The organism is Arthrobacter sp. 05L421 (assembly GCF_056397785.1).
Window position 1 is genome coordinate 56,017 of sequence record NZ_JBFTOC010000005.1, and the last position, 56,051, is coordinate 112,067.

50 protein-coding genes, 1 pseudogene and 1 riboswitch (1 of these 52 running past the window's edge) are annotated in these 56,051 nt (G+C 67.0%); of the genes and pseudogenes, 23 read left to right on the forward strand and 28 right to left on the reverse strand.

Features of this window, described 5'->3' with window-relative positions; translation table 11 throughout:
* Positions 1-137: 137 nt before the first annotated feature.
* Positions 138-653 (forward strand): hypothetical protein, encoded by a 516-nt coding sequence (locus AC1DKQ_RS08355; protein WP_476885422.1) that lies wholly within the window; start codon positions 138-140, stop codon positions 651-653.
* A 31-nt stretch (positions 654-684) separates the two neighbouring features.
* Here AC1DKQ_RS08355 and AC1DKQ_RS08360 read toward each other — a convergent pair whose 3' ends face one another.
* Positions 685-1,287, reverse strand: a complete 603-nt coding sequence (locus tag AC1DKQ_RS08360) for a phosphoribosylanthranilate isomerase (protein ID WP_476918682.1) — start codon at positions 1,285-1,287, stop codon at positions 685-687.
* 161 nt (positions 1,288-1,448) lie between these two features.
* On the opposite strand from AC1DKQ_RS08360, the gene AC1DKQ_RS08365 reads away from it, so the two are divergent.
* Positions 1,449-2,135 (forward strand): HutD/Ves family protein, encoded by a 687-nt coding sequence (locus AC1DKQ_RS08365; protein ID WP_476918683.1) that lies wholly within the window; start codon positions 1,449-1,451, stop codon positions 2,133-2,135.
* Here AC1DKQ_RS08365 and AC1DKQ_RS08370 read toward each other — a convergent pair.
* The 4 genes from AC1DKQ_RS08370 to AC1DKQ_RS08385 form a co-directional block, all read right to left on the reverse strand.
* Entirely contained in the window at positions 2,132-2,959 is an 828-nt protein-coding gene (locus AC1DKQ_RS08370; RefSeq protein WP_476918684.1) for an ABC transporter permease, read from the reverse strand. The two genes, AC1DKQ_RS08365 and AC1DKQ_RS08370, sit on opposite strands and share 4 nt — an antisense overlap.
* Positions 2,960-2,972: 13 nt before the next feature.
* Positions 2,973-3,902: an ABC transporter permease gene (locus AC1DKQ_RS08375; protein ID WP_476918685.1), complete on the reverse strand. Its 930-nt coding sequence runs from the start codon at positions 3,900-3,902 to the stop codon at positions 2,973-2,975.
* A 68-nt stretch (positions 3,903-3,970) separates the two neighbouring features.
* The gene (locus AC1DKQ_RS08380) at positions 3,971-5,158 is read right to left on the reverse strand and encodes an ABC transporter substrate-binding protein (RefSeq protein WP_476918686.1); all 1,188 of its coding nucleotides are present in this window, start codon (positions 5,156-5,158) and stop codon (positions 3,971-3,973) included.
* A 74-nt stretch (positions 5,159-5,232) separates the two neighbouring features.
* Positions 5,233-6,306 carry an ABC transporter ATP-binding protein gene (locus AC1DKQ_RS08385; RefSeq protein WP_476918687.1) on the reverse strand — a complete coding sequence of 358 codons (1,074 nt, stop codon included), beginning with the start codon at positions 6,304-6,306 and terminating at the stop codon, positions 5,233-5,235.
* A gap of 252 nt (positions 6,307-6,558) precedes the next feature.
* Between AC1DKQ_RS08385 and AC1DKQ_RS08390 the strand changes: the two genes are divergently transcribed.
* The 6 genes from AC1DKQ_RS08390 (at position 6,559) to AC1DKQ_RS08415 (ending at position 10,903) form a co-directional block, all read left to right on the forward strand.
* Positions 6,559-7,299: a FadR/GntR family transcriptional regulator gene (locus tag AC1DKQ_RS08390; protein WP_476918688.1), complete on the forward strand. Its 741-nt coding sequence runs from the start codon at positions 6,559-6,561 to the stop codon at positions 7,297-7,299.
* Positions 7,300-7,410: 111 nt separating this feature from the next.
* Positions 7,411-8,193: a cache domain-containing protein gene (locus AC1DKQ_RS08395; protein ID WP_476918689.1), complete on the forward strand. Its 783-nt coding sequence runs from the start codon at positions 7,411-7,413 to the stop codon at positions 8,191-8,193.
* 38 nt (positions 8,194-8,231) lie between these two features.
* Positions 8,232-8,299: riboswitch (guanidine-III (ykkC-III) riboswitch) on the forward strand.
* Positions 8,300-8,308: 9 nt separating this feature from the next.
* Positions 8,309-8,632, forward strand: a complete 324-nt coding sequence (locus AC1DKQ_RS08400; RefSeq protein ID WP_476918690.1) for a DMT family transporter — start codon at positions 8,309-8,311, stop codon at positions 8,630-8,632.
* A 2-nt stretch (positions 8,633-8,634) separates the two neighbouring features.
* Positions 8,635-9,048, forward strand: coding sequence for a DMT family transporter (locus tag AC1DKQ_RS08405; protein ID WP_476918691.1), 414 nt, complete (start codon positions 8,635-8,637; stop codon positions 9,046-9,048).
* A gap of 157 nt (positions 9,049-9,205) precedes the next feature.
* Positions 9,206-10,231 carry an aldo/keto reductase gene (locus AC1DKQ_RS08410; protein WP_476918692.1) on the forward strand — a complete coding sequence of 342 codons (1,026 nt, stop codon included), beginning with the start codon at positions 9,206-9,208 and terminating at the stop codon, positions 10,229-10,231.
* A gap of 21 nt (positions 10,232-10,252) precedes the next feature.
* Entirely contained in the window at positions 10,253-10,903 is a 651-nt protein-coding gene (locus tag AC1DKQ_RS08415; protein ID WP_476918693.1) for an MBL fold metallo-hydrolase, read from the forward strand.
* 115 nt (positions 10,904-11,018) lie between these two features.
* On the opposite strand, the gene AC1DKQ_RS08420 is transcribed toward AC1DKQ_RS08415, so the two are convergent.
* Positions 11,019-12,941: a DEAD/DEAH box helicase gene (locus AC1DKQ_RS08420; protein ID WP_476885435.1), complete on the reverse strand. Its 1,923-nt coding sequence runs from the start codon at positions 12,939-12,941 to the stop codon at positions 11,019-11,021.
* Positions 12,942-13,284: 343 nt separating this feature from the next.
* Positions 13,285-13,626, reverse strand: coding sequence for a hypothetical protein (locus AC1DKQ_RS08425; protein WP_476885436.1), 342 nt, complete (start codon positions 13,624-13,626; stop codon positions 13,285-13,287).
* Positions 13,627-13,837: 211 nt separating this feature from the next.
* Here AC1DKQ_RS08425 and AC1DKQ_RS08430 point away from each other — a divergent pair, with 211 nt between their 5' ends.
* From AC1DKQ_RS08430 to cycA, 3 genes are all read left to right on the forward strand, one after another.
* On the forward strand, positions 13,838-14,887 hold the full coding sequence (locus AC1DKQ_RS08430) for a class I SAM-dependent methyltransferase (protein ID WP_476918694.1): 1,050 nt from the start codon (positions 13,838-13,840) through the stop codon (positions 14,885-14,887).
* The gene (locus tag AC1DKQ_RS08435) at positions 14,884-15,579 is read left to right on the forward strand and encodes an SAM-dependent methyltransferase (protein ID WP_476918695.1); all 696 of its coding nucleotides are present in this window, start codon (positions 14,884-14,886) and stop codon (positions 15,577-15,579) included. Before AC1DKQ_RS08430 ends, AC1DKQ_RS08435 begins: the two co-directional genes overlap by 4 nt.
* Positions 15,580-16,285: 706 nt before the next feature.
* The gene (gene cycA, locus AC1DKQ_RS08440) at positions 16,286-17,791 is read left to right on the forward strand and encodes a D-serine/D-alanine/glycine transporter (protein ID WP_476918696.1); all 1,506 of its coding nucleotides are present in this window, start codon (positions 16,286-16,288) and stop codon (positions 17,789-17,791) included.
* 114 nt (positions 17,792-17,905) lie between these two features.
* Here cycA and AC1DKQ_RS08445 read toward each other — a convergent pair whose 3' ends face one another.
* On the reverse strand, positions 17,906-19,372 hold the full coding sequence (locus tag AC1DKQ_RS08445) for an MFS transporter (protein WP_476885440.1): 1,467 nt from the start codon (positions 19,370-19,372) through the stop codon (positions 17,906-17,908).
* A gap of 265 nt (positions 19,373-19,637) precedes the next feature.
* Between AC1DKQ_RS08445 and AC1DKQ_RS08450 the strand changes: the two genes are divergently transcribed.
* Positions 19,638-19,958 (forward strand): hypothetical protein, encoded by a 321-nt coding sequence (locus AC1DKQ_RS08450; RefSeq protein WP_476885441.1) that lies wholly within the window; start codon positions 19,638-19,640, stop codon positions 19,956-19,958.
* A 72-nt stretch (positions 19,959-20,030) separates the two neighbouring features.
* On the opposite strand, the gene AC1DKQ_RS08455 is transcribed toward AC1DKQ_RS08450, so the two are convergent.
* The 5 genes from AC1DKQ_RS08455 to AC1DKQ_RS08475 form a co-directional block, all read right to left on the reverse strand.
* The gene (locus AC1DKQ_RS08455; RefSeq protein WP_476918697.1) at positions 20,031-20,852 is read right to left on the reverse strand and encodes an ABC transporter permease; all 822 of its coding nucleotides are present in this window, start codon (positions 20,850-20,852) and stop codon (positions 20,031-20,033) included.
* Positions 20,849-21,832, reverse strand: a complete 984-nt coding sequence (locus tag AC1DKQ_RS08460) for an ABC transporter ATP-binding protein (RefSeq protein WP_476918771.1) — start codon at positions 21,830-21,832, stop codon at positions 20,849-20,851. Before AC1DKQ_RS08460 ends, AC1DKQ_RS08455 begins: the two co-directional genes overlap by 4 nt.
* A gap of 394 nt (positions 21,833-22,226) precedes the next feature.
* Positions 22,227-22,658 (reverse strand): hypothetical protein, encoded by a 432-nt coding sequence (locus AC1DKQ_RS08465; protein ID WP_476918698.1) that lies wholly within the window; start codon positions 22,656-22,658, stop codon positions 22,227-22,229.
* A 92-nt stretch (positions 22,659-22,750) separates the two neighbouring features.
* On the reverse strand, positions 22,751-23,599 hold the full coding sequence (locus tag AC1DKQ_RS08470; protein WP_476885444.1) for a S1 family peptidase: 849 nt from the start codon (positions 23,597-23,599) through the stop codon (positions 22,751-22,753).
* A 95-nt stretch (positions 23,600-23,694) separates the two neighbouring features.
* A complete protein-coding gene (locus tag AC1DKQ_RS08475) occupies positions 23,695-24,804 on the reverse strand; it encodes an Lrp/AsnC family transcriptional regulator (RefSeq protein WP_476918772.1) in 1,110 nt (369 codons plus the stop codon).
* 173 nt (positions 24,805-24,977) lie between these two features.
* On the opposite strand from AC1DKQ_RS08475, the gene AC1DKQ_RS08480 reads away from it, so the two are divergent.
* Together AC1DKQ_RS08480 and AC1DKQ_RS08485 are read left to right on the forward strand one after the other, a co-directional pair.
* Entirely contained in the window at positions 24,978-26,243 is a 1,266-nt protein-coding gene (locus AC1DKQ_RS08480; RefSeq protein ID WP_476885445.1) for a M20 metallopeptidase family protein, read from the forward strand.
* Between the two features lie 24 nt (positions 26,244-26,267).
* Positions 26,268-27,557 (forward strand): MFS transporter, encoded by a 1,290-nt coding sequence (locus AC1DKQ_RS08485; protein WP_476885446.1) that lies wholly within the window; start codon positions 26,268-26,270, stop codon positions 27,555-27,557.
* Positions 27,558-27,598: 41 nt separating this feature from the next.
* On the opposite strand, the gene AC1DKQ_RS08490 is transcribed toward AC1DKQ_RS08485, so the two are convergent.
* Positions 27,599-28,861 carry an MFS transporter gene (locus AC1DKQ_RS08490; protein WP_476885447.1) on the reverse strand — a complete coding sequence of 421 codons (1,263 nt, stop codon included), beginning with the start codon at positions 28,859-28,861 and terminating at the stop codon, positions 27,599-27,601.
* A 102-nt stretch (positions 28,862-28,963) separates the two neighbouring features.
* On the opposite strand from AC1DKQ_RS08490, the gene trmB reads away from it, so the two are divergent.
* Together trmB and AC1DKQ_RS08500 are read left to right on the forward strand one after the other, a co-directional pair.
* On the forward strand, positions 28,964-29,920 hold the full coding sequence (gene trmB / locus AC1DKQ_RS08495) for a tRNA (guanosine(46)-N7)-methyltransferase TrmB (protein WP_476918699.1): 957 nt from the start codon (positions 28,964-28,966) through the stop codon (positions 29,918-29,920).
* A 103-nt stretch (positions 29,921-30,023) separates the two neighbouring features.
* Entirely contained in the window at positions 30,024-30,830 is an 807-nt protein-coding gene (locus tag AC1DKQ_RS08500; RefSeq protein ID WP_476885449.1) for a DUF1206 domain-containing protein, read from the forward strand.
* Between the two features lie 70 nt (positions 30,831-30,900).
* On the opposite strand, the gene AC1DKQ_RS08505 is transcribed toward AC1DKQ_RS08500, so the two are convergent.
* A complete protein-coding gene (locus AC1DKQ_RS08505) occupies positions 30,901-31,584 on the reverse strand; it encodes an anti-sigma factor family protein (RefSeq protein ID WP_476885450.1) in 684 nt (227 codons plus the stop codon).
* The gene (locus AC1DKQ_RS08510; protein ID WP_476885451.1) at positions 31,581-32,081 is read right to left on the reverse strand and encodes a sigma-70 family RNA polymerase sigma factor; all 501 of its coding nucleotides are present in this window, start codon (positions 32,079-32,081) and stop codon (positions 31,581-31,583) included. Before AC1DKQ_RS08510 ends, AC1DKQ_RS08505 begins: the two co-directional genes overlap by 4 nt.
* A gap of 186 nt (positions 32,082-32,267) precedes the next feature.
* On the opposite strand from AC1DKQ_RS08510, the gene AC1DKQ_RS08515 reads away from it, so the two are divergent.
* Positions 32,268-32,801: a COG4315 family predicted lipoprotein gene (locus tag AC1DKQ_RS08515; RefSeq protein ID WP_476918700.1), complete on the forward strand. Its 534-nt coding sequence runs from the start codon at positions 32,268-32,270 to the stop codon at positions 32,799-32,801.
* Between the two features lie 105 nt (positions 32,802-32,906).
* Here AC1DKQ_RS08515 and AC1DKQ_RS08520 read toward each other — a convergent pair whose 3' ends face one another.
* Positions 32,907-33,833 (reverse strand): DMP19 family protein, encoded by a 927-nt coding sequence (locus AC1DKQ_RS08520; protein WP_476918701.1) that lies wholly within the window; start codon positions 33,831-33,833, stop codon positions 32,907-32,909.
* A gap of 196 nt (positions 33,834-34,029) precedes the next feature.
* Between AC1DKQ_RS08520 and AC1DKQ_RS08525 the strand changes: the two genes are divergently transcribed.
* A complete protein-coding gene (locus tag AC1DKQ_RS08525; RefSeq protein ID WP_476918702.1) occupies positions 34,030-37,410 on the forward strand; it encodes a DEAD/DEAH box helicase in 3,381 nt (1,126 codons plus the stop codon).
* Between the two features lie 57 nt (positions 37,411-37,467).
* Here the strand turns inward: AC1DKQ_RS08525 and AC1DKQ_RS08530 are convergent, their stop codons facing one another.
* Complete coding sequence (locus tag AC1DKQ_RS08530) at positions 37,468-37,905, reverse strand: hypothetical protein (protein ID WP_476918703.1); 438 nt, start codon at positions 37,903-37,905, stop codon at positions 37,468-37,470.
* Positions 37,906-37,914: 9 nt separating this feature from the next.
* A complete protein-coding gene (locus AC1DKQ_RS08535; protein ID WP_476918704.1) occupies positions 37,915-39,837 on the reverse strand; it encodes a primary-amine oxidase in 1,923 nt (640 codons plus the stop codon).
* Between the two features lie 122 nt (positions 39,838-39,959).
* On the opposite strand from AC1DKQ_RS08535, the gene AC1DKQ_RS08540 reads away from it, so the two are divergent.
* Together AC1DKQ_RS08540 and AC1DKQ_RS08545 are read left to right on the forward strand one after the other, a co-directional pair.
* A complete protein-coding gene (locus AC1DKQ_RS08540) occupies positions 39,960-40,550 on the forward strand; it encodes a TetR/AcrR family transcriptional regulator (protein ID WP_476918705.1) in 591 nt (196 codons plus the stop codon).
* Positions 40,551-40,693: 143 nt separating this feature from the next.
* Positions 40,694-41,665, forward strand: coding sequence for an AraC-like ligand-binding domain-containing protein (locus tag AC1DKQ_RS08545; protein ID WP_476918706.1), 972 nt, complete (start codon positions 40,694-40,696; stop codon positions 41,663-41,665).
* 122 nt (positions 41,666-41,787) lie between these two features.
* On the opposite strand, the pseudogene AC1DKQ_RS08550 reads toward AC1DKQ_RS08545, so the two are convergent.
* Positions 41,788-43,264: pseudogene (locus tag AC1DKQ_RS08550) on the reverse strand (APC family permease).
* A 317-nt stretch (positions 43,265-43,581) separates the two neighbouring features.
* On the opposite strand from AC1DKQ_RS08550, the gene AC1DKQ_RS08555 reads away from it, so the two are divergent.
* Positions 43,582-44,991 carry an aldehyde dehydrogenase family protein gene (locus AC1DKQ_RS08555; RefSeq protein ID WP_476918707.1) on the forward strand — a complete coding sequence of 470 codons (1,410 nt, stop codon included), beginning with the start codon at positions 43,582-43,584 and terminating at the stop codon, positions 44,989-44,991.
* Here AC1DKQ_RS08555 and AC1DKQ_RS08560 read toward each other — a convergent pair.
* From AC1DKQ_RS08560 to AC1DKQ_RS08595, 8 genes are all read right to left on the reverse strand, one after another.
* Entirely contained in the window at positions 44,981-47,161 is a 2,181-nt protein-coding gene (locus AC1DKQ_RS08560) for an elongation factor G-like protein EF-G2 (RefSeq protein ID WP_476918708.1), read from the reverse strand. The two genes, AC1DKQ_RS08555 and AC1DKQ_RS08560, sit on opposite strands and share 11 nt — an antisense overlap.
* Positions 47,162-47,252: 91 nt before the next feature.
* Entirely contained in the window at positions 47,253-47,651 is a 399-nt protein-coding gene (locus AC1DKQ_RS08565) for a hypothetical protein (protein ID WP_476885462.1), read from the reverse strand.
* A gap of 369 nt (positions 47,652-48,020) precedes the next feature.
* Complete coding sequence (locus AC1DKQ_RS08570; protein WP_476885463.1) at positions 48,021-48,443, reverse strand: heat shock protein transcriptional repressor HspR; 423 nt, start codon at positions 48,441-48,443, stop codon at positions 48,021-48,023.
* A 15-nt stretch (positions 48,444-48,458) separates the two neighbouring features.
* Positions 48,459-49,442 carry a DnaJ C-terminal domain-containing protein gene (locus AC1DKQ_RS08575; protein WP_476918709.1) on the reverse strand — a complete coding sequence of 328 codons (984 nt, stop codon included), beginning with the start codon at positions 49,440-49,442 and terminating at the stop codon, positions 48,459-48,461.
* Between the two features lie 138 nt (positions 49,443-49,580).
* The gene (locus AC1DKQ_RS08580; protein ID WP_476885465.1) at positions 49,581-50,267 is read right to left on the reverse strand and encodes a nucleotide exchange factor GrpE; all 687 of its coding nucleotides are present in this window, start codon (positions 50,265-50,267) and stop codon (positions 49,581-49,583) included.
* 2 nt (positions 50,268-50,269) lie between these two features.
* Positions 50,270-52,138: a molecular chaperone DnaK gene (dnaK, locus tag AC1DKQ_RS08585; RefSeq protein WP_476885466.1), complete on the reverse strand. Its 1,869-nt coding sequence runs from the start codon at positions 52,136-52,138 to the stop codon at positions 50,270-50,272.
* Between the two features lie 322 nt (positions 52,139-52,460).
* Entirely contained in the window at positions 52,461-52,919 is a 459-nt protein-coding gene (locus AC1DKQ_RS08590; protein WP_476918710.1) for a hypothetical protein, read from the reverse strand.
* 91 nt (positions 52,920-53,010) lie between these two features.
* Positions 53,011-53,811, reverse strand: coding sequence for a TetR/AcrR family transcriptional regulator (locus tag AC1DKQ_RS08595; protein WP_476918711.1), 801 nt, complete (start codon positions 53,809-53,811; stop codon positions 53,011-53,013).
* A gap of 125 nt (positions 53,812-53,936) precedes the next feature.
* On the opposite strand from AC1DKQ_RS08595, the gene AC1DKQ_RS08600 reads away from it, so the two are divergent.
* Positions 53,937-54,899 carry an NAD-dependent epimerase/dehydratase family protein gene (locus tag AC1DKQ_RS08600; protein ID WP_476918712.1) on the forward strand — a complete coding sequence of 321 codons (963 nt, stop codon included), beginning with the start codon at positions 53,937-53,939 and terminating at the stop codon, positions 54,897-54,899.
* Positions 54,900-55,391: 492 nt separating this feature from the next.
* Positions 55,392-56,051: the 5' portion of an NUDIX hydrolase gene (locus tag AC1DKQ_RS08605; RefSeq protein WP_476918713.1), read on the forward strand. Its footprint extends 492 nt past the window's final position; the window shows 660 of its 1,152 coding nt (coding positions 1-660); the start codon lies at positions 55,392-55,394; its stop codon lies beyond the right edge, outside the window.

Below are 56,051 nucleotides of genomic sequence, written 5' to 3' on the forward strand. Positions count from 1 at the left end.
CCCAGGTCGCTACGGCCGCAACGTGCAGCCCCGCACCCACGAACTCCTTTTCTGGGTCCGTCGTGCTGGCCACGAGTTTTGAATCGGGCAGCTTTTGCGGCCTCATCCCCCAAGTGTCGGGCACCGGGACGGCAACAATGTCCACTTCGCGGGCCAAGACCGGGACGCATTCAGCCAAGCTGCACGTGACCACGGATTCCGGTTCGCTCGCAAACCTTTCCGCCCCGGCGTTCGCCTCGGGGACCAAGACCTCGTACGCAGACGGCTGGTTCAATATCACCGTGGCCGGCGTTTCCGGCAATGACGTACCGTACTTCCGCTTCTTCTCCGGTTCCACCCGCGTCGCGGACATCTACCGCTACAACAGCAACGGGCAGCTGTGGCTCCGGGTCACCTCACCAAGCGGCACCTTTGTCTACACGAAACTGATCTCAGGGAGCATCTCCCTGAGCGCCTGGCACCATGTCAGCATGCGGGTGACCGCCAATGGCAGCGCGTCAACAATCCAGGTGTGGTTCGACGGCGTGCAGCGATACAGCAGCACGAGCGTCAGCATGCTGGGGAGCAGCCTCAGCAAAGTTCAGCTCGGGGCCGAGCACAACCGGCAAAAGGGCGACGAATACATCGATGATGTCATCATCAAACGCTCCTAGCTCCCTCCGATAGCCCGCAAGCGGCCCGGCCTCATTCCGGCTCCTTGGCCGCCCTCACGAAGTCCCCAATCTTGGCAAGGTCTTTGATGCCTCGCGAGGACTCGACCCCGGAAGACACATCGACGCCCCACGCCCCGGCTTCCGCCGCCGCCCGGGCCACGTTGGCGGGATCCAGGCCGCCGGCGAGCAACCACTTGCGTCCAGCCAGGGCCTTAGCCCGGACGGAGCCGTAGTCCCAGGCTTCGCCGGAGCCGGGGACAGCGGCGTCGATCAGGAGCAGCTCTTCACCCCAGTTGTCGAAGGCGTCTGCAGCGGCGGCCATGGTGACGGCCCGGATCAGCTTCATCCCGGCGTCGTGCACCGTCCGGACGTCCGCCGGTGAGCGGTCCCCGTGGAGCTGGACCCAGACCAGGCCCGCCTCACGGGCGACGTCGACGGCGTCGGCGGCCGGTTCGTGCCGGAACACCCCCACGGCCGGCAAACCATTCGGGACGTGGGAGAGGAGGTTCCTGACCTGTTCCGGGGTGACCTCCCGGGCGCTGCGGGTCAGGACGAAGCCGACGGCGTCCGCGCCGGCACCAGCCGCGGCGCGGACCGCGTCCGGGGTGCTGAGGCCGCACACTTTGACAAACATTCTGGCTCCTTTTGCACGCTTCCTGCCTCTGACGTTAGCAAGACAGGACCGCCGCCGCCGACTTTGCGTCGGCGGCGGCAGAAGCGTGGCACCGGGCATGGCGCCGGCATCGCAGCCGGGCTGGCTCCAGGCGCCCCTTGACCGGCCGATAGGCTGGTGCCATGGAGATCATCCGCTATGCCGAGCTCAAAGCCCACCCTTGGCGCAACGGCGGCGGGGTGACCCGCGAGGTGGCCCGCCATCCCCGGACGCCGTCCGTGCAAACCGCCCTGCAACCCGCCCTGCAAAAAACAGCGCAGGACAACTCATGGGACTGGCGCGTCAGCATTGCCGAGGTATCCAAGGCCGGCCCCTTCTCTGCGTTCGCGGGGATGGACCGTGTGCTGACTGTGATTGACGGGGAGTTGTTGCTCCTGAGCGTGGACGGCGCCGAGCACCCGCTTGAGAAGTACCGGCCGTTCCGGTTCTCCGGCGACGCCGCCGCGGCGGGGGCACTGCCCACCGGCGACATCCGGGACCTGAACGTCATCACCCGCAACGGCGCCTTCAAGGGCTACACGTCTATCATCGAGCTGTCCAAGAAGCGCGCGCATCCAGTGTTCGAGGGACAGTTCGGCATCCTCCTGCAGGGCCAGGGGACCGTCAGCCCCGGCACTGCGGGCGACCCCGCGCCCGGCGCCGACAGTGCCGTCGGCACGCCCACAGTCACCTCGGAGCCGGAGCCGGAGCGCGTCGAGCTGAACCGTTATGACGCCGTCGTCGGCGCTGACACCGCCACGCCGGAAATCGTGGGCCGCGGATTCCTGGCGGTCGTCTCCATCGATCCTGCGCAGCCCGGTACGGTTTAGCGTTCGTCCGCCTTCAGGCGGGCGCCGCTGACACGCACGGAGTCCCCGGACAGCTTCTGCGCCAGCCAGATCGGAACGATCGAGACCACGATCAACACGACGGCCACGACGTTGACCACGGGCGCCTGGTTCGGACGGAAGAGGTTCTGCAGGATCCAGATCGGCAGCGTGGTCTCACCGGCACCGATCGTGAACGTGGTGACGATGATCTCGTCGAAGCTGAGCGCGAAGGCCAGCAGCCCGCCCGCCAGCAGGGCCGAGCGCAGTTGAGGGAACGTCACCAGGCCGAAGGTGGTGAAGACACCCGCGCCGAGATCGGAGGAGGCTTCCTCCAGGCCGGGGCTCATTCGGCGTAGCCGCGCTATGACGTTGTTGAAAACGGTCACCATGCAGAACGTCGCGTGGGCGATTACCACCGTCCACAGGCTCAGCGAAACGCCCATGATGGTGGTGAACATGTTGTTCAGGGCAATGCCTGTGACAACTCCGGGCAGCGCGATCGGCAGGATCACCAGCAGGTTGATGACGTCGCGGCCGAAAAACTCATACCGCTGCAATGACAGTGCCAGCAGCGTCCCCAGCAGCAGCGAGATGACGGTCGCGACCACCGCCACCCACAGCGAGGACAGGACAGCCTCCCGGACTCCCGGCGAGTCAAAAGCCTTGCCCCACCATTCCAAGGTGAAGCCCTTGGGCGGCCAGCCGAACGTCCGGTCCGCGTTGAACGAATTCACCACCACGAGCATGAGCGGGGTGTAGATGAACAACAGCACCAGCGCGGTAACGACGCCCAGGATCACTTTGGCGCTACGGGAAAGCCTCATGATGCGCCTTTCGCTACAGGTTATTCAGGGCGCCGGTACGGCGGACGATGAAGAGGTAGAACATGATGATGGCGATAGGAACCAGCGACACCGCGGCGGCAAAGGGCAGGTTGTTCGCGGCTCCGACGTTTGCGTAGACCACGGTGCCCAGCATCTGAGTGGTCCCGCCGACGATCTGCGCGGTGATGTAGTCACCCAGGGACAGGGAGAACGTAAAAATTGTGCCCGCAATGATGGAAGGGACCAGCAGCGGAAGCATGACCAGGCGCATGGTGGTCAGCGGTTTCGCGCCGAGGTCCCCGGAGGCTTCCAGCAGGGAGTCGGGCACCCGGTCAAAGCCCGCGTAAATGGGCAGAATCATGTACGGCAGCCAGATGTAGGACAGCGTCAGGATGACGGCGGTCTCGCCATAGCCTGGGGACGAGAGGCCCAGCGGAGCCCCCAGCCACTCCAGCAGCCCGCCTTCGGCCAGGACATTCCGCCAGGCGTAGGCCTTGACGAGGTAGCTGGCCCACAGCGGCATCAGCACGGCCACCACGAGCAGTTTCTCCCAGCGGGCGCTGGCCACCTTCGCGATGAAGAACGCGATGGGCAGGGCGAGAATCATGTCGATCACCGTGACCGCAACCGCGATCCACAATGTCCGCAGGGTGATCCGCTGATACACCGGATCGGTCAGGACCGTGACGATGTTCTCCGTGGTCCAGACCGTGGACACCTCTCCCGTAAAGGTGTCCACGGTCCAGAACGCGGTGATCAGCAGTGCTGCCAGGGCGGCGATGTACACAAGCACCAGCCAGCCCGCCGGCGCCGTGAGCAGCGCGGCAAGCCGTAGCCGGGGTGATCGGTGAAGCAACGCCGAGAAGGCGTTGGTTTTCGCCCTCGGTACAGCCCCGGCATCACGGGGTGGGCCGGGCGGCAGCTGTTGTATCTGTTGTGCCATCTCGCCTTAGTCTCTGCCGGCCGCCGCGGCCGGCTTGTTCTTGCGGTTTGGGTGCGCAAGCGCCGGACTCAGCCCTTGATTTCCGTCCAGGCCTTGGTCCATTCCGAATAGTCGGTGCACTTGACGTCCGTGCGGCCATCGAGGCACTCGGCCACCGGGGTGGTCCAGTACCAGATCTTTTCGGCGTAGGCCGTATCACCGGAGTGGTACGTCTCGCAGTGCTTGGGATCCTTGGTCAGCTCGCAGGATTTGGCGTTGGCCGGGGATTCGCCAAAGTACTCCGCCACCTGGGCGTTCGCCTTGGGGCTGGCGATGTAGTCGAGCCACTTGTAGGCGCAGTTCGGGTTCTTGGTCTTGGATCCGATCATCCAGGTGTCCGACCAGCCGGTGGCACCCTCTTCCGGGAGAAGGGTTGCAACCTTGGCGCCCTCGCCCGTCGCGATGTTGGCCCCCACCTGCCAGGTGGTGCCAACCACGGTGCTCCCCGACGTAAAGGCCTGGACCTCCTTGACGACGTCGCTCCAGTACTCGCCGATGTGCGTGCGCTGCTGCTTGAGCAGGTCGACGGCGGCGGCCAGCTGGTCCTTGTCGAGGGCATAAGGGTTCTTGATGCCCAGCTCCGGCTTATGGGCCATGAGGTAGACGGCGGCATCGGCGATGTAGATGGGCGAATCGTAGGCCGTGACCTTGCCGGTGTGCTTGGCGGCGTCGTCAAACACCGCGCTCCAGGATGCGGGCGCCGGGGTGACCTTGTCCGTGGAGTACATCAGCAGGTTGGCGCCCCAACCGTGGGGCATCCCGTAATTAACGCCGTTGACGGTGTTCCAGGCCTTGTCCTTCAGGAACGGATAGATGTCCGGGTAGTTCTTCAGCAGGCTCATATTGACCGGCTGGACGTCATGGCCGGCGACCAGGCGCAGCGAAGCATCCCCGGAGGCTGAAATGACGTCGTACTGCCCGGTGCGCATGAGGGTCACGGCCTCGTCCGAGGTGCCGAACGGTTTGAAGCTGACCTTGCACCCGGTCTCCTTTTCGAACGGATGCACCCAGTCGACCGCCGGGTCGTTGCTGCCGTCCTCGACATACCCCGGCCAGCCAAGGATGGAGATCTGGCCTTCGCCGGCACCGATCTCGGTCTTCACCGGCTGCGTCGACGGTGCAGAACCCGATCCGCCGCTGGTCCCACAGGCTGACAGCGCGAGGGCTGCCGCCGCAACCGCCCCGACAACGAGGGAGGCCTTAGTTCTTGGTGCCATAATCCTTACCTTTCGATGTGAAGAAAATCTCTGGACTGGGAACGCTGCGGAACGGGCGGGACGTCCGCCCGGCGTCAGGTGACGGGGCCCGGAAGCCAAACGACGGCGTCGTTGTCCCAGCTGACTGTGACGGGCTGGTTCACCAGTTCCGAGTCGCCGCCGGGCAGCTTTTCCGGAACCAGCGCGACGACGTCGGGCCCGCCGTCGAGCTGCACCCGCACCTGGGTGGCGTGCCCGACGTAGACGGACGACGTCACCGTCCCGGGCCGGGAGGTGGTGCCGGAACGGCTCTCCGGCTCCCCGGTCCAGCCGACGCGCAGCCGCTCGGGACGGATGCACAGGGGGTCCGGCCGGCCATAGAGCGCCTGCGCCTGGGCGGCGTCGAAAATGTTGGAGGTGCCGACGAAGTTGGCCACGAAGATGCCGCCGGGGCGCTCGTAGATTTCGTGAGCGGTACCGATCTGTTCGACGCTGCCGTTGTTGAAGACACCGATCCTGTCGCTCATGGTCAGGGCCTCCTCCTGGTCGTGGGTGACGAAGATGAAGGTGATGCCCAGCGAGCGCTGCAATTCCTTGAGTTCCACCTGCATCTGCTGCCGGAGCTTGAGGTCCAGGGCACCGAGCGGCTCATCCAGCAGGAGGACCTTCGGCTCGACCACCAGCGCCCGGGCCAGGGCAACCCGCTGCCGCTGGCCGCCGGAGAGCTGGGCGGGCTTGCGGCCGAGGAATTTCCCGAGCTGGACGCGGTCCAGGGCCTCCCTGGCCCGCTCGCGCCGCTGCTTTCCGGCCATTCCGCGCACCCGGAGCCCGTAGGCGACGTTGTCCACGAGGGACATGTGCGGGAACAGGGCGTAGTCCTGAAAGACGGTGTTGACGTCCCGCTGGAAGGGCGCCATCGCCGTGACGTCCTTGCCCTCGAGTTCGATGCTTCCGGACGTCGGTAGCTCGAAGCCAGCGATCAACCGCAGGACCGTGGTCTTGCCGGAGCCGGACGGGCCAAGCATGGAGAAGAACTCCCCGTGGCGGATGTCCAGGTCCACGCCATCTACCGCGACGGTATCCCCGAAGACCTTGGTGAGCTTACGGAGGCGGATCGCCGGAATCTCCTCGGTTCCGGTCGAGGTGCCGGCGGCCAGTGTTTCGGTCATGGGGTGCGCCTTACTCCGTTGCCGGATCGTCCACGAGAGAGCCACGCAGCGGAATGTGATCCAGTCCACACAGGGCTGCTGGGCCAAATGCTATTACTTCATAGGTTTTATGTATAGACCCTCCGGCAAAGCCCGGATTAGGATGACATCAGCCCGGTCGACGCACGGCGGCGCCCCCCTGCGGACGCTGCATGGATGCCGGACGGTAACACCGGAACCGGCCGGATACCGCCGGAGGGAAGGGAGGCCCGGATGGTGTTGTCGCCGAATGGCGCCTCCCGGAGCCTGGCGGCGGTGTTCACGCCGATCAAGTCACGCGGGCTCGTGGATGAAGTGTGCAGCCGGATCGAGCAGGCGGTGGAGACCGGGTTGCTGACCAGCGGCCAGCGGCTGCCGAACGAAACAGAGCTGGCCGCGGCCCTCGGAGTGTCCGCTGTAACGGCACGGGAGGCCCTTTCGCAGCTGCGTGCCTCGGGAATCATCCGGACCGCACGCGGCCGCAGCGGCGGAAGCTTCATCGCCGACAACGTGCTGCCCTCCCGGGAACGGGCACTGGCGCAGCTGCAGGAGTTGAGCCGGCTGCAGATCAGGGACCTCGCGCTGCACTACCAGGCGATCGCCGCGGCCTGCGCGGGGGTGGCGGCCCGGCGCTCCGACGCCGCCGACATCGCCACGCTGCGCTCGTTCATCCCCTCAGCCAACGACGACTCTGCCAGCTGGCGCCTGGCCCTCTCGGAGTTCCTGCTGGAAGTTGCGGCCATTGCCCGCTCCGCCCGGCTGGCCCGGGAGCTCATCCGGTTACAGGCCGATCTTGGCACCCTCACGCTGCTGCCCTGCGCCGATGCCGGGTACCGCGGGCGCACCGCCGTGATCCTCGAGGACGTGGCAGCCGCCATCGAGGCCCACGATCCAAGGGCCGCCGAAACCGGGGTCAAGGACTTGATCTCCGCCACGACCGACTGGCTGCTGACCGAGCAGGCCAAACGCTATTGACCGCACTCGCATGTTTAAGCCACGATCTTGACCGACCAATATTGACTGACCAATCCTGACCGTCCAGCTTGACCGCAAATGTCCCCGCCGCTTCGAGCTAAGGCAGCAACCATGTCCGAAACCACGTCCACCGTAGGCTCCTCCGCAGACTCCGCGGCACCGACCGCTGGTCCCTCCACAGGCCCCTCCGCTGCACCGGCCGGACCCGGCTCTGCCGAACGGGCCGCCGCCGAGCTCGACGCCACCATCGCGGGCATCGAGCACCGACTGGCGGACTGGGCTGCCGCCGCCGGTGCGGCCCTGGCCGCCATGTCCGGGAAAGTCACGGGCACGGCCGTGGACAAGCTCATCCGGCCCGTGGTCGAGGAACTGGTGCAACTGCCCGGCGGTTACGCGGCCGGCGCTGGGTTCATCGCCAACGCGGGGCTGCTCGGGCCCGAGCGCAGCTATATCGCCTGGTGGCAGGGCCCGGATCTGGAACACGTCGACGCGCTGGCCAACTTCAGTCCCAACTCCATCAGCCGCTACGTCAAGGCCGAGTGGTTCCGGATCCCCGTGGAAACAGGCCGGGCGCATGTCACCGGGCCCTACGTGGATTTCCTCTGCACCGACGAGTACGTCCTGACCTTCACGCACCCGGTGTTCACCCGTCCGGACGCCCCGGTGGCGGGAATCGTGGGCATCGACGTCACGGTTCAGCGCCTGGAACGCGGGGCCATGCCGGCCCTGCGGCGGATCGGCGGCCGGGCCACCCTGGCCAACGCCGACGGCCGGGCAGTGGTGTCGGCGGCGACCGATATCGACGCCGGAGACCTGATCTCGCCGGACCAGCCGTGCGCGCACTACCCAGTGGGGCGCACCTTCACGGTCTGGAGCAACGCAGCCGGACTGTGAGTCAGGCCGGCTGTGACGCGGCTTTGCTAGACTTGGGGGCCAAGGCCCCCACTTCCGGGCCTCCGGACGACGGTTCAGTACCCGGCACGCGACAAGACTGGCCACAGGAGCTGTCATGTCGTGGTTAATACTCATTCTTTCCGGGGCGCTGGAGGCCGTCTGGGCCGCCGCCCTGCACCGGACCGCCCAGGTCACCGGCCGCCGCCGACTGGTCCCGGCATTCGTTTTCCTCGGTTCGGTCCTCGCCAGCACCGGGGGCCTCGCCGTCGCCATGCAGTCCATCCCCACCGGAACGGCCTACGCCGTGTGGGTGGGGGTCGGCGTCGTCCTGACATCCGGCTACGCGATGATCGCCAAAGTTGAGCGCGCGACGGCGGCGCGGATCCTGCTGCTCGGCGGGATTGCCGCGAGCGTGGCCGGCCTGAAGCTGGTGGCATAACCATGGCCGCGAACCGCACACTGAAAACGACAGGCAAGGCGCCGGCCACCACGCTGGCCTGGCTCATCCTGCTCGCCTCCGCCGTGCTGGAGGCGGTCTGGGCCACGGCCCTGGGCCGCTCCGACGGCTTCACCCAGCCGTTGCCCACCCTCGTGTTCGCCGTGACGGCCACCCTCAGCATGGTGGGGCTGGGCATCGCCGTGAAACGGATTCCGCTCGGCACCGCCTACGCCGTCTGGGTGGGGATCGGCGCCGCACTGACGGTCGGCTGGGCGATGGCCACCGGCGTCGAACCGGCCAGCCCGCTCAAACTGTTTTTCATCGCGGGGATCGTCGGCTGCGCGGCGGGCCTGAAGCTCCTGCCGGCCGGGAAATCCGGGAAGTCCGGGGCGTCCCCGGCGCTCCCGCCCAGTTAGTCCCCCCGGAAGGGGGTCCTTGCGGGCGGCACGCCATGGCCGCCCCCCGTCCGCGGGCGGCAACCGGGCGGGAACGTCGGAATAGCCGCGCACACCCCGGGGTTCTTGCCAGGGACGGAACTACTCCGAACTTCTCAGTGCGCGAATGGAGATCCCCATGAATGCAGCAACAGTGAATGCAGCAGGAGTCCAGCTTGGCGACGGCCTGTTGGTCAGCCCGCTGGGGTTCGGCGGCATGGCCCTGACCCCTGTGTACGGCGAGGTGGACCCGGCGGAGGCCCTGCGGACCCTGCATCACGCGGTGGATGCCGGTGTCAGCTTTATCGACACGGCGGACATCTACGGCGGCGGCAGCAACGAGGAGCTGATTGCCCGGTTGCTCAAGGAACGCCGCGGCGAAGTCCAACTGGCCACCAAGTTCGGCCTCGTGGGCAATCCCGCAGCGGGCTACACGGACATCCGCGGCGATGCCGCTTACGTGAAACAGGCGGTGGACCGCAGCCTGCAACGGCTGGGCACCGACTCGATCGACCTGTACTACGTGCACCGCCGTGACCTCCGCGTTCCGATAGTGGAAACCGTGGAGGCCATGGCGGGGCTGGTGCAGGCCGGCAAGGTGCGGCACCTGGGCCTGTCAGAGGTGACGGCCGAGGAGCTGCGCGAGGCCAGCAGCATCCACCCGATCGCCGCGGTCCAGAGCGAATGGTCCATCTGGAGCCGCGACGTGGAACGGAACGTGGTTCCCGCCGCCGCCGAACTCGGGGTGGGTTTTGTGCCCTATTCGCCGCTGGGCCGGGGATTCCTCACCGGCACCGTGGACGCCTCGACGCTGGGCAGCAACGACTTCCGCCGCAATATCCCGCGCTTCGCCGCGGACGCTGCGGGCGCCAACCAGGGTGTGGTGGCCGCCGTGCGGGCGGTCGCCGCGGAACTGAGCGTTGCCGGGCGGGCTGCAACTCCCGCCCAGGTGGCGCTGGCCTGGCTGCTCGCGCAGGGCCGGAAGCTGGGGCTGCCTGTGGTCCCCATCCCCGGCACGCGCAAGGCGGCCCGGATCGACGAAAACCTGGGCGCCCTGGCGCTCGGCTTCACCGCAGCGCAACTGAAGACGCTCGACGCCGCAGCGAACGCCGTCGTCGGCTCCCGTTCGGCGGACCCCACCTGGGTGTCCCAGGGCCGTGAATAGCGCCTCCGTAGACTGAAGCCCATGGACTCGCTTATTCACTCGTTACGTGACATCACCATCCGCCGGATTTCGGTCAGCGAGATGGACAACAATGTGTACCTGCTCACGGCCAAGGCCTCCGGCGCGCAGCTCCTGATCGATGCGGCCGATGATCTGGCCGCCATCCAGGGGCTGCTAGCGGACGCCGCTGCGGATACTTCCGCGACGCCGAAGCTGGCGTTGATTGCCACCACCCACCAGCACTGGGACCACGTTCGGGCGCTGCCGGGCCTGGTGGAAGCCACGGGTGTGAAAACCGCGGCCGGGACAGAGGATGCCCCGGAGCTTCCGGTGCCGGTGGATGTACTGCTGGATCACGGGGACGTCGGCAACTTCGACGGCTTCGACGTGACGGCAGTGCATCTGCGCGGCCACACTCCGGGTTCGATCGCCCTCGTGTACCAAGACCCCGCGGGGCCGGCACACATTTTTTCCGGCGATTCGCTGTTCCCGGGAGGAGTAGGCAACACGCAGAAGGATCCGGCGCGGTTTGCCCAGCTGATCACGGATGTCAGCGAGCGGCTGTTCGACGTGTATCCGGATGACACCGTGGTGCACCCGGGCCACGGCAAGCCCACCACCCTTGGTGCCGAGCGCCCGCACCTGGAAGAGTGGCGCGTCCGAGGCTGGTAACTGGCGCTGCGCTTCGCAGATTGCGCTGCGCATAATGCCGGTCGCAGAGGGAATTCCCGCAGCGACCGGCATTTTGCGCGTCACCGGCTACTTTGAGTAGCCGGCAAGCGAAACCTTAGCGGCTGCGGCGTTCGTTCGAGGCCGGAGCCGACGCGCGGCGCGGGCCGCCGCTGCGGGCCGGACGGCCTTCGCTGGAGCGGCCGTTGCCGCCGCCTGCGTAGGATCCGCCCGAAGTGCCACCAGTGTTGGAGGACCAGACAGCCGCGCTGCCTCCGGCTTTGCTTCCGCCGGACTTGGCGCCGGCAGCTGCGCGCTGGCCGGTTGCCGGGCGGCCGCTACGCTGGCCGCCAGTCGAAGCGCCGGCGCGGGGGGCGCCGCCGGTGCGGGGAGCGCCACCGGAGCGGGGTGCTCCGCTGCGGGGGGCCGAAGCGCCCCGGGCGTCGCTGCGTCCCTCGGCGGCGCGTCCGTCCGAACCGCGGCCGGCCGCGGCACGGCCGCCGGCTGCCGGAACATCGTTGTGGTGCGCGTAAGCGGTGGTGCGGCCACGGCCGCGCGCATTCCGGCGCTCGGCGCGCTCGGCCTCGGCGCGATCCTCGTTCTTCTCCGCGACGCGCTCTGCAGCGTTGCGGGCAGCAGCCTGGCCTTCATAGGCGACAGCGCGGCGCTCGGCGCGCGGCAGATCGGTGCGGGGAGCCTCGGCTCCGACGCGTCCGCGACCGCCACGGCCACCACGGCCACCCGCGGTGGGTGCAGCCTGGGTGGTGCGGCGGGCGCGCTTGCGCTCGGCGTTGGCACCCGTGGAGCTACCGCCGCCGTGCTGTGCGGCCTTCGCGGCCAGCAGCGCGGCGCGGGTGCGCGGATCGATCTTGTCGGCCATTTCGCCGACCAGTTCTGCAACCAGCGGGGAGTTGGCGGTGACGCGCTCGAAGTTGACTTCGACGCCGGCAGCCTTCATCAGCTTCTTGACGTCGGACTGCTGCTCGGGCAGGGTCAGCGTGACCACGGTGCCGTCGGAGCCGGCGCGGGCCGTGCGGCCTGAGCGGTGCAGGTACGCCTTGTGCTCTGTGGGCGGATCCACATGGATGACCAATTCGACGTCGTCGACGTGGACGCCGCGGGCCGCGACGTCGGTGGCCACCAGGACGCGGACGTCACCGGAGGAGAACTCGGCCAGGTTGCGGTCACGGGCGTTCTGCGAGAGGTTGCCGTGGAGATCGACGGCGGGGATGCCGGCGTCGGTCAGGGTCTTGGCCAGCTTGCGGGCGTGGTGCTTGGTGCGCATGAAGAGCACGCGGCGGCCGGCACCGGAAGCGAGCTCGACGATCAGCTGCTTCTTGACGGTCTGGTCGTTGACCACCAGCACGTGGTGTTCCATGGTGGTCACCGCGGCCTGCGGGTCATCCACCGAGTGGGTCAGCGGGTTGGACAGGTAGCGCTGGACGATCTTGTCCACGCCGTTGTCCAGGGTGGCGGAGAAGAGCAGGCGCTGGCCCTGGGTGGGGGTCATGTCCATGAGCTTCTTAACCACCGGGAGGAAGCCAAGGTCAGCCATGTGGTCGGCCTCGTCCAGGACGGTGATCTCGACTGCTTCGAGGGTCAGGATGCGCTGACGGATCAGGTCCTCCAGGCGGCCCGGGCAGGCGATGACAATGTCGACGCCGGCGCGCAGGGCCTTTTCCTGGCGGGCCTGGGAGATGCCGCCGTAGATCACCGTGGTGGTCAGGCCCATGGCCTTGGCCATCGGCTCGATGGTCGCGTTGATCTGTGTTGCCAGCTCGCGGGTCGGAGCCAGGACCAGGCCCATCGGGCGGCCGGGCTTGCGGAAGTGCTTGGCTTCCCGCTCGGCGAGTCGTGCCACAAGCGGGATGGCGAATGCGATGGTCTTGCCGGAGCCGGTGCGGCCGCGGCCCAGGACGTCGCGTCCGGAAAGGGTGTCAGGGAGTGTCTTGACCTGGATCGGGAAGGGCTCCACGATCCCCTGGGCGGTCAGGGTGTCGGCAAGTGCTTTGGGCGTGCCGAGGGCAGCGAATGTAGTCATGTGTTTCAAGGTCTTTCAGGCGGTATCCGTGCGGATATCGGCCCCCGATGCCGGTTGGCTCAAGGGTTCGCCGAAGAAAAGTCAGGTGATCAACCGGGCTGTTGCCAAACTTCAGCAAGCGGCCGCCGGGACCAAATGGAACGCGTTCATCGACGCAGGATGTGCCTCTCACATGAAAAAATCCCACTGCCTGCGTGCGGATTCCCGAAGGAATCCGGCAGGGACCCGGTTGACGGACCGAGGCCGGTCAACCGAATCAAAAGTGGGCATCACTGCACATCAAGTTCCACTAGCCTACCATCCGGCAGGGCCGGGGCCCGTATCCGGGCCGCCGGCCCAGTCCCTAGCCCGCCAGGCTGGGTGCCTGGAACAGCGGCATGTGGGCGGACCGGGAAGCTGCGTCCTTGGAGGTGTGAGTGGTTGTGTGGACGGGCGGCCGTGACGCCGCGGGCGACTTGCCTGCGGCCGGGCTGGGGCCGGCCGGCCGCAGGATCACGAGCGCCTCGGCGTCTATGAGGCGGCGGGTTCCCGTCCGGGCATCCAGGATCCAGAACAGGTCCACCCCCGTGACGGTCTGGGTTACCGGGCCCCGATGGAAGAGCTTGCCGTTGTGCCAGGCCTCGATCTCGTCCCCCACGTTCAACTCGGCAGAGCTGTGGATTTTCCGTGCTTCGTCAACGTCCATGATCATTGCCCTTCCCCCGTGTACAACCTCTTGTGCCCAGCATTCACGACACAGGTTTCGGATTCGTTTCCGGGGCGTGATTTTTGCGTATCCCTGGGCCTGCGCGGCGTTCTCAGGGAGGCCCCATGCGTGTATTGACCTTGTATTGACCACCTTTGCGTCCCGGAGGAGCATGGTGGGCGGGCAAAGTGACGAGAGGAGACGGGGGACGATGCCGGGAATTCTCGTCGCTGGCTTCTTCCGGGCCATCCAAGTGGCGCTGTTGCCAGTAGGGGCTGCGGGCTACGTCGCCGCTGTCCCGCGGCTGCTTAACTACAGCCGGCGTGCGGGCGTTTCGGCGACAGTGTTTGCCACCCTCTACACGCGCTACATGCAGCACCGGCTGGGGACGAGGCCGGATGAGCCTGCGGCCCGGCTCATGACGGTCATGCCGAAGGTATCCCCGGAGGGGTTCCGGCTGGAGACCGCCCCCACGCTCGTGGGACACCTGCTGACCGGCTTCGTCCCCAAGATCTACCGCTATCCGTATCAGGGGCGGGCCCCGATGCGCCACCAGTCCACAGCACGGACCAGCTACTACGATGCCGCCCTCCAGCGGCATCTGGCCGGCATTGACCAGCTTGTGGTCCTCGGGGCGGGATTCGACACCCGGTCGTTCAGGGTGTCGCCGGAGGACGGTGTGCGCTGCTTTGAAATCGACCTGCCCCGGACGCAGGCCCACAAACTCGCGATGCTCGAGAAAGCGGGCCTGTCGACCCGCCTGGCCACTTACGTGTCCGCCGATTTCGAGACCGAGGACTGGATGAAGAAGATCGTGGCGGCCGGCTTCGACCCCGGCAAGCCCGCGATGTTCCTCTGGGAAGGGGTGACCATGTATTTGGATCGTTACTCGGTCGAGGCAACACTGCGCAGGATCGCCGGCACGGCCGCCGGCAGCATAGTGGCCTTTGACTACTTCGCTAGTGAAACTATCGCCTCGCGATCGCCCTACATGCGGTACGCCCGGGCTGCCGCGAGATTCGTGGGTGAGCCGCTGACCTTTGGCATCGACAACACTCCCCCGGCCAGGAAGAGCGCGGCCGACTTTGTTGGGTCCTTCGGGCTGGCCGTTGAGGAGCACAGGAATTTTGGCCGGGAGACCCGACGGCGGTCCGCGCCCGCCGGCTTCGTCACCGCCGTCGTGGCGCCCGCCGTCGACGACGGCCCGCAGGAAAACAGTCAGCCAAACCTGTCGAAATACCACGATGAGGGGAAACCATGACAAAACACAGCCAGAGCCACACCCACGAGCACGACGCCTACGCGGATGCGGATGCGGATGCGGCGCCGGGCACCGCGGCCCAGATGTGGGATGAAAAGTACAGCAGCCGCCCCAAGATGTGGAGCGGAGATCCGAATCCGCAACTCGTCGCGGAGGTGGCGGACCTGCCTCCAGGCGACGCTCTGGATCTGGGATGCGGCGAGGGTGCGGACGCCATTTGGCTCGCTGCCCGCGGCTGGGCGGTGACCGGCCTGGACGTTTCGGCCGTCGCCCTGGAGCGTGCGGCCGCCCACGCCCGGGAGCGGGGCCAGGATGCCACCATCGAGTGGGTGCAGCAGGATCTTGCCACGTGGATCCCGGACCGATTGTTCGACCTCGTCACGGCCCAGTTCCTGCATTCCACCCAGATGCCGTGGCAGCAGGCGCTGCAGCTCGCCGCCGCCGCGGTCCGGACCGGCGGGACGCTGCTGATCGTCGGCCATCACCCCGACGGGCTGCCTCCGTGGGGCGCGCACCATACGCCGGAGAAGTTCTTCACCGCCGAGGACCTGGCCCGGGAGCTTCGGATCGAGGAGCCGCTGTGGCGCGTCGAGGTCCTGGACAGCCGGCAACGCAGCGCCGTCGGACCCGAGGGCGAGGCCGTGTCCCTCACCGATGCCGTGCTGCGGGCCACGCGCCTGGCCGCACAGTAGGCTGCCGGGCAGCGTTCGAGGGAGTATTCCCGGGGATCACACACCGTCGCTGAACCGCTTTGGAACTGATCCATTGCTGGGCCATCCGCTTCCGACTCAGGTCCGGATCACCACTGGCACCACGGCTACGTGGCTGGACCCGACCTCGCCCGTTGGCCCGGTTGGACGTACACCGACACCGCATGACCTAGGAATCATCGGAAGGCAACATCCCTGCCCAACTGACCTGCAGAACCGAAAACTGCGCCCCCAACGGCCCCGCCCACGGCGGGGCCGTTCCGTTCGCCGTCGTCGCACCGTTGCCGCGCAAAAAATGTGACAAAAGACAGCGGACGACAACTGAAGCTAAGATGGTCGACAGTTGTCGAACCCGCCCCGGGTGGATGATTCGCGGAAACGCGCTACCGGAGCGGGCGGCGGGCGGCCGTGCCGACGTCGCATTTTCCCTAGGGCCCGCGAAGGATGTGGGCTCCGGACCCGCTCCCGCGCCTTCCGGGAGTTCCGTTCCGTCGGAAGCGCCACGGCACTTCCCCTGCCGGCCGGGCCCACGGCGGAGGCTGCCGCGACGCGAGGGGCCACGAAATACCGGCCCTAACCTTGATTTACCCGCCAAAACTGTTACCTCCGTCACACCTTGACGGATCCGTGCGGCCCGCACTGCGCAACCCCCGCCCGCTGCGACCGCCTGTGACAAGGAAGAAGCCTCATGTCTGAACGCACCACCTCGGCCGCTCCGGCCATTTCAGAATCTGACACTGGCGCCTCAGCCAACGGTGACTCCGGCGCCGTGAACCGCGAACCGCACCTCGCCCGCGCCCTCGGCAACCGCCACATCCAATTGCTCGCCATCGGCGGCGCAATTGGCACCGGCCTGTTCATGGGTTCCGGCAAGACCATCTCGCTCGCCGGGCCGTCCGTCATCTTCGTCTACATGATCATCGGCTTCATGCTGTTCTTCGTGATGCGTGCGATGGGCGAAATCCTGCTCTCCAACCTGAACTACAAATCCTTCAGTGACTTCGCCGGCGACCTGCTCGGCCCTTGGGCCAGCTTCTTTACCGGCTGGTCCTACTGGTTCTTCTGGGTAGTTACCGGGGTGGCGGACATCGTCGCCATTTCCGGATACGTGGACAAGCTCGCGCCCGGCACGCCCTTGTGGATCCCGGCGCTGCTGACGCCCGTGGTCCTGATCCTCCTGAACCTCCCCACTGTGAAGGCGTTCGGTGAAGCGGAGTTCTGGTTTGCCATCATCAAAGTCGTCGCCATCGTGGCCCTGATCATCACCGGCGCGGTCATGATCGCCACCCACTTCACGTCCCCGAACGGCGCGGAGGCCAACCTCGCCAACATGTGGAACGACGGCGGCATGTTCCCGCACGGCATGTTCGGCTTCGTCCTCGGTTTCCAGATCGCCATCTTCGCCTTCGCCGGGATCGAACTGGTGGGCACCGCCGCCGCCGAAACCAAGGACCCGGAGAAGAACCTGCCACGGGCCATCAACTCCATCCCGGTCCGCGTCCTCCTCTTCTATGTGGGCGCCCTGGTGGTCATCATGGCTGTCAATCCGTGGCGCACCATCGACCCCGCCAGCAGCCCGTTCATCGGCATGTTCACGCTGGCCGGGCTGGGGATCGCCGCAGTGGTGATCAACCTTGTGGTCCTGACCTCCGCCGCCTCCAGCGCCAACTCCGGAATCTACTCAACGTCCCGGATGGTGTACGGCCTCGCCCAGGACGGGAACGCGCCCAAGGCATTCGGAAAGCTCAGCGTCCGCAAGGTGCCGCAGAACGCGCTGCTGTTCTCCTGCATCTTCCTGCTGGCCGGTCTTGTCCTGCTCTACTCCGGCGACTCCGTGATCGGCGCGTTTACGATCGTCACTTCCGTGGCCTCCGTGCTGACCATGTTCGTGTGGTCCATGATTCTGATCAGCTACATCGTCTTCCGCCGCCGGCGCCCGGCCCTGCACGAGGCCTCGGCCTTCAAGATGCCGGGCTCCGCCTTCATGCCGTACGTGGTCCTCGCGTTCTTCGTCTTCATGCTGGTGGCGCTGGCGCAGGCCGATGACACCCGTCTGGCACTCTTTGTGGCCCCGGTGTGGTTCCTGCTGCTGGGTGCGGCCTGGCACTTCAACCGGAAGACCCCGCTGCAGCAGGCCCGGATTGTGGAATGGAAGGCCGTCCGCTCGCAGGAGGAAGCCCGCGCGGCTGCCTGATCCATGCGCTGATACAAAGTGAGCTGAGGAGCCCCGGCCGGATCGTCCGGCCGGGGCTCCTCTTCCGTGCCGTGCCGTGCCGCTACGGTGCTGCGCCCTTATGGTGCTGCGCCGCTAAACAGGTGACCTGACTGCGGCCGGTACGACGGCGACGCGCGGCGCGACGGCCACGGCGGCGATCCCGATCACCGCCGTGAGCGCGAAGACGCCGGCAAACGACGCCGATGGAGCCGCCGTCGCGAACGCGGCGAACACGATCCCGGTGCCGGCGAGGGCCAGGGCGCCGCCGAGGGAATCCGAAATGGACATCGCCGAGCTGTTGAAGCCCTCGGTGTCCTTGGTGGAGAGGGCCAGGGTCATGACGCTCAGGCGCGGATACATCAGGCCCATGCCGCCGCCGGCGAAGATCCATCCCGCGATCGCGACGGCGGCCGGCCACGCCAACACCGTTGTCACGAGGGCCAGCACGACGGCGCCAAGGACGAGGGCCGAACCGATCCGCACCGCCCTCCGGTGCTCCAGCCGGGTCCCCAGCCTTCCCTGGATGGCCGACGCCGCCGCCCAGGCGATGGCGCCGCCGGTGAGCGTGAGGCCCGCAAGCGTCGGGGGAAAGGCGTAACGTTCCACGAGCAGATACGGCAGGTAGACCTCGGCGCCGAAGAAAGCTGCGGACGCGAGCCCGCGGGTAAGGATCACGCTCGGCAGGCCGCGCCGGGCGGTCAGCGTGCCGCGCGGCATCAGGGGACGGACGGCCAGGAGTGCGACGGCGACGGCGGCAGCCGCCAGCACCGCCCCGGCCCCAGGTACCGCGGCTGACAGGTTCAGGCCCAGCACGGCGAGCGCGGCCAGCGCCGCCAGCGCCAACTTGGCCAGGCCGCCCGGCGGACGGCCGCCGGCTGCGGTCTGCACGTTTGCCGGGGGATCTCCGGCGACGCCGGATCTTCCGTTCAGGCCGCGCAGGGCCGGGGCCGTCAGGAACAGGGCCGGGATCACGAGTCCGACCACGCCGAGAAAGACCCATTGCCAGCCGGCCAGTTCCGCCACGGCGCCGGCCGCGAACGGGCCCACCAGGGACGGGATGACCCAGGCCGCGGAGAAGGCGGCGAAGATTTTCGGATGCAGGACCGGCGGGTAGACCCGGGCGATGACCACGTACAGGGCTACGGTCAGTCCGCCCCCGCCGAGTCCCTGCACCAGCCGTCCGGACACCAGGACCGGCATGGATCCGGCGGTACCGGCGATGAGCAGGCCAAGCACGAACATGCCCACTGCGGCCAGGAGCGGCGCCACCGGCCCTTTGCGGTCCGACCAGCTGCCTGCGGCCACCATCCCGATCACCCCGGTGGCGAGTGGCCCGGCGAAGGCCAAGGCGTAGAGGCCCGCGCCATCCAGCTCCCGGCTGACGAGCGGCATGATGGTGGTCACCGCCAAAGACTCGAAGGCCGCCAGGAACACCAGCGCGCAGGCACCGAGTGTCACCAGCAGGTAGCTGCGGTGAAAAATGCCGGCCGATTCCGGGACGGACTTCGGACGGGCGGGCGGGTCGGTTCGGGACACGGGCGGGACCTGATCGGGGGACATGGACGCAACCCTAGAACCTCAACTCGGCTTGAGGTCAAGGCCGGTCCGGGCGGGACGGGTGGCGGCGCGGCCCCTGACGTAGCAATCGGAGGCTGAAGCAGGTGCAGAGCGCCTAGGGGAAGCATCCCACAGCTTAGAATCGCGGCACGCCGTGCACCGGGTCTGACCTGTCAGTCCGCCGCGGTCAATCTTCAGGTTCGTCTCGGATGCCACTGCTAACATCCCGGGGACAGAATCTCTTCTGTCCCAGATGTGAGGAGAAGGTGTGGGTCCGATCAAGAGTCTTTGGGCGAGTGTCCAGGGTGATCCCGTTTTCATGCGGCGGGTCAATGGATGGCTGGCGATCCTGTGGATCCTCATGATCCCGATTTCCCTGGTGATGGGATGGCTGGACTCGGTCGTTTATGTTTCGGCTCTGTCGTTGTGGGCTCTCGTGTCCGGTCATTGGTCCGCATGGCAGGCCGCCCGTGTGGAAGTAGCGCAGCTTGAAGAGGCCAAGATGCGTCAGAAGGAAGACCTCGTTGCCGAGGTAGTGGAAGCCCTCCTTGCCCGGACCAATGTGGAACCGGCAGAAACTGGCCGATAAAGGCCCGTCGAGGTGGGCGTGCCCTCCCGCCAGGCTCCTGGAGACAAGGTCATCGGTTGCCGAAGTGGCTGGTTAGACGCGATTGGTGTCGCGGCGGAAGGCCAGGGCTGCGCCGGTGCCGAAGAGGGTGAGCCAGAGCAGAACGTTGCCTGCGGCGGCCCAGTTGAAGGCGTCGCCCGTGAGGGGGGCCCGGGCGATTTCGCCCAGACCGTATGTGGGTGTCCAGACGCCGATGTTCTGCAAGGCCGGGGTCATGGTTTTCAGGGGTTGGAAGAGGCCGCCGAAGAACGCGAGGAAGGCCAGGACGGGTCCCATGAACTGCATGACGTTTTCAGAGGGCACGAGATAGCCGGCGAGCAGGCCCAATGCGGTGAAGACGAGGGATCCGAGCCAGGCGGTGAGGCCGGCGAGGATCCAGATGTGCAGCTCCATCCGGACGCCGAGGAGGATTCCGGTGGCGAAGGTCGCGAGCACCGCTAACAGTCCGACGGCCAGGCCGCCGATGATCTTGACCGCGATGTTGGCCGCGGGGGTGAGCGGGGTGAGCCGCAGCTGGCGGCTCCAGCCTTGGGCCCGTTCTATGGCCACGGCGCCCCCGGCGGAGGTGGAGGCCAGCATTGCCCCGTAGACGGCCATGGAGATCATGATGAATGCCGTGACGGAGGTGCCGCCGTTGCTGACCGGTACTGCCGGGTCAAGCGGAGTGTCTTTGTATTGGCTGCCGAAGGCGATGAGCATGATGATCGGGAAGGCGATGGTGAAGAACAGGGTGCGCGAGTTCCGGAGACGGCGTTTGATTTCAATGCCCAGCAGCGTCCGGTTGAACCCGCCGAAGCCTGGAACCCGGCGTTCCGTGGAGAGACCGGCCGGGGCGGGGGTGGGGGTCGGGTTCATTTGGTGCCTTCTTCTGCTCGCCCGGACAGATCTGGGGTGTCGGCGTCGCCGGCGTCGGACGTGAGTGAGAGGAACGCGTCTTCGAGATTATGGGACGTGATTTCCAGATCGCTGGCGTCGGTGTGGGTGAGGAGGTATCGGGCCGTGGCATCGGAATCTCTGGTGCGGATGATCACGGTATCAGTCCGGGCCTCGACATAGTCGACGCCGGGCAGTGCTTCCACGGCGGCGGGGTCGAGGTTGCTCACGGACGCCCGGACGGTGCGGCCGGAGGCCAGGGACCTGATGTGGGCTGCGGTGCCGTCTGCCACGATCCGTCCGCGGCGGAGAAGAATGATCCGGTCCGCGTAGGCGTCAGCCTCGTCCAGATAGTGGGTCGCGAAGATCACCGTCCGGCCGCGGGCGGCGTCGGATCGGATTGCATCCCAGAAATCACGCCGTCCCTCGACGTCCATTCCCGTGGTCGGTTCGTCCAGCACCAGCAGCCCCGGATCCGAAACCAGCGCCATGGCAAAGCGGAGCCGTTGCTGCTGGCCGCCGGAGCATTTATCCACCCGGCGGTCTGCGATCTCGGCGATCCCGGCCCGCCCCAGCACATCGTCCACGGGCTGGGTGTCGGCGAACAGTGACGCCGTCAGGGCCACAGTTTCGCGCACCGTGAGGTCTTTGAGCAGCCCGCCGGTCTGCATGACGGCGGAGACCTGTCCGCGCGCAATCGCGCCGCGTGGCGTGTGCCCGTAAATCCGCACGTCACCGCGGTCCGGTTTGGCCAGTCCCAGGAGCATGTCGATGGTTGTGGTCTTGCCGGCCCCGTTGGGCCCAAGGAACGCCACGATCTCACCCGGGGCGATGGTCAGGTCGATGCCATTGACGGCGTGGACGCTGCCGAAGGATTTGTACAGGCCGCGGGCGTCCACGGCAGCGGCCGGGGCGCCTACGTGCGCAACGGGACCCGGTTGGGACAGAAGAGCCTCGGACATCATGAACCTTTGCATCGAAGGACGGTTTGGCGGACACTGATGGCCCTGCGATCGGTACTTGGGAGCAGCCACGGCCGGGACGGCGGAAGCGGAGCGCACCGGTGTTTCGGATTCTAGTGGACGTCGCTGAACTTGCAAGCGGGACACCTCGGCTGTCCGCACACGAACGTCAGCCGCTTAGACGAGGACGGAAGACGCCGGCACGCAACGTCGTATGCACACCATCGTCACCTGAGAATGCTTTTGACTTGCAGAGTCGGCTCGTTTGCGTTTCGACGGTTCGGCCGCACCCCAAAAGGCGGCGGAGCCAGAGAAGACCCCGCACCGATGAAAGTCCCGGGTGGGTTTGTTGCCCGGGTGCGTCCGCGGGGCCTTCTCGGGCGCCGGATCCTGCCTAGAATCCGGTGATCCGGGCGGCAACAACGGTATCTTCGCTCAGGTAATAGGAGGCGCAAATCCGGTGGTACCCGTCGGCGATCCGCGCGGTCGTCCCGTTCTTGATGCTGCCGCGGATGACCAAACATGGCGAAAGTGCCGTACCAGCCCTGACCCGAAAAAGTTCCTTGACAACATCCGGGTCATCGGCGGGCAGCAGCGGCAGCCCCGCTGCACGCAGCAGGTCCTTGGCCTTGAAAGTCACCGTCGCCGCCTCTTTAAGCGCCTTGACCGCCCTGGACACAGCTTTGGGACCGGCGATCAGGGAAAGATAGGAGGCGGCGGCAGGGTAGTCGTGGTGCTGCGGTTCCTTCAGCCACTTCACCGTCACTGGAGTGGCTTTCCGCTTGGGTGCGGTTTTGGGGTTGGAAGGCTTGCGCTGCTTGGCCATGGTTACTTCCTTATCCGCGGCCCGCGACGACATCGGGCTGAACTCCGCAGACCGTGAACTCCTGACTATTGGGCTGAAATCGGAGGTCGCGCTCAGACTCCGCTGTGGGTCGCCCGGATCCAGGACAACTCGAACGGGATGGATGTCGATAAGTCGAGGTATTTCGCCGCTGGTGGGTCTTCGTAGGCGGAGATGATCCCGACAAGCTTCAGGACGCCGTTTTCGGTCCGCAGCACCGGGCCCCCGCTGTCGCCGTGGTTGGCAGACTTGGCGTGCGAGAAGGTGCAGAAACTCCATCCCCCGGTGATGGACGGGCATGATCCGGAGGGGACAACTCTCGTGGACATCGCCACCAGGGTCGCCGGCAGGCCACGAGGGCAGCGTTGTTGACTGAGGAACGGGTCGCTCAGACAGCCGTAGCCGGCAAGAACGACGCTGGTGTTCACCGGTGCGTTCACTGTGGCCAGGGGGATTGGCGCTTCAGTCACGGGATGCGCCAGATGAAGTATGCCGATGTCGTTCCGGAGCAGGGGCTCGTTGAACCCCGGGTGGACAATCAGTCCTCCCTGCAAGACCGGGACCGGCACGGTGAATTGCCCGGGGTGAGATCCATAGTGGAACGTGACCGCTGCTCTTCGTGGCGTTCCGCCGTTGTAATGCAGGCAGTGAGCGGCCGTGACGACCGCATATGAGCTGATCAAGGCGCCGCTGCACGTGGCAACGGCACCATCTGGATAGACAAACTGGATTCTCACGGCCCAGGGGTATCTGTTGGGGCTGAGGATGGTCCCGTTGTAGATGGCCTGGGCCGGTGGCGCGACCCCGACGAGGCCGGCGAGGACCAGGACCACGGCCACAAGAACCGCTCTCCAACGGGGACGCGGACTTGCAGTCGATAGCGCACCGGCCGGGACTTGGTGCTGGATCTCGATCTCTGGCATGGGGGTTCTCCGTCAAGCAGGTACGGACAATAGTCGGTCGGGGCCCCGCGGACCCGGTTCACGATGACGCTGTGGACTGCCGCAGCCACAGGCCATCACCTTGCGCCCGTTGCCTGCCCTGAGTCAAGGCCAAAAGAAAGCCGGCTGGGATCGGCGTCCGAAACCCCTGCCTTTACCGTCGCCGCGTCGAACGTTTGAGCCGGAACCACGACGGCGCCGCTGGCTCTCGAGTCCGGGTTCAGCATCCAGCCCACGCGCTTGACGGTGCTCAGCATGACGACGCTTTCCACGAGCACGATCCCGGGCACCTTCTGCTGGAGCGCCACCTCGATGTTCATGACGTCTGCCAGGGACTGCAGCCACATGATGATCACGAAGTTCGTGGGCCCGGTGGTGGAGGCGCTGAGCCGCACGTTCCGCATGGTCCGCAGCTCGGCGGCGGCTGCCTCGTGCCGCCCGGCGGGGACGTTGACGAACCATTGGCAGGTCACGGGGAACGCCGATAATTTCTGGGCCACCTCGCACCGGAATGACAGGATGCCGCTGGCGAGCACACGGTTAAGCTGGCGCTGGACGGTGGCAGGGTGCCTGCCCAGCCCGCGGGCAATGTCCGCCGCCGAGGCCCGTCCGTCCCTGGCCAGGAACGGCAGGAGCGCCAGGTGGCTTTCCGGCAACGCTTCCCGGGCGGCAGCCTGGGCAACCCCGGTGGCCTCCGGGCCGGCCAGTGCCCGCACGGCGGCCTGCTGTGCGCGGCTCAGCACATTGAGCCGCCAGGAGCCGCCGCTCGCGTGCAACCTGGTGCACAGGGCGGTCTGGTATTTGAGGAGGCCGTCGATCTCCTTCAGCCGCGAGATGACCCTCAGGCTGAAATCGTCCAGGGAGGGCGTAATGACGGTCAGCATGAGGTCCCGGTTGCTGGCCGCTTCCTCCACCGTGACGATTTCCGGCATCTCGGCGAGCCTGGCGGTGACCTCCTCGCGCCGGTTCATTTCGCAATCCACGGCAACGAACGCCAGGCACATCTGCTGCGGGTCGCCGATCAGGTGGGCGGTGATCCAGGAAACGCCAGAGGCCAGCAGCCGCTCCCAGCGGGCGGCGAGCGTGGTGGCATGGACGCCCAGCACCTGGGCCGCATCCGCCCAGCTCAGGCGCGGGGCAATCTGCAGGACGTTGATCAGGGCGAGGTCATCCTCGCTGAGTTCCATCATTCTCTCCCTCATTCATGCACGAAATCTGCGCTACCGACGCCTTTTTGCATTTTTTCTGGCCTTCAACGGCGTGTGAACCATGTCACTTGAGAATAGACGCAGGACGTCCTCAGCGGACGCGATCCAACCAAAATCACAACCCAGCCCTTTCGACCACCAAGGAGAAACACGTGCCGATCACCGCAGACGCCCGGGAAATGCAGGCGGACCTTGCCCGGCTCCGCCATGAATTGCACCGGGAACCCGAGATTGGCCTGACGCTGCCCCGGACCCAGGAAAAGGTGCTCAAAGCCCTGGACGGGCTTCCCTACGAGATCACCCTCGGCGAGGACACGACGTCGGTCACCGCGGTACTGCGCGGCCAGGCGGCCGGAACCGGCGCGGGCTCCCGCCCGGCCGTGCTGCTCCGCGCGGACATGGACGGCCTGCCGGTGCAGGAGAAAACAGGCGTTGACTTCACGTCCCGGATCGACGGCGCCATGCACGCCTGCGGCCACGACCTCCACACTTCCATGCTGGCAGGAGCCGCCACGCTCCTGGCCGAACGCCGGCACCAGCTGGCCGGCGACGTCGTCCTGATGTTCCAGCCCGGCGAGGAAGGCTTCGACGGTGCCAGCCACATGATCCGCGAAGGCGTGCTGGATGCCGCCGGCCGGCGGGTCGACGCCGCCTACGGCATGCACGTGTTTTCCGCCCTGGAACCGCACGGCACGTTCTGCACCAAGCCCGGCGTCATGCTCAGCTCCTCCGACGGCCTGATGGTCACCGTGCTCGGTGCCGGCGGCCACGGGTCTGCCCCGCATTCTGCCAAGGATCCCGTGACGGCGGCCGCCGAAATGGTCACCGCCCTCCAGGTGATGATCACCCGCCAGTTCAACATGTTCGATCCCGTAGTCCTCTCCGTGGGGGTCCTCCAGGCCGGCACCAAGCGCAACATCATCCCGGAAACCGCGCGCATCGAGGCCACCATCAGGACCTTCTCCGAGGAAGCCCGGCAGAAGATGATGGAAGCCGTGCCGCGCCTGCTGAAGGGAATCGCGGCGGCGCACGGGCTGGAGGTCGACGTCGACTACCAGCAGGAGTACCCGCTCACCATCACGGACGAGGACGAGACTCACACGGCGGAGAATGTCATCGAGGGTCTGTTCGGCGATTCCCGGCTGGCCCGCTGGGCCACCCCGCTCAGCGGCTCTGAAGACTTCTCGAGGGTTCTCGCCGAGGTTCCCGGCACGTTCATCGGGCTGAGCGCCGTCCCCCGGGACGCCGACCACGCCACCTCCGCGTTCAATCACTCCCCGTACGCCACGTTCGACGACGGCGTGCTGGCTGACGGTGCCGCACTCTACGCGGAACTCGCCATTTCCAGGCTGGCCGCGCTTGCAGCAGCCGAGGCTCCCGCCGCGGCCAACCTTGCCGCCACCGCCACCCTTTCCTAGCTGCCATCCCCGAGGGAGAAGACCATGACTGCAACCGCGATTACACCGGCGGCAACCCGAACATCCACCGGCAAGACGCTCATCGGCACGGGCATCGGCAACGCCGTCGAATGGTACGACTGGGCCATTTACGCCACGTTCACGCCGTTCATTGCCAGCCAGCTTTTCAGCAAGTCGGACCCTGCGTCCGCGGTGCTGTCCACGCTGGCGATTTTCGCCGTCGGCTTCGTTGCCCGCCCCTTCGGCGGCTTCCTGTTCGGTTGGATCGGTGACCGGATCGGGCGCAAGGCTTCCATGACCCTGGCCGTGGGGCTCGCGTCGGTGGGCAGCCTGATGATCGGCATCGCGCCGACCTTCGCGGCGGTGGGCACCTGGGCGTCGTTCATGCTCCTGGTCGCCCGGCTGATCCAGGGCCTGGCGCATGGCGGTGAGCTGCCGTCGTCGCAGACGTACCTGTCCGAAATGGCGCCGAAGGAACACCGCGGCTTCTGGGCCACCCTGATCTACACCTCCGGCACGGTGGGCATCCTGTTCGGTACCCTGCTGGGCGCCGTGCTGAACATGACCCTGAGCACCGAAGTCATGAACGCGTGGGGCTGGCGCATCCCGTTCCTGATCGGCGCGGCCATGGGCCTCTACGCACTGATCATGCGGTCCCGGCTGCACGAAACGGACGTCTTCGAGGGCGAGGCAGCGACGGAGAAGCGCGCTCCGATCTGGCCGCAGATCGTCCGCCACCGCAAGCAGGCCCTCCAGGTGATCGGCTTGACCGTCGGCCTGACCGTCATCTACTACATCTGGGGTGTCGTCGCCCCCAGCTACGCCACCACCGCCCTGAAGATCGACCGCGGCGAGGCCCTCTGGGCCGGCGTGATCGGCAACATCGTGTTCATCGCGGCACTCCCCTTCTGGGGCAAGCTGTCGGACCGCATAGGCCGCAAGAAAGTGCTGTGGTCCGGTGCGATCGGCGCAGGCATCATGCACTTTCCGATGACCGCCCTGCTCAAGGATTCCGCCTGGCAGCTGGCCGTCAGCATGTCCGTCATGCTGATCTTCATCGCCGCCAGCGCCGCGATCGTCCCGGCCGTGTACGCGGAGCTGTTCCCCACGAGCATCCGCACCGTCGGCGTCGGAGTGCCTTACTCAATCTGTGTGGCGCTCTTCGGCGGAACCGCGCCTTACTTGCAGCAGTGGCTCGGCACCACTGTGCAGATGCCGCAGCTGTTCAACGTCTACGCCGTGCTGCTGCTCGCCGTCTCCGCGGCCTGCGTCTTCACCATCCCGGAAACGAAGGGCAAGGACCTCACCCTCTGATCCCGGACCGCCCGGTTGCGTGTTTGTTGGGCAACGGAACGTCAGTCGCCGACGAAGCGGTCCCGTCCGGCCCGGTACCCGAACACCGCGGCGAGGGAGCCCACCAGGAGAAAGAGCACGCCCGCCGCGGCAAAGGACCCGGTGGACTGGTGGAGCTGGCCGACCAGGAGGGTGCCGCTGGAGCCCAGTCCGTAGCCCACGCCCTGCATCATCCCGGAGAGGTGGGCCGCTGTGTGCCCGTCGCGGGTGCGGACCATGATCAGGGTCAGCGCCGCGGCGGTCAGGCTGCCCTGGCCCAGGCCCAGCAGCCCGGTCCACAGCCAGATCAAGTCCAGGGGCCCGAAGATGCTGAGCGCGAAGCCTCCGCCGGTCATGAGTGCCACCACCGTGTTGATGCCGCGCTGGTCCCGGAACCGGGTGGCCAGCGCCGGCGCGAACAGCGAGCCCAGCATCTGCAGCACAATCGAGGCCGAGACGATCAGGCCGGCCGTGCCGCCGTCCACGCCGCGTTCACGCAAGATCGGGGCCAGCCAGGCAAAGACGCTGAAGGACATCATGGCCTGCAGGACCATGAACGCAGTCACCTGCCAGGCCACGGCGGAGCGCCAGACGCTAACGCCGTCTGCCGGCCGCGTCGCGCCGCCGGGACCGGCCCTAAGCGCCAGCGGCAAGAACAAGAGAAGGACGACGCCGGCCGGCAGCGCCCAGAACCAGAGCGCCGCTGTCCACTGCCCGGTCGCCCGGAAAACCGGGAATGTGAACCCGGCCCCAAGGGCTGCCGAGGCGCAGATCGCCGTGGTGTACAGGCCGCCCATGAGGCCCAGGCGGTGCGGGAAGTCACGCTTGACCACGCCGGGCAGCAGCACGTTGCACAATGAAATCGCGGCGCCGCACGCGGCGGTTCCGGCCAGCAGGGCCGGCAGATGGCCGGCCGCTGGCAACTCCACGGGCCGCAGCAGCAGCCCTGCCGTGAGCACCGCCATGGCACCGAGCAGCACCCGCTCGGCGCCGAATCGGCGTGCCAGCGCCGGCGCCAGCGGGGCAAACACGCCCAGCAGCGTCACCGGCACGGTGGTGAGCACCATGACCGCCCAGGCCGGAAGCCCGGCGTCGGCCGTCACCTCCGGGAGTACCGCCGCGAAGCTCGAGAACACGGTGCGGAGATTCAGCCCGATCAGGACCAGGCAGATGGCCATGTACGCGAGCATGCGGCGGGCTGCGGCGCGCGGCGGTCCGGCGGAACCGTCCCGGACAGCAACGCCGGCCGAAAGGTTCTGCTCGTCGGTTTTCCCAGCTGAGGTCACCCGCCCCATTCTTGCAGCAACCCGCCCGCAGTCCCTTCTTCAGGGGGCCGCGGGATCCGCCGGAGGCGCCCCGGACGCGCAAACTCAACTATTCTGGAAGGGATGAGCGAATCCCCAGAAACCCCCGGCACGCCGGCAGACCCGGAGTCCGGCGCCCCTGAAGAGACCCGGCTGCCGCGCCCCGTGACCCCCGGCAGCCAGGCTTCGTTCGGCACCTACGGAGGCCGCCCGGTCAGTTTCGTGCGCCGCGGCACACGCCTGCAGGGCCGCCGCCAGGCCGCCTGGGAGGAGCACTCGGACCGCTGGGCGGTTGAAGTCCCCCGCCATATCGCCAATACCTCCGTCCACCCGGACTATGCGTTCGACGCGGAGGCCGAATTCGGCCGGACGGCTCCGCTGGTTGTGGAGATCGGCTCCGGCCTTGGCGACGCCGTGTGCCACGCCGCGGAGGAAAACCCGGACAAAGACTTCCTGGCCGTGGAGGTTTACACCCCCGGTCTGGCCAACACTTTGATCAAGATCAACAGCCGCAAACTGCGCAACGTGCGGGTGGTGGAGGCGAATGCCCCCGAGGTGCTCGCGACCATGCTCCCTGCCGGCTCCGTTACGGAACTATGGGTGTTCTTCCCGGATCCGTGGCACAAGTCCCGGCACCACAAGCGCCGGCTCATTCAGCCGGAGTTCGTGGATCTCGCCGCCCGGGCCATCAAGCCCGGCGGCATCTTCCGGATCGCGACCGACTGGTCCAACTACGCCGTTCACGTCCGTGAGGTCATGGCGGGCTCGGCGGAGTTCGTGAATCTGCACGGGGGCGAGCGCACCGGTGCGGACAGCCCCCTGACCCAGGTGTGGGAATCCGGCGTCGAGTCCCGCGTGGGCGGCGCGCCCGTCAAGGAAGGCCGGGCGCCGGTCAGCACCGAACACACCGGACCCAACGAGGGCGTCGACGGGACAGGTGGCTGGGCACCGCGGTTTGAGGGGCGGATTCTGACCAGCTTCGAGAACAAGGCGCACGAAGCCGGGCGCCTGATCTTCGACCTCAGCTACCGCCGAATCTAGGCGCCCCGGGTCCGCCTGCATCTGTTCCTGAACGGTTTGGCGTGACACGATTACGGAACGAACCGCGCTGGGTAGCACTAAGGACACGATCATCAAACGAGAAATGAAGGACGCCGCTGACGTCGCCGAGGACGTCACCAATTCCAAGCCGCTCGAAGTGATGGCACGGGCCGGATTCGCCGTGTCTGGCCTGTTGCACTTCCTCATCGGGCTGGTCGCGATCCGGCTCGCCATGGGCGGCAAGGGCCAGGCCGACGTCAGCGGCGCGGTGCAAGAGCTCGCCAAGCAGCCGGCCGGGCCGCTGCTGCTTTGGACCTCTTTTGCCGCCTGCGTTGCGCTGGCCATCTGGCAGACGTCTGACGCGATCTTCGACTTCGAGCACCTCCCGGCCAAGAAAAAGGTCGGCAAGAAGCTCAAGGCAGCCCTGCAGGCCGTTGTGTACGCCGTGTTCGCGCTGACGCTCGCGTCGGTGGCCACCGGGGCCGGTTCCAACAACCGCGAGTCAACGTCCGATATGACCGTAAGCCTCATGAAGGCACCGGGCGGCGTAGCGCTCCTGGTGGTCATCGGCGCCGCGGTAGCCGTCACGGGAATCGTCTACGCGATCCGGGGCTTCAAGAAGTCCTTCGTCAAGTACCTGCGCATGCCGTCCCAGCCGCAGGCGCGCACTGCAGTGACGGTCGTCGGAGTCGTGGGTTACGTGGCCAAGGGCTTCGCCCTGCTGCTGGTGGGCCTGCTCATCATCATCGCCACGGTGACGGCACACCCCGAAGAGTCAACCGGGCTCGACGGCAGCCTGAAAGCCCTGCGGGAGCAGCCGTTCGGAGTGTATTTGCTGGCCGCAGTGGGTGCCGGGCTGATCTGCTACGGCATCTACATGGTGGTGCGGGCCAAGCTCGCAAAGATGTAGGCTCGCGCGGACTGTTGGGCCTGCGCCCGCCCTGGCACGCTCCCGCCTGGGCTGCGGCACCTGGACTGCGCTAACCCTGCGGCACGGCGATAACAGCCACGGTCTTCTGCTGTTCGTCCCGCAGCGCGACACTGGCGATCTTGGTCAGCTGCACCGGCGTCGCCCCGGTAATCCGGACCCTGCCGCTAGGCGTGGCCGTCCACGAGCAGGCGCGGTCCTCGCCGCCGTCACGGTCCTTCACCCAGACCGAGAGGGTACCGGCGACAGGCAGGCTGCGGCCGTCCACCGCCAACTCGGTGCCCCAGGTTTTCTTGACCAGCCCCACCGTGACCTGCATCCCGCTGCTGGCCGCAACGGAATAGCTCGCGTCCGGTTTGGGGGGTTGGTTGAGCAGCGGAGCGGCCATGATCCCCAGCGCCAGGCATGCGGCGGCGGCTGCGGCCACCGCCGCAGTCCACCGGCGCCGCACTTTCCGGCGGCGGGCGGCGATCTCGTCCAGGAGCCGGCGCGGGACGGGAACGGGTTCCGGCGGAACCAAGGTCCGCTCGTGGGCGGCCGCAGCCGCCGCGGTGAGCGCCACGGCGTCGGACACCGGGATCGCGTCGAGCAGCGCGGGGAGGCTGGCGAGATCGTCCAACTCCCGGCGGCACTCGGCACACACGGCGAGGTGCTGGTCGAAGGCTGCGGCCTCGGCCGGCTCCAGCCCGCCGAGCAAGTACGCGCCGAGGAGGTGATGCAGCTCGGTCCCGTTCACCGCTGAACCCCCATTTCGTCGAGGATTGACCGAAGGGCCCGCACGGCGTAGAACGCCCGGGACTTCACCGTGCCGCTGGGGATCTTCAATTGGGCGGATGCCTCCTGGACTGTGTAGCGGCGGTAATGGAGGGCAACAAGGACTTCGCGGTGCTCGGCGCTGAGCCGCAGCAGCGCCTCTTCCATCAGGACCTTGTTGAGCAGGTCATCGATGCGTCCGGCGCCGTCGGGGGTGTCCGGGACATCGCGTTCGCCGGCTTCCTGGGGGCGCCGTTGGGCCTTGCGGTAGTTGTCGATCATGATGTTGCGGGCCGTCCGAAACAGATAGCTGCGCAGGCTGCCGGTGATCTGGGGCGCCTGTTGCCAGACCCGCAGCACAGTCTCCTGGACGACGTCGTCGGCGAGCTGCGGATCCCGGGAGGCGCTGAGAACGAACCGCTTCAAGGCCGTCCCGTGGTCGCGGTAAATGGCAGCCACGACGTCTTCATCCAGCGGCATGTCCCACCTTCCGGGATTTCCTGTCCTGCCCCTATATGACGTACGGGCGGACCCAATAGTTCAGTGTGCACCAGGACAGCCCCAACATGAACCTGCCGGCTCCGCCTTGAACCATTCCGCGCTCCCCGCCGTCGTATCGGGTAGCGCCGGCCTCTGAGTTGGGCTGGCTCGAGCCTAGGAGCAGCAATGAAGAAGCACCTCAGCATTGGCTTGTCCGCTTTCGCCCTTGCCGCGCTACTGTCCGGCTGCGGCGGCGGAGCGACCACCACGACGCCGACGTCGGCCGCGCCGGCCACCTCCGCTCCCGCAGAGACCAGCGCGCCAGCGACCTCGGCGCCCGCGTCCATGGCCGCTGCGGCGCTTTCGGTGGGCCAGTCCAAGGCGGGACAGATCGTGGTGGCCGACCAAGGACTGAGCGTCTACTTCTTCACCAAGAACACGAAGGACTCCGGAAACAGCGCCTGCACCGGCGCCTGCCTCACGTCGTGGCCCCCGGTCACCTCGACGACCGCCACCCCCACCGTGAACGGCGTCACCGGCAAGATCGGAACCATTCCTACGGCTGACGGAAAGATGCAGGTGACCATCAACGGGATGCCGATCTACTACTACTCCAAGGATCAGACCGCGGGAGACATCACGGGCCAGGGCGTCGGCGGGGTCTGGTACCTCGTGTCGCCCTCCGGAGAGATGATCAAGACCGCGCCGAGCAGCTACTAAGGGGAATTCGGCCGTTCCGATTCGCCCGGCCCAGCGAGCCGGGCACGACGTACGGCCGGCGCCTGCTATTTCGGGGGAGGCGCCGGCCATACCGGGGAATGTGGCTTAGACGCCGGCCTCTTCAAATTCCGTTGCCTCTTCGAACTCCACGGCTGCGAGGATTTCCTGGGTCCGGGGGTTGAGCATGAACGCCTCGTCATCGTCTTCCAGCATGAGGAATTCGCCCTGTTCCGTGGTGAAGTGCCAAGCGAGGGTGGTGTCCCCGTTGTGCTCGTAGTTGGGATCGCCCATGGTGATCCGCTCCAGGCTGTGGCCGGCAATGTCGCACAGTTCCCGGATGATCTGTTCGAACTCCGGCGCGTCCAGGAGGTCTTCCTCGGCGGCTGCCGCCTGGCGCTCCGCGAGGTCGGAAAGCCTGGCCACCCGAGCGGCAATGTGGGCGTCGAGGTCGTCGTCGGCAAGAACCAGCAAGTCCGCCTGGCCACGCAGCCACGCGGCGTTGAGCGCCACAATGTCCTCTGTCTCGAGAACCGACTCGAATTCCCCGTCCAGTTCTTCAATGCCGCGAACGGCGTCGGAGACGGCGTCCCCCGCTTCGTCGCCGTCTGTGCCGGCTCCGGCTGTGTCGCCTTCGGCGGTCCAGCCGCTGCCGCCGTCGAGGTACGCGTCGACGTCGGTGTCGGTCAGGGCACCGAAGGCGGCCACTGTGCGGTTGAAGAGGTCCAGGTGCGCGGCGGCACCCATGGCGGCCAGCCCTTCCCGGACGTAGGGATCGACTTCCTCGCGTTCGGGCGCGGTAAAGACGTACTGCGCGAAGCCGCCGGCCAGGGCCTGCGTCAGGTAGAAGTCCACGTAGTAGCTGCGCAGCGCGGCCGGGGAGATTTCGTCCGCCTCCAGCAACTCCTCGAACATGGCGTTGACCACGTTGACGTTTGCGTCGACAACGTCCTCGTTCCCGCCGCTAAGGCTTTCCGTGGTCAGCACGGTCGGGTAGCTCTGGACGGACTGGGTGGTGGGCTCACCGGTGGTCATGGGGAATCCTTACTGCTGGCACTGCTGAAACTCCGGACGTCTCCACGGTAGGTCCGTCTTCACGGCGGGCAGCCCAGCCCCAGTTGAACGTCAGGCGAAGTTTGGGCGGCGGTTCCACGGCCGCGGGCGAAGTTCCGGGGCCTGCCAAGGCTCGGTAAGATGGATCAGATGACCACCTGCCGAAAGTAGCGCGCACATGCCATCCCATCCGGACGAGAGTGCGGCACTGGCGATTCAGACCCCCGCGATCAACGACCGCTCCCTCGCGGCCGGGCTCGCCTACGCCATGGGGAGCCGCGTTTCCGGGATCTCCTTCGATGCTGCCACCGGCCTGCTGCTGGGCAAGGTGCGGGGCGGTTCCGACGTGCCCTATTCCACGACGGCGAAGCTTGTCCGGAAAGCCGGCGGCTGGAGCTGCACGGTGGGAGTCTGCAGCTGCCCGGTCCGCAAGGACTGCAAGCACGTGGCGGCCCTGCTCTTCTCGGCCGAAGACAACCCGGCCACCCGGCTGCAGCTGCTGGCCCCCGCCGAGAGCACTCGGCTGGCCCGCCAGAGCGCACCACCGGAAATGGCCGACTGGGAGCAGGCCCTTAGCTCCCTGATTGCCCACCCGGGAATCACGCCGTCCGCCAACGGCACACCGCTGGCGCTCCAGTTCGACATCGAGGAACCCGCCCCGCACTTCTCCTACACGGGCCGCCGCGATCCGCTCCGCAGCGTCCGCCAGCTGAAGGCACGCCCCGTCATCATGGGGGCCAAGGGCAAATGGATCCGCGGCGATGTCTCCTGGAGCACGCTGAGCTACCTGAACTACCGACGCGAATGCAACGAGTCGCATGTGGAGTGGATGCAGGAATTTCTCGCCTCGCACACCGCCGTGGCGAACCGCCAGCATTCCGGCACCGGGTTGTGGCTGGGACTGAACACCTACGCCGGCAAGAACCTGTGGACCCTGCTGTCGCAGGCGAAGAAGATCGGCGTCGCGCTGGTGCACAGCCGCGGCGACGAGCCGGTGCGGCTGGTTGAGCAGCCTGCCGCTGTCGGGCTGAACCTGGCGCGATTCGGCGCCGAAGGGGAGAACGGCGGGCTCGAGCTCGCGCCGACCATCACGGTCGAAGGCGAGGTGGTGGACCCGGCGTTGGTCGGGACCATCGGCCGCCCGGCGCACGGGATCTTCCTGGCGTCCGACGGCGACGCCCTGCCCGGCATCGCCCCCGCCGGCCCCGTCATCACCCTTGCCCCGCTGGAAAGCGGTCTCAGCGAGGAATTGCTGACCTTCGTCACGGGCGGGACCACGCTGCATATCCCCGCGCGGGACGAGAGCCGCTTCCTGACCGGCTTTTACCCCAAACTGAAGCAGACCGCCCGGGTTACCGCCTCCGACGAGTCGGTGGAACTGCCCACGCTTGCGGTCCCCACCCTGTCCCTGCTGGCCAACTACGGGGCGGACCACCGGGTCCGGCTGCACTGGGAATGGCACTACAAGTCCGGGAACCTCGTCACGGCGCAGCCGCTGTGGCGGCATCCAGGCGATCATGGCTACCGGGACGACCCCGCCGAGGCGCGCATCCTCGAGGCCGTGGGACAGCCCTGGGACGTGGTGCCCGCCGTCGGCGAATCCGCGACCGGCGGCTGGGGCACGCCGCGTCTGGCGGCCACGGCAGAACTGGCCGGCCTGGACACGCTCGCCTTCACGGAGGACGTGCTTCCCCGGCTCCGCGACCTCCGCGATGTCTCCGTGGATACCTCCGGCGAGATCGCGGACTACCGCGAGGCCGAAGAAGCCCCTGTGGTGGCAATCTCCACGAAGGCGACAGACAGCCGCGACTGGTTCGATCTGGGCATCGTCATCACCCTGGAAGGCCAGCCGGTTTCCTTCGCGGCACTGTTTTCCGCACTCGCTTCCGGTCAGACCCGCATGCTGCTGCCCAGCGGGGCGTACTTCTCGCTGGACCTGCCGGAGCTGCACCAATTGCGGGCGCTGATCGACGAGGCCCGCTCTTTGCAGGACAACCCCGGCGACAAAGACACCCCCCTGCAGATCAGCCGCTTCCAGGCAGGATTGTGGGACGAGCTCGCACACCTCGGGATCGTCGACGAGCAGGCAGCGGCGTGGCGCGAGTCCGTGGGCGGCCTGCTGGAAGGGGACATCAAGGGCCTTCCCCTGCCCGAGTCGCTGAACGCCGAGCTGCGCCCGTACCAGCTGGAGGGCTTCAACTGGCTCAGCTTCCTGTACCGCCATGGCCTCGGCGGTGTGCTGGCCGACGACATGGGCCTGGGCAAGACCGTACAGGCCCTGGCCTTGATGTGCGCCGCGAAAGACGCCGCGGCCGGGACCGCCCCGTTCCTCGTCGTCGCCCCCACCAGTGTGGTGGGCAACTGGGAGGCAGAGACGGCACGGTTCGCGCCGGGGCTGAGCGTGCGGGCCATCGGCGAAACCTTCGCCAAGAGCGGTTCACAGCCGGCTGAGGCGATGGCCGGCGCGGACATCATCATCACCTCCTATGCCCTGTTCCGGATCGACTACGAGGCCTACGCCTCCCAGACCTGGGCCGGCCTGGTCCTGGACGAGGCGCAGTTCGTCAAGAACCACCAGTCCAAGGCCTACCAGTGCGCCCGCAAACTGCCTGCCGCCTTCAAACTCGCTATCACGGGCACCCCGCTGGAGAACAACCTGATGGAGTTCTGGGCACTGACCTCGATTGTGGCCCCCGGGCTCTTTTCCAGCCCCAAACGGTTCGCCGAGTATTACCAGAAGCCGGTGGAGAAGAACGGCGACAAGGGGCAGCTGGACAAGCTCCGGCGGCGGGTCCGGCCGCTCATGATGCGGCGCACCAAGGAGCAGGTCATCCGGGACCTGCCGCCCAAGCAGGAGCAGATTCTGGAAGTCGTGCTGAACCCGCGGCACCAGAAGGTGTACCAGACGCACCTGCAGCGGGAACGCCAGAAGATCCTGGGCCTGATCGAGGACGTCAACAAGAACCGGTTCACCATCTTCCAGTCGCTGACCCTGCTCCGGCAGCTGAGCCTGGACCCGTCACTGATCGATCCGTCACTGTCCGGGGTGCGTTCCAGCAAGCTCGATGTCCTGTTCGAGCAGCTCGCGGACCTGGTGGCCGAAGGACACCGGGCCCTGATTTTCAGCCAGTTCACCGGCTTCCTGGGCAAGGTCCGGGAACGGCTGGTCGAGGAGAACATCGAGTTCTGCTACCTCGACGGCGGCACGCGCAACCGCACCGACGTCGTGAACGAGTTCAAGAACGGCGCCGCGCCGGTGTTCCTCATCAGCCTCAAGGCCGGCGGCTTCGGCCTGAACCTGACCGAGGCCGACTACGTGTTCTTGCTGGACCCGTGGTGGAATCCGGCGTCGGAGGCCCAGGCCGTGGACCGGACCCACCGGATCGGCCAGGCCCGGAACGTCATGGTCTACCGGCTCGTCGCCAAGGACACGATCGAGGAGAAGGTCATGGCGCTCAAGGCCAAGAAATCCCAGCTGTTCGCCGACGTCATGGAAGGCGACGCGCTCACCGGCTCCGCTCTGACGGCGGAGGACCTGGCAGGACTGTTCAACGACTGACACTGTTCAACGACTGACGCTGTTCAACGACTGACGCTGCTCAACGACTGACGCTGCTCACCCGTGGGCCCGTGCCCGGAGCCGGGCCAGGAGCGTCGCGGCGAGCAGTGCCGTCGTCACTTCCAGCGCGATGACTGCCAGCAGCGCCCCGGAGCCCGCGGGCGCCGCTCCGGTAGCGGCAGCGGTTCCATGGTGGACGTGGCCCGCGCCGCCGGAGCCTGCGCCGAGGAGCAGGACCGCGTGCACCCCGGTCATCGCCAGCGCCGCGGCCATCACCTGGCGAACGGCGGTGACCCTGCCGTTGCGCCAGATGTGCACGGCGCACGGCAGGCACACAACCACCATGGCGAGCATGAGCAGGTTCAGCCATGTCCCGTGCTGGTTCCCGGCGGCAAGCCCCAGATGCGTGAGGCAGGACGCCGCCGTCACGGCGGCGCAGATCCGGGGATGAAGCACAATGCCGCCCCGCCGGCCCACGCCGGCTGCAACGCCCACGGCGCCGGACTAGCTGTGGCAGTGGCCGCCGGCCGGCTGTGCACTTGCGGGCACATCCAGGACGGGGCTGCGGTCAAAGAATCCCTCGGGCCGGAGCTTGAAGCCGACTGTGTCCACCGGCATGATGGGCCAGTCCTCGGGACGCGGGAAGTGGGTCAGACCGAAGGTATGCCACAGAACGATGTCCTGGCCGTCCAGCTCCCGGTCCTGCGCCACAAACTGCGGCAACCCGGCTCCCCCGGCGTGCTGGTTCACGAAGTCGCCTGTGGGGTACCGTTCCTCCTCCGCGAACCGGGTCACCCACAGGTCCTTCGTGGCAAAGGCGGCCCGCCGGGCGATGGAGGACTCCGGGTCTGCCAGCAACGTGGGCTGGCCCTCGGCATGGAGCTTGTAGCCGACGGCTTCGCCGAGCCGGTTGCGTGAGTCCGGATTGGAGATGACCCAGGTCCGGCCGCTGCGGGCATCGGCCTCGCGGGCACCCTCGGATTCGCGGGCGATGACTGTGCGCTTCCGGGAGAAGGCATTGCCGCGTTCATTGCCCTCGCCCATCGCCTGCCGGACCACGTCCTCTTCCTCCACCCGGTTGGTGAAGCCGTCGATCGCCATGTCCAGCCGGGCGCTGAACAGGTGCTGGTGGTACGGGGCGCCCAAGCCCGGGGCGAGCTGGGAGATGTTGGCCGAACCGCCTTCCGGGTAGGCGGAGGTGAAGACGACGCCGGTCGCCTTGGCCTCGAACTCGATGGTGCCGTCGAGGTACAGGTACCAGTAGAAACCGTAGTCGTAGTTGCCGATGGTGGTGAAGAAGGAGATCACCAGGCGGCGGTTGCGGCGGGTGTAGTTGATGCCGGTCCAGAGGTCGCTGTGCTTGGCCAGGATGCCCCAGTCTTCCTCATGCATGCAGATGCCGTTACGGATTTCCCGGGGGTTGCCGAAGGCGTCGCTGATGACGGGGCTGAGGTAGGTGATCTCGCCGAGGCAGTCGCAGCCCAGTTCCAGCGAGTTCGCGTACTGGCCTACGAGGTATTCACCGGTGTCGAAGTAGTTCTGCCAGGACCGGATGGGCGACGGGTCCCCGTAGGGAACCACCATTTCGGCGATGGATGCGCGGTTGATGATGGGCCGCTTGCGGCCGCCGTCCCGGAAGGCAAGGTTGTGCAGCACCACGCCTTCACGGACGTCGAAGCCGACGTCGACGCTCCACTTTTCCCACTCGATATGGTTTCCGCCGGTGACGGTGAAGCTGGGTCCGTCCGGCTGGGTGATGTTGATGGGTTTCTGCGTGGTGCGCAGCGGGCCGGTGAGCTCCGGATCGGTGTAGTTGCCGTGTTCGGCGGGAATCGGGACGGCACCGGTGTCCAGCACCTGCGTGACTTCCTGGCTGACGACGTCGACGTACGCCACCAGCCCGTCCACGGGGTGCGCCCAGGCACTGTCCTCCGGGAAATCCTGCACGAAGGCCAGGCCGCGCAGGATCCGGCGGCCCTTTTCCTCCGGGTACTCGAACACCCCGGCGGACAGCGGGGCAACGCGGACCTTGCTGACATCCAGGCCCCGGTCAGCCAGCGCCTGAAGCCACCGTTCGTCTGTGGCCAGGAGCTGTTCGACGACTTCGAATTCCTCCTCCAGGACAGGAAGCTCGCCAGTCAGCGCGGTGTCCAGCTCGACGGCGGAAATAACCGTGCCGCTGGAAACCGAGACGGTGACGTCAGCCGGACGTCCTCCGGAGACGTCGTGCAGGAAGACCCGGAACCGGCGGTCCTCGCTGTCGACCGGCGCGTTCCTGGCGGGGTCCACCAGGCCGAGGTACGCGATGCGCTGGGTGTCTCCCAGCAGGCCCGCGGCACGCAGAATGCCTTGGACGGCGGCGATCTCGGCGCCCGTGGCCAGGCCGTAAGGACTAAACGAGGTGTGGGTTTCAGTTTGTACGGGCATCTTGGGGGCCTTCGTTCGGTGACCCTGGCGGGTCAGAACTTTATTTTCTATAGTTGTAGAGAATACGGAACCGTAAGATGTGCCACAAGAGTCCGACGCAAAATATTTTGGGGAGCTGCCCGGTGCCAAAGATTGTCGACCACGACCAGCGGCGGCTTGAACTCGTCGACGCGACGTGGCGGACCATCGCCCGGCTCGGTATTGAAAGCGCCACCATGCGCGAAATCGCCCTCGAGGCCGGCTTCGCGAACGGGGCCCTCAAGCCGTACTTCCCCACAAAGGATGACCTGTTGACGTTCGCGTTCGGGCACGTCTTCAACCGCACCAACGAACGCATCGCGGAGGTCACCGCCGGGCAGTCCGGACTGGTGGCCCTGAGGTTGTTTTGCGTCGAGGTGCTGCCCCTGGACGAGGAGCGGATCAACGAGGCCCGGATTGTCATTCCCTTCTGGCAGAAGGCCATCAATGATCCCGACAAGGCGCGGATCCACCGGGATTCTATGGAGCAGTGGCTTGCTGCGATCCGTCAGCACCTTGCCGAGGCGCGGCAATCCGGCACCGTCACCACAGTCGTCGCCGACGCCGCGCTGGCCGGACAGTTGCTCAATTTCCTCCTCGGCGCACAGATCGCGGCCGCACTGGCCCCCGAGGGCCAGGTGGAGCTCGGGCTGACCGAGCAGCTGGAAGGGCTCCTGACCCTGCTGGGCTGCTAGGCCCCCGCGCATTCTTTTTTCGCCGGTTGTCGAAAAAAGATGACAGCGGCGGGCCGCGCCGCTACCCTGAAAGGACTGTGTCCCACGGCACAGTCCCCGGAAACGGCACAGTCCCCGAATTACGACGGCGTCAGGATCTTTCGATGACCGCAGTTGCAGCCCGCCCATCCCTCAGTCCCGCAGGGCAGGACGTCCGCACCAGCACGGCGGCCTCGTTCGAGCACTGGAGGCACCTGGTCGCGGAGTCCTTCGTCCCCTTGGCCGCCTCGAGCGCAGATGCGGACAACTTCCGCGGCCGCATGCGGGCACGCAGGCTGGACCGTGTAGCGGTGGTCGAAGTCTCCTCCACCAGCCATGAGGTCCACCGCACGCCGGCACTGATCGCCCAGTCCAGCCAGCGCTATTTCAAGCTCAATCTCCAGCTGCAGGGCACCGGGCTCCTCATCCAGGACAACCGCGAGGCCCTCCTGCGCCCAGGCGACCTCTCCATCTACGACACCAGCCGGCCCTACACGCTCGCGTTCGAGGGGGACGCCCGGCTCATGGTGGTGATGTTCCCCTGGGATGCGCTGTCCCTGCCGCCGGACTGCATCGCGCAGCTTTCGGCCGTGCGGATGGCTTCCGACGGCGGCCTCGCCGCGATCGTCGGGCCGTTCATCGCCCACCTCGCAGAGAACCTGGACGTGCTGAGCGGCCCGAGCGGGTCCCGGCTCGCCACAAATGCCCTCGATCTCGTGTCCACCATGCTGCATTCGGAACTGGACATGTCCCCGGACCGGATGAGGCCGCAGGCCCTCCTGGCGGCCTCGGTCCGCGAATACATCGACGCCAATCTGGCCGATCCGCTGCTCTCGCCCGTTTCCATCGCAGCGGCCCATTTCATTTCCACCCGGCACCTTCACAATGTGTTCCATGAATCCGGGACCACCGTGGCGAGCTGGATCCGGACCCAGCGGCTGGAAGGGGCTCGCCGCGAGCTGCGGGACCCGCTCCTGGCCGGCATGCCGGTAGGGGCAGTGGCCGGGCGTTGGGGCTTCCTGGATGCGGCCCATTTCAGCCGCTCCTTCCGTGATGCCTTCGGTGAGTCCCCCAGCGACTGGCGGCGCGGCGCCTGAGCATGACCCTCCCGGCGGCTGACAGCGCGAGCAGTTTCGACAGCGCCAGCCGGACCGGGGGAGCACAGAGGGCGGCGCCGGATCTGTCCGGCACCGCCCTCGCAACTCCTCAGCCGAGACGACTACCCGGCGAACTCATGCCCTGAGGTCCGGAGCTGCCTCTCCACCCGGATCTCCACCAGCACGCCGGCCGCAAAGACTACTGGGACGGCGATCAGCAGGCCCACGGCCGTTTCAGCACTGCCGCCGATCAACGCGGTGAAGTTGCTGATCACCAGGGACAGAACCCAGCCAAGCAGCAGGGTGGCGAGCACGGGCGCCACCGCAGTCTGCCAGAGCTGTCCGGTCACTTTTTCGCGCCGGAAGTACGCGACGACGGCCAGGGAGCAGAGCATGTACAGCACCAGGAGCGCCGCCACGGCCAGCCCGCTGAACCAGGAAAAGAGTGTCAGGACAGGATCCAGGGACAGCACCGCGAACGGCGCGACGAGCAGGAAAGCGATCACGGTCTGGATCCGGGCGGCGACGGCGGGGGCCTTGTGCCGATTGGTCCGGGCGACGACGCGGGGCATCGACCCGCGCAGGGCCAGCGAATGGAGGTAGCGGTTGATGCCGTTGTGGAAGGCGATGATGCCGGCCAGCAGGGATGTCACGAGCAGGACGCCGGTGACGGTTCCTGCCCATGGCCCGAACAGCTCCACCATCGGCGTCAGCACGAAGGAGGTGGAGTCGCCCGATTCGAGAGCCGCGCCCGCGGCATCTATGACGTGCGAGGGGCCGTAGTAGCTGACCAGCATCCACGAAATGAAGGAGAAAAAGACCGCGATGACCCCCACCGAAAGATACGTGGCACGGGCGACTGTACGGTGGGCGTCCTTGGCCTCGGCCGAGTAGATGGCCGTGGATTCAAAGCCGAACATCGAGGCGACAGCGAACATGATGGCTACCCCCCGGAGCCCCTGCGCCGATCGCCGAGGGAGAGAAGGACGCCGCCAGGCTGATTCCTTCCGGTCCGCCGCCGCGCAACAGCACGGTGAACCCGAACATGAGCAGAATGGCGACCTCCAGGCCCACGAGCACGGCCAGGACCCGCGCCCCGAGTTCGATGTTGAGGGATCCCAGCACCTGCACGCCCGCCATGGTGATCACGGCCAGCAGCCACCAGGGGACCTCAATGCCGGCGGTTCCCAGGACGCCCGAGAACGCCGCGCCGTAGAGCCCGTACATCGCGGCCTGGACCGTGCTGTACGCGAGGAGCGCGAGCCACGCAGCCCCTGCCCCGATCTTCCGCCCAAAGGCGGCGGTGACGTAGGCGTAGAAGGCGCCGTTGGCCTGAATTTTTCGGCTCATCGCGACGAACCCGACGGCGAAGATCACGATGACGATGCCCACCACCAGATATGCCCCGGGCGCCCCGGCACCGTTGCCGAGGGCCGCGGCCAGCGGCGACGCCCCGACGATGCCCGTCAACGGCGCCTGGGCGGACAAGACAAAGAAGAGAATGCCCATGACGCCGACACTGCCGGCGCGCAGCGCGGTGGAGTGCTCCGTGCGGGGACGGGCTTCCGCGGTCCGGGACTCGGAATTTGAAATACTCATCGGATCCTTCTTAACGGTCATGAGTCTGGGAATGGCTGTCTGAGAAATGGAGGTGCTGTGCACCGTGAAATCCAGCATGGCAGGTGACGCCCGTCACTCTCTTGTCGATCCGTGATCGGTTGTTGTTCCCCAGCGCAATGGAACCCAGCGCATATGGAACACAGCGCATATGGAACACAGCGCAATTGGCCCTGCCGATCATTCGCACCGGGTCAACTGCAGTTCGCGCAAAGACAAGACCGCACATCAGGCACCGGAGGACACTCGGACATGTGTCTCAACGACGCAGCGCCTCAACTACTCGATGTGGAGTACCCATGGAAACCTACGACGCCCTCCTCGCCTCAATCACCCCGGTGTCCGGTGAGACCCGCACAATTCTTGACCCGGCCACCGGTGAACCGGTCGGCGAAGCCCCGGTCCACACCGTCGAGGACCTGGAGCAAGCCATCGCCGCCGCGGCCGCCGCGCAGCCGGCTTGGGCTGCCCTGGGCCACGACGCCCGCTCCGCCGCGCTGCTCAGGGCCGCCGACGCCGTCGAACGCTCCGCCGAGGAACTGGCCCGGCTGCTCTCCCGCGAGCAGGGCAAGCCGCTCAACGGCCCGAACGCCCGCTTCGAGGTCGGCGCCTGCGCCGCCTGGCTCCGCGCGGCCGCCGCCACGCCCCTGGCACCCGAAACCGTGGTGGACGACGGCGAAACGTACGCCGAACTGCACTACCGGCCCATCGGCGTCGTCGGCGCGATCGGCCCCTGGAACTGGCCCATGATGATCACCGTCTGGCAGGTTGCTCCCGCCCTGCGGATGGGGAACGCCCTGGTGGTCAAACCCTCCGAATTCACCCCGCTGTCCGTCCTGGCCCTCGTCGAAATCCTCAACCAGGAACTCCCGGAGGGCCTCCTCACGGCGGTCTCCGGCGGCCGCGAGGTCGGCGCCCGGCTGGCCGAACACCCGGCGATCGGCAAGATCATGTTCACCGGCTCCACGGCCACCGGCAAGGCCATCATCAAATCGTCCGCCGACACCGTCAAACGTCTCACCCTGGAGCTCGGCGGCAACGACGCCGGCATCGTCCTGCCCGACGCCGACCCGAAGGCGATCGCCGAGGGCCTGTTCTGGGGCGCGTTCATCAACACCGGCCAGACCTGCGCGGCACTCAAACGCCTCTACGTGCACGACGCCATTTACGACGCCGTCTGCGCTGAACTCACCAGCGTGGCCCGTGCCATGCCTATGGGCAACGGCCTGGACGAGGCCAACGTCCTGGGGCCGCTGCAGAACCGCCAGCAGTACGAGATCGTTGCCCGGCTGGTTGACGCCGCCCGCGACTCCGGGGCCAGGATTCTGCTCGGCGGCAACCCGGACCCGGACCAGCCGGGCCACTTCTACCCCGCCACGCTCGTGGCGGATATCGACAACAGCAACCCGCTTGTCGCCGAGGAACAGTTCGGCCCCGCCCTGCCGATCATCCGCTACAGCACTGTGGACGAGGCGATCACCCTGGCCAACGGGCTCGACGTCGGACTCGGTGCCTCTGTCTGGTCCTCCGACTCCGCACAAGCCCGGAAGGTGGCGGCCCGGATCGAGGCCGGCACCGTCTGGATCAACAAGCACGGCGCGGTGGACCCCCGTGTCCCCTTCGGCGGCGCCAAACAGTCCGGCTACGGCCTCGAATTCGGCGTCGAAGGCCTCAAGGCCCTCGGTGTTCCGCAGGTGATCAACGGCTGATGCCGGCCGGCGCAGCTGTTGCGGGCACGGGTTCGTGCCGCAAATAGCTGCGCCGGAACCGGCCGCTGCCGGCGGTCAGGGCCCGCAACTCCACCGAGTACTTCAACAGTTCCTGGTCCGGAACCTCGGCGCTGATCTCGGTGCCGTCGGCCCCGGCAGAGGTGGTTCCGGTCAGGCGTGCCCTTCTGGAGGACAAGTCGCTCATCACCGCGCCCACGTGATCCTCCGAAACGCTGATGGTCACGGACGAGACCGGTTCCAGGAACTGAATACGGGTTGCGGCCGCCGCTTCCCGGAGGGCCAGCGCGCCGGCAGCCTGGAACGCCGCGTCGGAGGAGTCCACGCTGTGCGTTTTGCCGCCGATCAGGGTGACCTTGATATCCACTACGGGGAACCCGGCGGAGACGCCCTTCTGCATCTGGGCACGCACGCCCTTTTCCACCGAGGTGATGAACGGCCCGGGAATCACCCCGCCCACCGTCTTGTCGACAAACTCGAAACCGGCGCCGCGGTCAAGGGGTTCCACCTCGATGTCGCAGACGGCGTACTGGCCGTGGCCGCCGGATTGCTTTACGTAACGCCCATGCCCGGCCGCCGGCGCGGCAAACGTCTCCCGCAGCGGCGTGATCACCGGGACGGTCTGCAGATTTACGCCCTGGTCCCGCAGCCTGCCCAGGACGACATCGGCGTGCGCCTCCCCCATGCACCACAGGATCAGCTGGTGGGTTTCGGAGTTGCGTTCCACCCGGAGCGTGGGGTCCCCGGCGGTGACCTTCCCCAGATTCCTGGCCAGGGCGTCCTCGTCGCCGTGCGTGGCAGCTTCGATGGCAACCGGCATGAGCGGGTCCGGCATGTCCCAGGGTGCCACCAGCAGCGGCAGGTCCTTGGCCGAAATCGTATCCCCGGTCTCGGCGGTGCCCAGTTTGGTCAGCGCGCAGATATCCCCGGCGACGCAGAACGGCACCGGCCGCAGTCCCGATCCCAGCGGTGAATACAGGTGGGTGACCCGCTCGTCGCTGTCATGGTCCTCGTGGCCGCGGTCCGCCATTCCGCGGCCGCCCACATGGATGGCGGCGTCCTCGCGCACAACGCCGGAGAAGACGCGGACCAGGCAGACGCGGCCGAGGAACGGATCGATCGTCGTGCGAACCACTTCACCGAGCAGCGGGCCCTCGGGATCGCAGGCGAGCGGGCCGGCGGGCACCCCGTCGAGGTCCGTCGCTGCGGGAACGCCGTGCTCCGCCGGCGTCGGAAACGCGCGCACCAGAACCTCGAGCAGCTCCGCCATGCCGAGCCCGGATTCCGCTGACGTCGGCAGCACCGGGTGAAAGGAGCCGCGGGCCACGGCCGTCTCCAAATCGTCGATCAGGACATCGGGGGCGATTGCAACACCGGCGAGGTAGCGGTCCATGAGCGTCTCGTCCTCGCTCTCGGCAATGATCCCTTCGATCAGCGCGTCACGTGCGGTCTCCGCCGCGGCAAGTTCGACGCCGGTGACGGCCCGGGTGGCCGGCGCCGTTTCCGCCGGCCCGTACTCGGACACCGTCCCGGTCAGCAGCCCCAGCAACCCGTTTACGGCACCGTCCGAGCGGACCGGCAGGTAGAGCGGAACGATCGCGTCGCCGAATGCCAACCGGCAGCGGGCGACGGCGGCGTCGAAATCCGCGCGCGGATGGTCCAGACGGCTGATAACCACGGCCCGCGGCATTCCGAGCCGTTGGCATTCGCTCCAGAGCGCAGTTGTCGCAGCGTCGACGTCATCCGTGGCCGAGACGACAAACAGCACCGCATCCGCCGCACGAAGGCCGGCCCGCAGCTCGCCGACGAAATCCGTATAGCCCGGAGTGTCCAGCAGGTTCACCTTGGTCTCCCCCACCGTCACCGGCACCACCGCCAGGGCCACGGAGCGCTTCTGCGCGATGGCGGAGGGGTCCGAGTCGCTCACCGTGGTGCCCTCGGCGATCGAGCCTTTACGGGTGATGGCCCCGGTGGCGGCAAGCATGGCCTCGGTAAGCATTGTTTTTCCGGAACCGGAATGCCCCACGAGGGCCACATTGCGGATCCTGTCCGGCTGCTCCGGCGGCGCGACGCCGTTGGCGTCGGCCCGCCGGAGGTCAGATGTACCCCGGACCGGACCCCTGGACGGGGTCTTGGCGCCCTTCGACGGCATGAGAACCTCCCGGCGTCGCATCCACTCGTGCCCCGCAGGGCCTTGTGTTAAGGATTGGACACCCTGGGACGCCCGGACAGCAAGGGCTTTTTCACGCCGTGGCCGGAGCAACCATGGACCCCGAGGCCGCCCGGTTCCGGAGCCACCGGCCCAGGGCTTTGCCTTTGCCCTTCCACCAGTTGTCCTCGTCGGTGTCATGGTGCCACCGGAAGATCACGGCGACCAGGACAAAGACTCCCGCGCCGACGTCCTGCCAGGAGCCGGAGGCGGCGTCGATGAGCACGCTGAACGCCATGACCAGGATGGAAGGCAGGGCAAGAGTCCGGAACGCGGTGTTGGCCACGTACCGGCGGTGGGACCGCGGGACGGAAACTGCGCGGACGAAGTCGAAGCACAGGCATACGACCACGAGGGTCTGTCCCAGGGACATCAGGACGTGCCCTGTCAGCGAGCCGGCAAACAGGACGGCCGCCTGGAGCCCCGGGCTCACAGTGTGCCCGTCAAGGTCGCCGGCCGCGGTCGGGACCAACCCCGTCGCGGCTGACCAGGCCGCCTCGAATCGGCAATGGACGGATCAAGCTGGGCTGAATCATGCATGCGATGCCCCCCGGCGTCTACGCTGCTTCTGCGCTGGCTCTGCGCCCGGGCTTCCTGTGGGAGCTGTGAGCGTGTCATGCCAGCTTTTTCTGACACTCCAATTCAACGCGCGGCACGGGCCTGAAGTCACGCAAATCAGGTACCCGACTATCGGATTCCCGGTTACCTGTTTACGTTCCGGTGTACTCAGTCCGGTCCTGCGGCTACTTGCCCGGGCATCCAAAGCCAAACCTGATGCTCTTGATTGTCCCTAGTGCCCGCCCTAGTCGATGCCCCGTGGCCGCCAGACCACCAGCGCCTGCGACCGCGCCTGGGGGCGCTTGCCGCGGGCCAGGCTGACGACGTCGCCGGCAGTTCCGGCGGCGAAGATCCGCGAATCGGCACTCTGGCGGCGCCGGCCCAGCTCCTCAGTCAGCTCGCCGACCCGGCGCTGCAGGGCGGCCACCTGGTTCTCCAGCTGCAGGATCCGCTTGATGCCCTCCAGCGAGACCCCCTCCTGGGAGAGCCGCTGGACCTCGCGGAGCATGTTCACATCCCGCTGCGAGTAGCGCCTTGACTTGCCCGGGGCACGGCTGGGCGAGACGATGCCCAGCCGGTCGTACTGGCGCAGTGTCTGCGGGTGCATGTCCGCGAGCTCTGCGGCAACGGAGATGACGAAGATCGGCTGATCGAAGTCGATGGCCATGGCTGGATCCCGTTCCTACAGCCGGGCCTTGGCTGCCAGGCCCGCGCGGACGTCCTCATCGGTGGTCGCCGCGGCGAAAGCCTTCACGGCCTCCTCCGCTTCCTTGTTGAGCCTGCGCGGAACGGCGACGTCGATTGTCACCAGCAGATCGCCGGTGGCTTTGGCGTGCTTGACGCCCCGGCCCTTGACGCGCAGCGTGCGGCCCGAGGGCGTCCCTGCGGGAACCCTGACCTTGACCTTGTCGCCGTCGATTGTCGGAACCTCGATGTCCGCGCCCAGGGCCGCCTCCGGGAAGGAGACCGGAACGTGGATCCGGAGGTTGTCGCCGTCGCGGACGTAGAACTCGTGGGGCTTCACGGTGACGGTGACCATGAGGTCGCCGTTGCCGGCGGCAGCATACTGTCCCTTGCCGCGGACGCGGACCTTTTGTCCGTCCTTGATTCCGGCCGGGATCCGGACGTCGATGACCTCGCCATCCGGTTCACGCAGGCCGATCGTGGTGCCGCGGATTGACCCGGCAAACGAGATCGAGGTGGACGCCGTGCGGTCGGCGCCCTTCTGCGGAGCCCGCTGGAACGGCTGGCCCCCGCCGCCGAACCCGCCGCCGCCGAAGAGATCTGCGAACTCGGGCGGAATGCCGCCGGCCGTGCTGTAACTGCCGGAATGGCGCCCCCCGCCGCCGGTGAAGAGCCCGCCGAAGAGGTCCTCGAAGCCAGCTCCGCCGGGGGCGCCGCCGCTTCCGCCGGGTGCAAAGCGTGCGCCGCCACCCATGGCCCGGATGGCATCGTACTGCTGGCGCTCATCGGGGTCCGAGAGCACGGAATAGGCCTCGGAGATGTCCTTGAACTTCTTCTCCGACGCGACATCACCGGCATTCCTGTCCGGGTGGTGCTGCCGGGCAAGCTTGCGGTAAGCCTTTTTGATGTCGGCGTCGGAAGCGTCCTTGGCGACACCAAGAATCTTGTAGAAGTCCTTGTCCACCCAGTCCTGGCTAGCCAATGGCGTTTCCTTTCAAAATGCAAAGAGGTTAAGGCGAGACTATCGCGTAACGCCGAAGCCGGGTGGCCCAGGATCGCAGATCCTTGGCCACCCGGCGGAGGGGCGGGGCCCCTCATCCGCGAAGGCGTGGAGGCGAAGCTACGCCGGAACCGCCACGATCACCTGGGCCGCGCGGAGGACGCGTTCGCCGGACTTGTAGCCCGCGCGCAGCACCTGGCTGACGGTGTCGATTTCGATGTCCGTGCCGGGCTGCTGGATGAGGGCCTCGTGGATGGTCGGATCGAACTCCACGCCGGTCTCATCGATGCGGACCAGTCCGTACGTCTTCAGCGCAGCCTCCAGTTTGGCGGCGATCGCGGCGAAAGGGCCGTCCGCGAGGTCGCCATGCTGGCGGGCAGCATCGACGTCGTCCAGCACCGGAAGCAGTGAGTTCAGGACGCCGATCACGGCCATCTCCCCCGCCACGGCGCGGTCACGTTCGACGCGCTTGCGGTAGTTGACGTACTCCGCCTGCAGGCGGCGAAGGTCATTCTTGAGCTCCTCCGCCTCAGCGGCACCCACGCCTTGGGCCACGGATTCGTCCGCAGGCACCTCGACGCTGTTGAGGATGTCCTCCGCCTGGGAGAGCGCGTCTCCCGAGTCGGGGTCGGAGTCCGCCGCGGAGGCGGCTGCGCGTTCCTGGTCCGGGTGGCGGGCCTGGCCGGTCTTCGGGTCAACCTTGCGGTTGTCGTGGATGACCGGTTTCTGCGGCTCGTTCTCCTGCTCGTCGCCCTGGCTCCGGCTCTCGGAAGAACCGTGCTCTTCTTCGTTACCGTGGTGCGGCATGATTACTTCTTCTCGTCTTCGTCAACGATTTCGGCGTCGACGATGTCCTCATCGGAGCCCGAGCCGGCTGCCGGCTCGCCTGCGGGGGCATCCTGAGCGCCTGCGTGGCCGTCGGGGGATCCAGCGTGGGCGTAGATGGCTTCGCCGAGCTTGGTCTGGGAAGCCTGCAGCTTCTCAAACGCAGTCTTCACGGCGGCGTCATCGGTGCCCTCGAGGGCCTTCTTGAGGGCGTCGACGTCGGCCTTGACCTCGGTCTTGACCTCTTCGGGCAGCTTGTCGGCGTTGTCCGCGATCAGCTTGTCCACGGAGTAGGCGAGCTGCTCGGCCGTGTTGCGGGTGTCGGTTGCCTCGCGGCGTGCCTTGTCGTCGGCTGCGTGCTCTTCCGCGTCGCGGACCATGCGGTCAATGTCTTCCTTCGACAGCGCGGTGCCGCCGGTGATGGTCATCGACTGTTCCTTGCCGGTGCCCTTGTCCTTCGCCGAAACGTGCACGATGCCGTTGGCATCGATGTCGAAGGTGACCTCGACCTGCGGGACCCCGCGGGGAGCCGGAGCGATGCCGGTCAGCTCGAACGTGCCCAGCGGCTTGTTGTCGCGGGTGAACTCGCGCTCCCCCTGGAAGACCTGGATGGCCACAGACGGCTGGTTGTCATCCGCCGTGGTGAAGGTCTCGCTCCGCTTGGTGGGGATGGCGGTGTTGCGCTCGATCAGGTGCGTCATGATGCCGCCCTTGGTTTCGATGCCAAGGGACAACGGGGTGACGTCGATCAGCAGCACGTCCTTGCGCTCACCCTTGAGGACACCGGCCTGCAGGGCTGCACCGACTGCGACTACCTCATCGGGGTTGACGCCCTTGTTCGGCTCCTTGCCTCCGGCCAGTTCCTTGACGAGGTCGTAGACGGCCGGCATGCGGGTGGAACCGCCGACGAGCACGATGTGGTCGATCTCGGAGAGCTTGATGCCGGCTTCCTTGATGACGTCCTGGAACGGCTTCTTGGTGCGGTCCAGCAGGTCCTTGGTGAGGTCCTGGAACTTGGCGCGGGTCAGCTGCTCGTCCAGGTGGACCGGGCCGTCCGGGGTGACGGACAGGTACTGGAGGGAAACGTTGGTGCTCGAGGAGGAGGAAAGTTCCTTCTTGGCCTGCTCCGCAGCTTCACGCAGACGCTGCAGGGCAATCTTGTCCTTCGTGAGGTCGATGCCCTTGACCTTGAGCTGGTTCAGCAGGTACTCCACGACGCGCTGGTCCCAGTCGTCGCCGCCGAGGTGGTTGTCACCGGCGGTGGCGCGGACCTGGATGGTGGAGAAGTTGTCCTCGTCCTTGCCGACCTCAAGGAGGGAGACGTCGAAGGTGCCGCCGCCGAGGTCGAAGACCAGGATGAGCTCGTCTTCCTTGCCCTTGTCCAGGCCGTAGGCCAGAGCGGCCGCGGTGGGCTCGTTGACGATGCGCAGGACGTTCAGGCCGGCGATTTCTCCGGCCTCCTTGGTGGCCTGGCGCTGGGCGTCATTGAAGTACGCCGGCACGGTGACCACGGCGTCGGTGACCTTTTCGCCAAGGTAGGACTCGGCGTCGTTCTTGAGCTTCATGAGGATACGGGCGGAGATTTCCTGCGCCGTGTACTTCTTGTCGTCAATGGCGACGGTCCAGTCAGTGCCCATGTGGCGCTTGACGGACGCGATGGTGCGGTCAATGTTGTTGACGGCCTGGCGCTTGGCGATCTCGCCGACCAGGACCTCGCCGGACTTGGAGAAGGCAACAACCGACGGCGTGGTGCGGCCACCCTCGGCGTTGGCAATGACGGTGGGCTCGCCACCTTCGAGAACGGAGACGACGGAGTTAGTGGTTCCGAGGTCAATTCCTACTGCACGTGACATGGATTGCTTCCTTACTTTCCTGGGAATCTTGCGGAGATGGCCGCGGACCACAGTGGGATCAACCGCATGGGTCCGACCGTTATTGAGCGATCTAGACTCAACTTTACCCAGACGCGGATATATGTCAACTCAAAGTTGAGCGACATCGACTCAACTTTGCCGCGCGTCCGGCCCGCGGCCGCTCATCGCAGCCTGGATTCCCCGGATTGCAGCCCTTGCAGCCTCTCCCGGGGCGCCGTTTCGCCCTGCGCGAACCTGCGCAGAGACCACACCACAGACCAGCCGGCGCCCGCGCCGGCTGGTCGCCCCGGCTTCCGGCGCGCTAGTCGTCGCCCCGGGCGGCGGCGTCGTCGGCGCCTGCAGGCTCTCCCGGAGCCGGCCGGCCGGTCTGCTGGGGACGGGACGTTCCGGCGGTCCCATAGTCGCCTTCGGGGTACTCCCCCTCCTCGGCAAGTGCAGGCTCACCGGAGACCCCGCCCTCCCCGTAGTTACCCTCGGGATAGTCGCCTTCCACGTCGCCGACGACGGCCGCTCCGGCCACGCCTGCGCTGCCGTAGTCCCCCGCCGCATACTCCCCCTCGACGGCGGTGGGCGGGACTTCGCCTGCCGTGCCGGCGGAGCCGTAGTCGCCCTCGACGTACTGCCCTTCTGGTGCCGCGGCTTCCGCTTCATCCTCGGCGGGACCCGCATCGGCGTTTTGGGACGCCGCTGTTCCGGACACTTTTGCTTCAGACATATTCTCTTCAGGCCTGTTCTCTTCGGGCCTGTTCTCTTCAGACATGGATGGATCCTTCCTGGACGCATCGGGCGCGCCCGTGCGGGCGCAGGGGCAGTCTATCTAGCGCCGCCGCGGGGCAACAGGGGAACCGGGTTCACAGGGAAGCGCCGGCCGGCGGCAGGCCGGCGACGCCTGCCAGCACCGCGAGGTGGTGGCCGAAGAGCTCCTCCCGGGCAGTGAACGTGCCGGCACCGTACTGGCCGAAGACTTCGAAGCTGACGGCGCCGAAGAGGGAGGTCCAGGCCAGCACACCACGGGCCAGGAGGTCGTCCGGCACCGCCAGGCCGAACTCGGTCCGGATCTTCGCCAGATCCGCGGCCAGCCCGGCGGCAACGGCGGGACTCCGCTGGCCTGTCGCGGCAAGCTGCCCGGCCCGGAAGGCGCCGTCGAGGATGCCAATGAGGGCAGTAATCACCCTGGTTCCGGGGCCGGTGGTCCGCTCGGCCGGGGCCTGGTAGCCGGGCACCGGACTGCCAAAAAGCAGGGCGTAGCGGGAGGGTTCGCGCAGCGCCCAGTTCCGCACCGCGCGGCCCAGCGCCGCGAAGCGGCCGCCGAAATCGGCTTCCGGCACCGCCGCGACTTCGGCATCGACTTCATCGCCAAGCTCGTTGTACGCATCGATCAGGAGAAGGGTCAGCAACTCCTCCCGGTTCTCCACGTAGCGATAGACCGCCGAGGAGACGACCCCGAGGTCGCGGGCCACGGCCCGGAGGGACAGCGCGGCAGCCCCGTGCAGCGCCAGGTGCTCCCGGCCCAACCGGACGATATCGGCGACGGTCTGGGCCCGGGCACGCTCGCGCGGGGTGCGGGGCCCGGAAGCTGCGGCCGCAGGAAAACCGTCAGCCCCAGTATGGACGTCAGCGTCACTCCCGGCTTCAATCCTGTCTTCTGGCATGAGCCCAGCATTTCATAAACAAGAGCACTGTCAACAAATGTGAGCACCGCTCTTGACTTGGTCGCACCCGACGTCGCATCCTGATTGGGAGAGCACTGCTCTCACAATTTATTAAGGAGATCGAAATGTCCGAATCCGTTGCCTCCGGGCGCCAACCGTCCAGGCTCTATGCCGTCACAGGGGCCGGCCCGGTGGGCTGGACCGTTGCCGAACAACTGGCCGCTGCGGGCCACCGCGTGCGCATCCTGACGAGGTCCGGAAGCGGCCCGGCCCACCCGCTGGTCGAAAAAGTGTCGATTGATGTGTCGGAGCCTGACCGGCTCGGCGAGGCCTTCCACGGCGCCGCCGCCGTCTTCCACTGCATCCACGCTTCGCGGTACAACGCCGACGTGTGGGCCAGTGAACTGCCCGCCGCCGAGCAGAACGTGCTCGCCGCGGCCGGGGCGGCGGGCGCCGTCGTGGTCTTCCCGGAAAGCCTGTACTCCTACAGCGCACCGGAACGGCCCATGACCGAGGACGGCCCGCGGGATGCGCAGGGCGGCAAGCGCGGCATCCGGACGGCACTCCTGAACGCCCGCGCGGCATCGGCAACGGACACGGTCAGCGTGGTGGCGAGCGACTTCTTCGGCCCCAGGGTCCGCGGAGCACATGCCGGCGAGCGCATGGTGAAGCCGGCACGGGCCGGCAAATCCCTGATGGTGATCGGACGGGCGGACCAGCCGCATTCCTTCACATACGTTCCGGACCTTGCAGCCGCCATGATCGCGGCGGCGGACAGGCCACAGGCGTGGAACCGGGTGTGGCATGCACCCACCGGGGGCGCCCTGACCCAGCGCGAGATCGCGGGCGCATTCGCCACCGCGGCCGGGGTCCGGGCGCCGCGTGTCACTGCGGTCCCCGGCTGGGCGCTGCGGACGATGGGAGTATTTTCCACCGACATGCGGGAACTGGCAGAGACCCTATACCAGTTCCAGCGGCCATTCGTGATGGAATCCGCTGCAAGCCAGGCCGCCCTGGGGCTGGCGCCCACCCCGCTGCGCGAAGCAGCCGCCGCCACCGTCGCCTGGTGGGGGGACCAGGGACGGTGACGGCGGCTGCAACACCACCCGAGCCCGGCGCTGTGGGATTCCATTCGATGGTTGAATGAGGCGATGACTGAGGCAGTGAACTTCTGGGGGATGCATTTCGCGGACTGGGTTTCGTTGGCACCTGCAGCGATAGCTATCTACGCGGTCTACAGCGCATGGCGGGCCCAGCCGGCCTGGTTGATTCTACGCAGGCGCCACGCAGCCTTTAAGCCTCTGGGGGTCACCCGCCGCTCCTCAAAACGCCGAGTTCGGCAAATCATCCACGGCGGGCCAAATGCTCCTGCCGACGAACTCAATTGGCTCAGCACCGATTTCCCGGCCAACGCTTCCGGAGCCCCCCGGGGGACCGGCAAACCCATGCCGATTTCGTTCGCTGCTCCGGCCGCGGAGTTGATCAGCTTGTCCCAGGCTTATTCGGCATATGCCGCGGATCTTCAGCGCGGGTCGTTTCTCGGGACGACCTCGGTTCCTGTCATTGAACGTGAAACCGACATGGCCCTTATGACGTCACGGCTCCTGGCTGAGGCTGCAGCGGGTGGCGGTTACGGCGTCGAACGGAAATCCCGCCATGTCCGGATCAACTCACCGGCGATTGGCCGGGAGCTGGACTGGTGGCAATTGCCGGACACCAAGACGGGCACTCTCGCCTACGACACGTTCGTCAGCTATCGCCGGCACCGACTCAGACCGGTGTACGAAATTCCGCAGAATGCGGCGCCCACACCGCCTGCACCGCTGGAACTGGCGGGGCTGGAAATAGAAGACCTCGCCGCTTCCGAGGCCGAGAAACGGTTCCTCCGGGAGAAATTCGAAACGCAGCATTCATTCGATGGTGTCCTGCCCCGGCTGGTCGGCTGGCGGACAGAGAGAGATAGCGGCAACGGAAGGCTCCGACTCCACCTCGCAATGGCCGAGACAACTTACGGCGCCGTGTTGCTCGATCACTATCCCCAGACGCTTGCGGCGGCCGACGGGACTCGTCCGGGGGCAACATCCGACTCCGTGGACCGCGAAGTCCAAGGAATGCAGGCACAGCTCCTGACCCTTTCCGCCATTGTCGTTACAACCGACCGTATGATGCTGTTCGCCGGCAGATCAAAACTTGCCGGCTCACATCCCGAGCAATTTGGATCCGCGGTGAACGGGAATTTG

Bases quoted from the DNA above. Each gene is read 5' to 3' on its own strand.
- AC1DKQ_RS08355 (WP_476885422.1), top strand. From the start codon at position 138: ATGTCCACTTCGCGGGCCAAGACCGGGACGCATTCAGCCAAGCTGCAC.
- AC1DKQ_RS08360 (WP_476918682.1), bottom strand. From the start codon at position 1,287: ATGTTTGTCAAAGTGTGCGGCCTCAGCACCCCGGACGCGGTCCGCGCC.
- AC1DKQ_RS08365 (WP_476918683.1), top strand. From the start codon at position 1,449: ATGGAGATCATCCGCTATGCCGAGCTCAAAGCCCACCCTTGGCGCAAC.
- AC1DKQ_RS08370 (WP_476918684.1), bottom strand. From the start codon at position 2,959: ATGAGGCTTTCCCGTAGCGCCAAAGTGATCCTGGGCGTCGTTACCGCG.
- AC1DKQ_RS08375 (WP_476918685.1), bottom strand. From the start codon at position 3,902: ATGGCACAACAGATACAACAGCTGCCGCCCGGCCCACCCCGTGATGCC.
- AC1DKQ_RS08380 (WP_476918686.1), bottom strand. From the start codon at position 5,158: ATGGCACCAAGAACTAAGGCCTCCCTCGTTGTCGGGGCGGTTGCGGCG.
- AC1DKQ_RS08385 (WP_476918687.1), bottom strand. From the start codon at position 6,306: ATGACCGAAACACTGGCCGCCGGCACCTCGACCGGAACCGAGGAGATT.
- AC1DKQ_RS08390 (WP_476918688.1), top strand. From the start codon at position 6,559: ATGGTGTTGTCGCCGAATGGCGCCTCCCGGAGCCTGGCGGCGGTGTTC.
- AC1DKQ_RS08395 (WP_476918689.1), top strand. From the start codon at position 7,411: ATGTCCGAAACCACGTCCACCGTAGGCTCCTCCGCAGACTCCGCGGCA.
- AC1DKQ_RS08400 (WP_476918690.1), top strand. From the start codon at position 8,309: ATGTCGTGGTTAATACTCATTCTTTCCGGGGCGCTGGAGGCCGTCTGG.
- AC1DKQ_RS08405 (WP_476918691.1), top strand. From the start codon at position 8,635: ATGGCCGCGAACCGCACACTGAAAACGACAGGCAAGGCGCCGGCCACC.
- AC1DKQ_RS08410 (WP_476918692.1), top strand. From the start codon at position 9,206: ATGAATGCAGCAACAGTGAATGCAGCAGGAGTCCAGCTTGGCGACGGC.
- AC1DKQ_RS08415 (WP_476918693.1), top strand. From the start codon at position 10,253: ATGGACTCGCTTATTCACTCGTTACGTGACATCACCATCCGCCGGATT.
- AC1DKQ_RS08420 (WP_476885435.1), bottom strand. From the start codon at position 12,941: ATGACTACATTCGCTGCCCTCGGCACGCCCAAAGCACTTGCCGACACC.
- AC1DKQ_RS08425 (WP_476885436.1), bottom strand. From the start codon at position 13,626: ATGGACGTTGACGAAGCACGGAAAATCCACAGCTCTGCCGAGTTGAAC.
- AC1DKQ_RS08430 (WP_476918694.1), top strand. From the start codon at position 13,838: ATGCCGGGAATTCTCGTCGCTGGCTTCTTCCGGGCCATCCAAGTGGCG.
- AC1DKQ_RS08435 (WP_476918695.1), top strand. From the start codon at position 14,884: ATGACAAAACACAGCCAGAGCCACACCCACGAGCACGACGCCTACGCG.
- cycA (WP_476918696.1), top strand. From the start codon at position 16,286: ATGTCTGAACGCACCACCTCGGCCGCTCCGGCCATTTCAGAATCTGAC.
- AC1DKQ_RS08445 (WP_476885440.1), bottom strand. From the start codon at position 19,372: ATGTCCCCCGATCAGGTCCCGCCCGTGTCCCGAACCGACCCGCCCGCC.
- AC1DKQ_RS08455 (WP_476918697.1), bottom strand. From the start codon at position 20,852: ATGAACCCGACCCCCACCCCCGCCCCGGCCGGTCTCTCCACGGAACGC.
- AC1DKQ_RS08460 (WP_476918771.1), bottom strand. From the start codon at position 21,832: ATGTCCGAGGCTCTTCTGTCCCAACCGGGTCCCGTTGCGCACGTAGGC.
- AC1DKQ_RS08465 (WP_476918698.1), bottom strand. From the start codon at position 22,658: ATGGCCAAGCAGCGCAAGCCTTCCAACCCCAAAACCGCACCCAAGCGG.
- AC1DKQ_RS08470 (WP_476885444.1), bottom strand. From the start codon at position 23,599: ATGCCAGAGATCGAGATCCAGCACCAAGTCCCGGCCGGTGCGCTATCG.
- AC1DKQ_RS08475 (WP_476918772.1), bottom strand. From the start codon at position 24,804: ATGGAACTCAGCGAGGATGACCTCGCCCTGATCAACGTCCTGCAGATT.
- AC1DKQ_RS08485 (WP_476885446.1), top strand. From the start codon at position 26,268: ATGACTGCAACCGCGATTACACCGGCGGCAACCCGAACATCCACCGGC.
- trmB (WP_476918699.1), top strand. From the start codon at position 28,964: ATGAGCGAATCCCCAGAAACCCCCGGCACGCCGGCAGACCCGGAGTCC.
- AC1DKQ_RS08500 (WP_476885449.1), top strand. From the start codon at position 30,024: ATGAAGGACGCCGCTGACGTCGCCGAGGACGTCACCAATTCCAAGCCG.
- AC1DKQ_RS08510 (WP_476885451.1), bottom strand. From the start codon at position 32,081: ATGCCGCTGGATGAAGACGTCGTGGCTGCCATTTACCGCGACCACGGG.
- AC1DKQ_RS08515 (WP_476918700.1), top strand. From the start codon at position 32,268: ATGAAGAAGCACCTCAGCATTGGCTTGTCCGCTTTCGCCCTTGCCGCG.
- AC1DKQ_RS08520 (WP_476918701.1), bottom strand. From the start codon at position 33,833: ATGACCACCGGTGAGCCCACCACCCAGTCCGTCCAGAGCTACCCGACC.
- AC1DKQ_RS08525 (WP_476918702.1), top strand. From the start codon at position 34,030: ATGCCATCCCATCCGGACGAGAGTGCGGCACTGGCGATTCAGACCCCC.
- AC1DKQ_RS08535 (WP_476918704.1), bottom strand. From the start codon at position 39,837: ATGCCCGTACAAACTGAAACCCACACCTCGTTTAGTCCTTACGGCCTG.
- AC1DKQ_RS08545 (WP_476918706.1), top strand. From the start codon at position 40,694: ATGACCGCAGTTGCAGCCCGCCCATCCCTCAGTCCCGCAGGGCAGGAC.
- AC1DKQ_RS08555 (WP_476918707.1), top strand. From the start codon at position 43,582: ATGGAAACCTACGACGCCCTCCTCGCCTCAATCACCCCGGTGTCCGGT.
- AC1DKQ_RS08560 (WP_476918708.1), bottom strand. From the start codon at position 47,161: ATGCCGTCGAAGGGCGCCAAGACCCCGTCCAGGGGTCCGGTCCGGGGT.
- AC1DKQ_RS08570 (WP_476885463.1), bottom strand. From the start codon at position 48,443: ATGGCCATCGACTTCGATCAGCCGATCTTCGTCATCTCCGTTGCCGCA.
- AC1DKQ_RS08580 (WP_476885465.1), bottom strand. From the start codon at position 50,267: ATGCCGCACCACGGTAACGAAGAAGAGCACGGTTCTTCCGAGAGCCGG.
- dnaK (WP_476885466.1), bottom strand. From the start codon at position 52,138: ATGTCACGTGCAGTAGGAATTGACCTCGGAACCACTAACTCCGTCGTC.
- AC1DKQ_RS08590 (WP_476918710.1), bottom strand. From the start codon at position 52,919: ATGTCTGAAGAGAACAGGCCCGAAGAGAACAGGCCTGAAGAGAATATG.
- AC1DKQ_RS08595 (WP_476918711.1), bottom strand. From the start codon at position 53,811: ATGCCAGAAGACAGGATTGAAGCCGGGAGTGACGCTGACGTCCATACT.
- AC1DKQ_RS08600 (WP_476918712.1), top strand. From the start codon at position 53,937: ATGTCCGAATCCGTTGCCTCCGGGCGCCAACCGTCCAGGCTCTATGCC.